This window comes from Roseivirga sp. AWQ4_251, from assembly GCF_056158225.1.
Map to the genome: position 1 here is coordinate 694,237 of NZ_JBSWSW010000002.1, position 57,671 is coordinate 751,907.

The window sequence follows — 57,671 nt, forward strand, 5'->3', positions numbered from 1 at the left end:
AGGAATCACCTGGTTGTAAGGCAGATTTTCCGCATGTTTTTCGAAGCAACGATGTAAATAACCTAAGTGCGGAACAACTTCAATAATTTCTTCGCCCTTAGCCAACACCTCCAACCTTAGCACTCCGTGTGTTGAAGGGTGCTGCGGACCAATGTTAATGATCATTTCCTCTCGCCTGAGGTCTTGCTCCTTAAACTTCTGAGGTTCTGATTTTCTAAGGTTTTCCTTATCAAATATGTATTGAACTTGGTTGGCCACTAGTATTTTACTTTTATGCCTCTGTAATATTCTTGTTGCTCATAATCCTTTCTAAGAGGAAAGCCTTGCCAATCGGCTGGCATTAAAATCCTTCTTAAATCAGGATGATTTTTGATATGAATACCATACATATCGAACACTTCGCGCTCTTGCCAATCAGCCGTTTTCCATAGTGAGGAAAGGGATTCGACTTCGGGTTTTTCTCTATTCAACTCAATTTTCACCATTAAATGATGACCGAAAGGGATGGAATAAAGATTATAAATCATCTCCATAGTGTTTGCTTCAGGCCCATTATCGAGGCCCGTAACACAAGAAAGAGAATCGAAGTACAACTGAGGGTCTGCCTGAAGAAAAGCCATCAGTTCTAGCAGATTTTCATCGGCCACCATAATGGCTTTAGGCGAAGCTTTTTCATCCGTTTTCAGAATGATTTCTTCTCCCAAATTTTCGTTTATAAGGGAAATTATTTCTTCAAAAGTCATACTTCTTGCCCTTTCTGCTCCAAGAGCTTTTCAATTGCAGTTGGCGCCACAATGGTTTCCTGCCTTATTTTTTCGCGAAGCTTTAGCAAACCACCAATAAGCGCTTCGGGACGAGGAGGACAACCCGGAACGTAAACGTCTACAGGCACAATCCTATCTACGCCTTTTACCACATGGTAACCATGTTCCCAATAAGGGCCTCCACAATTTGAGCATGACCCCATTGAAACCACATAACGAGGCTCGGCCATTTGCTCGTAAAGCCTTCTCACGCGGTCGGCCATTTTAAAGGTGACCGTTCCCGCCACGATCATCACATCCGTTTGGCGCGGACTGGCAAAAGGCACGATCCCAAAACGATCCAAATCATAGGGATTAGATTGCGCGCCCATAAATTCAATGGCACAACAGGCCGTTCCAAAGGCTAAAGGCCACATGGACGAAAGCCTAGCCCAATTGATAAGGTCTTCCAATTTGGCGACAATGATGCCACCTTTTCCCAATTGTTGATCTAATAAGCCCACTACTTGAATTGTTTATATGCGTCTTCAGGAATTGGTGATTTAAACGCTGAAGTTTTATTGATGGGTTTTACCCAATCCAAATACCCCTTTCTCCATGCGTAGGCCAAACCAAGGGCCAGCACAAAAATGAAAACGAACATTTCTGATATGGCAAACCATGCCCAAGCGGAATCTGTTCCTTCAATCAATTCCTTATCGCCAAAAATAACAGCCCAGGGAAATAGATAAATGATTTCTACTTCGAAAAGAAGAAAGATAAGCGCGACAATATAGAATTTGATATTGAATTGCCCCCAAGCCGAACCAATGGTTTCTTCACCCGATTCGTAAGTTGTCAATTTCTCGTAATTGGGCCTGTTTGGCCGAATCAATTTAGCAGCTGTCAACCCGATGGTAACGAAAATGCCAGCCCCTAAAAGGAAAATCAAAATTGTAGCAAATTCACTAAGATTTGGCTCTATCATAAGCATTTAAAACTTCAGCGGATCGATATGCTGAAAGTGGCCATTCATCTGGATGCGTTCTTTGGCCTTTTCCATTTCGCGAACAATCGGAATCGCTCTTTCCATATGATTGATCATATATTCGAACCTTTCCGATTGCTTCACCATTTGAAGCATATCGTATTCCTGCTCCAAAGATAGTCCCAATTTATGAGCCAACTCAAATTCTTGTGTTAATTGAGCGACATGAAGTTTATCTTCCATTTTAAGAATTTCAACCAACAGAGTGGCCAGTTGCTTAAGGTACATCCAACGAACAGGATCGCCATCTTCAACATTTTCGATAAAGCTTACTTTTCCACCTGAATATAGCTTGCCTTCAACCTTCTCTTGAAAAGTGATCAGCTCAAAAACTCTTTGGCACCTTACGCTGATGTCCATCTCCCCGTTCTCGTAAGTCTTCACCAGTTTTTCAACTTTTACTTCAGAGCCAAACTCCATTATTCCATCATTGAAAACAGGAATTCCAAAACTTGCTCCACTCGCTAGGCATTCATTGATAAGTTGCTTATAACGGGGTTCGAAAATATGAAGATTGAGTTTTTCGTTTGGGAAAACGACAAGTTTGAGCGGAAAAAAAGGAAGAAATTCCTCCATAGGCATTCTGAATGGTTCTAAAAAAGAAAAGCCCCTTTCGGGGCTTTTTGTTTACATGTTTTTCACAATCTCTTCTCCGAATTCAGAGCATTTGAGGAGCGTTGCTCCATCCATTAAACGTTCGAAATCGTAGGTTACTCTTTTAGAAGCAATTGACGCCTCAAGTCCTTTGTAAATCAAATCGGCAGCTTCTTGCCAGCCCATGTATTCTAACATCATGGCACCAGAAAGAATCACTGAACCTGGATTCACTTTATCTTGACCCGCGTATTTTGGAGCCGTTCCATGAGTAGCTTCAAAAATAGCGTTTCCACTTATGTAGTTGATGTTTGCACCTGGCGCAATTCCGATACCACCAACAATGGCAGCCAATGCATCAGAAACATAATCGCCATTCAAGTTCAAAGTAGCAATTACTGAATACTCAGCTGGTCTCAACAAAATCTGCTGCAAGAAAGCGTCTGCAATCACATCTTTGATAATTACTTTATGACCGTCTTTCTCGATGATTTGCCATGGGCCACCTTCGTAATCTTGAGCGCCATATTCGTTTTTCGCCAACTCATATCCCCAAGACTTGAATGCACCTTCGGTGAATTTCATGATGTTACCTTTGTGAACCAAAGTAACTGAATCTCTTTTCTGAGCAAAAGCGTAGTCAATCGCGCTCTTCACTAATCTATGGGTTCCTTCTTCAGAAACCGGCTTAATACCGTAACCTGCAGTGTCAGGGAATCTTACTTTTTTGAATAACGCTGGGAAGTTTTCCTTCAACAGGGAAGCAAACTTATTTGCATCTTCAGTACCTTGTTGGAACTCGATACCCGCATAAATATCTTCAGTGTTTTCTCTGAAAATCACCATGTCGCACAAACCTGGTTCTTTTACCGGAGAAGGAGTTCCGTCAAACCATCTTACTGGTCGCACGCAAGCGTAAAGATCTAATTCTTGACGCAAAGCCACATTTAACGAACGAATTCCACCACCCACTGGCGTGGTTAATGGCCCTTTAATACCCACCAAGTATTCTCTAAAAGCATCAAGAGTTGCGGCTGGCATCCATTCACCGGTTTCGTTGAATGCTTTTTCTCCAGCTAAAACTTCTTTCCAAACTATATTTTTTGAGCCATTGTAAGCTTTTGCTACGGCACTATCTAATACATTTTTTGCAGCTGGCCAGATGTCAACACCCGTTCCATCACCCTCGATAAAAGGAATGGTTGGGTTATCAGGCACGTTTAAAACTCCGTTGCTAATGGTTATTTTTTGTTCGCTCATTTCAGTTAACGGTTATTTATGAGTGTATAAAATTTTATGCCCTAAGGTAAGGATTTTATCCCGCCCAAAAGTTCCTTTACGGCCTAGGAGAAGACCACAAAAGCGGGGCAATTATAAAAAAAATAGGTCAATCTGCTAGTAACTTTCCTTTTCGTTAGGGAAATCTTTATCCTTCACATCCTTCACATAGTTGCTAACAGCCTCTTTTATAGTCGTTCCGACATCGGCATATTGCCTTAGAAAACGAGGTTTAAATTCTGTAGTGAGGCCCAACATATCGTGAATTACCAGCACTTGCCCATCTACATATGGGCCAGCTCCGATACCTATGATAGGAATGTTCACTTCTTCAGAAACTCTTTTGGCCAATTGCGCAGGTATTTTCTCCAAAACAATGGCGAAACATCCGCATTCTTCCAAAAGCTTGGCATCGCTAATCAACTTTTCAGCTTCTTCTTCTTCCTTAGCCCGAACAGCGTAAGTTCCAAATTTGTAAATGGATTGAGGCGTAAGCCCCAAATGCCCCATTACTGGAACACCCGCACTCAAAACGCGTGTAATGGATTCTTTGATTTCAGCACCACCTTCCATTTTCACGCTGTGTGCACCCGATTCCTTCATAATTCGAATGGCTGAACGAAGCGCTTCGGAACTGTTGCCCTGGTAAGAACCAAAAGGAATATCTACCACCACAAAGGCTCTTTTCACCGCTCTGATGACTGAACTCGCATGATAAATCATTTGATCCAGCGTAATAGGCAAAGTGGTTTCGTGGCCAGCCATTACATTAGAAGCAGAGTCGCCTACAAGAATAATGTCGACACCCGCCTCATCTACCAAAGATGCCATGGAATAATCGTAAGAGGTAAGCATGGAAATCTTCTCCCCTCTATCCTTCATGGCTTGAATTTGATGCGTGGTAACCTTTTTTATTTCAGATTTATGAATAGACATATCTATAAAATTAAAGGGGTAAATATAGCTATTTACCCCTTCTTGTTATCGTAAAGTCTTATTGACAGTTATTTTTGGTTGTACAAATGTACATCAGTTTGAGGATAAGGAATAGAAATTCCTTGGTTATCGAACTCTTTCTTCACCCTTTCTATCATATCCCAGTTTACAGGCCAGTAATCCGAAGAATTCACCCAAGCCCTAACGGTGATGTCTACACTGCTATCGCCCAAATTACCTACTCTTACAAAAGGCGCTGGATCTTTCAAAAAACGCTCGTCCTCTTCTATTATTTTCAGAATAATGCTTTTCGCCTTTTCAAAATCGTCATCATAACCAATTCCGAAAACCTTATCCCATCTTCGGGTAGATTCCATGGAATAGTTTTTAATGACAGCGCTCGCCACTTTTCCATTAGGCAGAAAAATGGTAATGTGGTCTGGGGTTTTCAACATGGTATTGATAATGGAAACACCCGTTACAGTACCGCCAGTACCGTCAATATCTACATAATCACCGGCTTTAAACGGCTTTAAAGTGAGAATTAAAATACCACCTGCAAAGTTACTTAAACTGCCCTGAAGCGCTAAACCTATGGCTAAACCTGCAGCACCCAAAACAGCTACTAAACCGGTTGGCTGAATACCCACAATGCCCGCACAGGCTACTATTAATATGGCAACTAATACAAATTTTGTGACGCCTCTTAGGGTAGGAATAATGGTAGGATCGACTCCTCTTTTCGATAAAGTTTTAGTTATGGTTTTAACTAAAAACTTGATTACCCACATTCCCACTATGAGAACTAAAACGGCTCCAATCACTTTTAAGCCATAGTCCACCAGTAAACGCCACAATTGTTCTTTAAGACCCTCTAAGGTTTCTTCGTTCATTTTTTAAGGTTCTGTTTGATTAAAATTTCGTCAATATAAGTAAGCCGCGTAGTCTTCTTCAGACAAGTTAACCTCTATATGTTCCTGAATGGTTGTTGCTAATTCTAGCCCTTTGTAATCTACTGAAATAGGAAAACGCTTATGACTTCGGTTTACCAATACGGCAGTTTGAATTTTCTGAACTCCTTTTTTAAGAAAAGGGTAAAGGGTATATATCATAGTGCGGCCAGAATTTAGAACATCATCGACAAGAATAAGGGTAACTTGGTCGGATGCCTGAGGGAAGTCCGTGAACTCCACTTGAGGCTGAACGGGAGAATCCTTTTCCACATTCAGCTTAACCACATGAACTCGAATACCCGAGATTTGTTCGAGTTCTGTTTTTAGTTTTTCAGAAATTTTAAGCCCGTTAGCAGCCACTCCCGCTAGGATAATTTCTTCGCGGTCGTGGTTTTGCTCATAAATTTCGTAGGCCATTCTACGGATTTTTTGATCGATTTGGGCGCGATCGAGAATCCTCTTTTTTTCTTTTGGCATATATGATATTAGGCGTTAGCCTTTGGAATTGGCATTACTTTACTATCCTTAAAAGTAGAAAGTATCACCATGGACTGCAAGTTGTCCACCACAGATATATCACTTACACGCTCCAACATTAGTTTTTGGTAAGAGGCGATATCGGCCGCAATAATTTTAAGAATGAAATCACCAGAACCTGTAATGTGGTGGCACTCAATTACTTCATCAATTTTTTCAATTTCCGCTAAGAAAATATCGATGTTGCCTCTGTTATGACCCTTAAGGGTTACATACACAAAAGTACTTACGCCTAAACCAATTTTATCATTGTCGAGCTTTGCATGGTAGCTCTTGATAATGCCTGATGTTTCAAGCTTTTTCACTCTTTCTAAGGTTGGTGCTGGCGACAGACCAATTTCCTTAGACAATTGCGCATTAGTGATTTTCGCATTCGATTGCAAAATTTCTAAAATCTTGCGATCTATCTTGTCCAACTTAATACTTAAACTCATTTTTCCACTCTTTGCAAAATAATATTTTGTTAAAATAGTCAATTAAAGAATAACTATAATGTTACTCTCAGAATACCTTTATGATTAGGTCTTCTTGCGTATCTCCCTTTGTAACTCTCTTGCTTGCTTGTTTGCATCGTCCTTTCTGCGAGTTTCATCTCTGATCTTATCCAGCATAGGAGATGCTTCCTCGTATCGGCCAACATCTACATAGTGTTGCGCCAGCGAAAGCAAGGAATAGATGTAGTAACCCGATTCCTTCATATCCAAAGCATTAGAATAGGCGATGGTTTTCAGATAATAAGGCTCTGCAGCATTCCAGTCGTTTCTACTTTTATTGATAGACGCCAAAAAGAAATTGGCATATCTTCCACTCATTTCTTCATAGCCCGCTCTTCCCGATTCTATTCTTGAGATAATTTCTAAAGAAACCTTTTCAGCTTTTGAAAACTGGCCAGCTGTATACAACATTCTGGCATAAAACCGATGAAAATAGGGGTTGTTTGGGTACTTCTCATAAATGAATTCAGCCCATCGTAAAGCCTCAAAAGTTTGATTGAGCTCAAAAGCCTTTATTCTCATCAAGAAATAAATGGCCTCCATACGGGTATAGAATGCATTCGATGCGACTTCTTCCATTTGTTTTACGCCAAGCTCTTTATCTCCTTTTTGAAAGAACATAAGCACAGGCCTAAGCAGTGGATATTCTTCCCTAATCCATACAGAATAGTAGTTGAATAGCGCGTCTCCAAACAGTATTTCAGGGCTAAAACTTTCGTTACCCTGCGTTTTTTCTAAATATTTTAAAGCAAGTCGCCCTGCGTTGGTTGCTCTTCCCCAGTTGTGTTTTTCGGAATGGTAACGGCCTTGAAAACCATATGAACCTGCCAAAAAGAAATTAGCCTCTATATTGTCTTCATCTTCTTTTACCATCGCTTCTGCTTTTACAATGGCGGTGTCCATATAAGCCAGAAACTCCTCTCCCAAAGGGCCTTCCTTTTCTAGGTTTGGCATCATTTGCCACCAAGTGCTGATACCATAAAGAAAATAGCCAAGGGGATGTTCGGGATAGTTGTACTTAATCCAATCAAAGGCTACTTCGGCCTGATGGAAATTGAAGTTGTACATGGAATCAATCGCTTGAGTAATTTCAAGCTGTAAATTCATGTTGAGCAATAAATACTTAGCCGTATCATTCTCCACCTTCCTCTTATCCACCTGCGCCTGAGCTCCGAAACAAGAAAGCACCAAGCTTGCCACAATTATGCCTTTAAGTATTCTTTTCACACCCATTTAACTTCTATGGTACGCAACGGCCGTGCAAAAGTACTGCCACACAGCTGATTCCCAATACGCTTATCTATTTTTATTATTGCATAAACACATTAATCGTAGTTTTGCTTAAAATGATTGAGAATGCCTAGAGAACTTAGCCCTTTAGAAATCAGAGTAAGAGAGTATGCCTCTATTAATAAAACTGCTCTTTTTCTGCTCATCTGCATTGTCGCGCTATTGCTACAGTTCATCAGCCAAACCTTTATTATTAATGAAATCCCCGCTTTCCAGTTTATGGAAGGCTCTCAATTGCTGATTTTCAAGATTATATCCAACCTAAGCTACCTTGGCATTCCGCTTTACTACGGCTTTAAAATCACTTTAGTTGGCTTTATTTTGTGGACGGGCTGCTTTTTATGGGGCTACAAAGTTACCTTCAAGCAATGTTGGCATGTCGCCTTATTTGCCGAACTAATTTTCTTTATCCCGACCGTTATAAAACTGCTTTGGTTTCTTTTTGTTGACACCAATCCAACCTACTGGGATGTAAAAGCATTTTACCCGCTTTCCTACATGAACCTTTTTAACCACCAAAATGTGGCCGAAAAATACTGGTATGTAAACACGCAGCTGAATCTTTTTGAAGTAGGCTATTGGATTTTACTCTGCTTTGGAATCGACTTTGCCGCTCGCAAAAAGAAGTCAGTAGCCAATGCAATTGTGTTTACCACATACGTTCCGCTGTTCTTCTTTTGGCTTTGGTTCTATTTAGGAGTTTCAGACTGATAGAGAGAAGTTTCGGGCAAAGCCCAATTCTAAAAATCCGCATTTCGGCAGGGGTAAAACGATTAATAAAAATTAACCCTTCTTGAATCGAAAATTTACTAATTTCACGCCCTGCGAATAAGTTTTTAATTGCTTTAGTGTGTCATTACGCGCCCTTGTAACCTCAAGTAGAGCCCTATTTCACGCTTCATAAAAATGTTGAAATGACAGATTTTAAGAAAATCAACAATCTCACCGGATGGATAATTTTTTTCGTTTCGCTGATTGTCTATGTACTCACAGTAGAACGAACCGCCAGTTTCTGGGATTCAGGTGAATTTATTGCCATTGCCTACAAACTTGAGGTATCTCACCCTCCGGGGGCTCCGCTTTACATGCTCATAGGCCGCCTTTTCTCCTTTTTTGCTTTTGGCGATGTAACCAAAGTGGCTTACTGGATTAACATGGTGAGTGTATTTTCCAGTGCTTTTGCGATCCTTTTCTTATTCTGGACCATCGTAATGTTGGGCAGAAAACTTATTGATGCTGAATTAGGCAAAGAAACTGATATTCAAAAATGGCTTCTTTTAGGAGCAGGAGCCGTTGGAGCCTTAAGTTTTGCTTTTACCGATTCCTTCTGGTTTTCTGCGGAAGAAGGCGAAGTTTACGGTATGTCATCCTTCTTTACTGCATTCGTGTTTTGGGCCATGCTCAAATGGGAATTAGTAAAAGATGAAAGCACAGCTAATAAATGGATTGTATTGATTTTCTATATGTTAGGTCTTTCTATTGGTGCCCACCTTTTGGGACTTGTAGCTTTGCCAGCATTAGGCTTAATCTATTATTTCAAAAAATACCCTAACCCAACCTGGAAAGGCGGTTTTGGCGCTATGGGCGTTTCCCTTTTCTTGATTTGGGTAATTAACTCATTCATCATTCCTGGTTTACCAAGTATTGCAGGCGCCTTCGAAATCACATTTGTGAACACCCTTGGCTTACCGTTTGGTTCAGGAGCGTTATTCTTAGTTGCCATCATTATTACGGCTATTGTTTTTGGCCTAAAATGGACTCGCAAGAAAGAATGGGTTACGGTGAACACCATTATGTTGGGACTCACTTTTGTTTTGATTGGCTACTCTTGTTATGCTGTAATTTTGATCAGATCGAAGGAAAACCCGCCTATCGACCAAAACAACCCTGAAAACGTGATGACCTTTATCTCTTATCTAAAAAGAGAGCAATATGGTAGCCGTCCGTTGTTGTATGGTCAATATTTTAACGCACCGCAGCCAGAAACTAAACAAGGAGCTCCTGTTTACTATAAAGCTGACGATGAATACAGAATTTCTGACTATAAAATAGAGACTGAATACGACCCTGCTTGGAAAACTTTCTTGCCTAGGATGTACAGTTCTCAGCCAGCACACAAGCAAAAATACATGGCTATTACAGGATTAAGAGAAGGTGAAAAACCAACCTTCTTAGACAATATGGCCTTTATGTTCTCTCATCAAATTGGGCATATGTACATGCGTTATTTCATGTTCAATTTTGCAGGTAGGGAAAGTGATATTCAGGATGCCGATTGGTTAAGGCCTTGGGAAGGCAATAAGGATGTTCCTGACTTCATCAAAAACAACAAGTCAAGAAACCAGTATTTTGCCATTCCGCTAATTCTAGGAATAATCGGTTTCTTCTTCCAATTCAACCGAGACCCTAAGCGATTTTTGGCCACGTTGATGTTCTTTATTTTGACAGGTTTGGCCTTGGTGATTTACCTTAACTCGCCTCCGGTAGAACCAAGGGAAAGAGATTACATTTATGCCGGTTCTTACTATGTGTTTGCCATTTGGATTGGTTTTGCTGTGCTCGCCATAGGCCGTGCGCTTATCAATAGAGGAAAAGCCTTAGTTGCCGCAGCCATTGCCGTTTGCATGATTTCACCTGTAATTCTTATTGCCGAAAACTGGGACGATCACGATAGAAAGAACAGATATTTCTCTGTTGATTCTGCAAGAAATTTCTTGGCTTCATGTGCGCCAAACGCCATTCTGTTTACGGGAGGTGACAACGATACTTTTCCTCTTTGGTATGTACAAGAAGTTGAAGGCTTTAGAACTGATGTAAGAGTAATCGTACTCAGTTATTACAATACGGACTGGTATGTAGATCAAACCAAAATGAAAATGAACAACTCTGAGCCGTTCCCTTATACTTTGGACATTGAAAACTACCGCCAAGGCACAAACGACTATTTGTATGTTCAAGAAAGGCCTCAGTTCAAAAACAGAGCCATTGGGCTGAAAGATTTCATCAACTTGATTGATAAAAACTACGAAGGCTTAAAAATGACTTTGGGAAGCGGAAGCACTATTAATACCGTGCCTGCCAGATCGTTGATGCTAAAAGTAGATACTGCCAAAGTAAATCAAATGGGCATTGTTCCGGCTGAACTTAAAAAGTTCGAAACTGACGAAATGTACTTTACATTCAATCAGGGCGAAAACTTCTTGGAGAAAGGCCATTTGATGATGCTCGACCTTATTGCGACAAACAATTGGGAGCGTCCAATCTACTTCAATTACACTTCTGTGAATTCTGTACCATTTAATGTTGATCCTTATTTGGTTCAAGAAGGAATGGCTTACAGACTTCTTCCTGTAAGAAAACCATCGGACAGAAGAGAATTGGTGAACACCGATTTGATGTATGACAACGTGATGAACAAATTCCAGTTCAGAGGCTTAGACGATCCTAAAGCCAACTTGAACGCTGATTACAGAGGCTTTGTTCAGAACACAAGATCAATGTTCACAACCTTATCTGAAGGCTTAATGGTGGAAGGCGACTCTACTAAAGCTGTTGAGGTTTTGGATTATGCTGAAAAAGTAATGCCTAAAGAATCTTTGCCATACGACATTGCCTCAGTAAGTTTTGTTCAGGCGTATATGGAGCTGGGCAAAGAAGAAAAAGCCATCGAAATGGGAATGGAAATAGCCAAAATGTTTGACGAAATGGCTACTTACCAGCAGAAGAAAGGTCGTTACGATTATGAATTCAGAAAATACTTGAACGGGCTTCAGTATTTACAATCCATCTTCCAACAGTCTGGACACGCAGAACAAGCCAATGCCGTTAGGGAAATGCTTAATGGCCAAAGCATTCTGCTTGAAATGGACAGAAGTAATTTCTAAGAAAATAAAATAGAAGGCTTATTTCTCGACCACGAGAAATAAGTCTAAAGCAGAATCTGCAGCATCAGTCAGGAGGTAATCTTCCTGACTGATTTCGTTTACAAGCCCTTCATTTGATTGATTCAGTTTATTCCGATTCACTCTATTAAGAATGTCGTAAGGGATTCTAAGCAATGGAGCAGGCAATCTGTACTGAAGATTGAAGATGTCGAAACGCGTGATGCGCTCTACCGACTTTTTGTTCTCCTCATAATAAGCCATTACTTTTTCGTTTCCTGAAACACCCTTCATTTCTACTTTCGGAAAAATTGAAGAAGCCAAATCCGTAAGTTCTTGTGCAGTATATTCTCGCACATGCCAAGGATTCCGGGTAAGCGTCTTTTTAATATTCGGAGTGGTAAGAATCGCCTTTCCTCCAGGCTTCAAAACCCTGTGGATTTCTTCCAGAAAAGCCTTGTCCTTTTTCACGTGTTCAATAACCTGAAAAGAAACTATGGTATCGAAACTGTTATCGGCTAAACCAGAAAAAGGAGGAAAAACAGCTTGTCGGAAGTCCACATTCGGATATTTCCCCTTCAGTTCATCAATTACTGACTGAATTTTATCGAGCGCAACATAGCTACTGGCTAGCGGTGAAAGCAGCTCTACTCCTCGGCCTTCGCCACAGCCCAATTCTAACAATTCGCCCTTTATGTAAGGAATTGCCAAATAATAGGCCCTCAGCAAACGCTGGTGAATTGGATTGTCAGATGCTAGTTTATCCGAAGCTATTTCAGTAGTATAGGTAGCCATGCTCAAATTTTGGTCAAAAATAAACCATTTCATTTAGAATGAACCCAAAAGCGAAGCATTCAAATACAATTTGATTACATTTGAACACGTGTATTACGGTATGAAAAGGCTCTTCATCATTTCCATTCTTGTACTCAGCGCTCATTGGCTGAACGGGCAAAGCAGAATGAGCTCTGCCGACATTAGTTTTTTATACAATCAGAACAACGAATTCCTTATTGATTGGCGTGTTGCCCAACAAGAAAATGAGGTAATGGTTTTTGTAAGATTTTTGCTGAATAGCGGAAACGTAAAAATCGGTGATTATGATATTCGCTACGATTTGCGCAGCAGCTACATTGACGAAAAACACCTTGACGCGAGCGGACGATTAGATTCTGCTCACCTGATTGGCTCGGGTTTTAGAGAGTTCATCTATGCTTTCAAGTTCAACAAAGAGCCCGACCAAAATTTGGTGGTTCTGGATATTACGAATGTAACCCGCGACAAAAAATTCATGGTCGACATTCCTATCACGGTAAAGGAAGGAATGCAAAATCAGCCATTTCTACTTTTTGAAGAAAAGAGAAACATCCCCTTCTTCTCTCACTTTGTAAGCATCGATCAATCGGTGCGCATTGTAAATGTTTTCGGTCAAGAAGGAAAATATGAGATTCAAGGAGTTCAAAATAACAAAGCTGTAGCGCCTCCTCCATACTATGAGGGCGAATTGCCAACTCCTACCCAAATTCCAATTGACACCTTATATGGTGCCACTGAAAATCAATTGTTCCATTTTTCCACTCCCGGCTTCTACATGATTAACGAAGCATCGGCTCCTGAGAACCAAATGGGAATACTTGTTACGGATCAGTTTTACCCTTTCTTTGGCCAATATCAGGAATTAATTCAGCCATTGATTTTTGTAAGCACCACCAGTGAGTTCGACATGCTTCGAGAAGCCACCGACATTCGCGATGCTTTCGAAGGTTTTGTGCTGAATAAAGTTTCTACAGGAGGAAAATCGGCAGAAGATTTTGTCAAATATTATTTCCGAAGGGTAAGAAAAGCAGCTCATTTCTTTACTTCTGACAAAGAAGGATGGAAAACCGACCGCGGAATGGTTTACATGATTTATGGAGATCCGCTTCAGGTTTTCAGAAATGAAAATACGGAACTTTGGGTGTACCCTTCGCCAAACGGAGGCCGAACTCGATTCATTTTCGACTTAGCACCTTCGAAAGGAAACCTGCTGGAATTTAAATTGATTAGAGGAAGCCGCTACCGAGATGCATGGATGGAAGCTGTATCGGATTGGCGCAGTGGAAAGATTATTGAAGAATGAAAACTCAGTTTAAAGAAGATTTTATTTATGGCAGTAGAGCCATAATTGAAGCCATTAACGCGGGCAAAGAAATTGACAAGCTTCTATTGCAAAAGGACGTCCGAAACGACCTTTCTGCCGAACTTGTAGCTGCTGCCAGAGACTTTAAAATCCCGATTCAGAAGGTTCCTGTCGAAAAACTAAATAGACTTACCAGAAAAAATCACCAAGGCGCGATTGCTTTTATTTCTTCTGTAGTTTACGCTTCATTAGATAATATCATTTCCGAAGCTTATCAAAAAGGAGAAACTCCACTCTTGATCGTTCTGGATAGAATTACTGACGTAAGAAATTTCGGAGCCATTGCCAGAACCGCTGAATGCGTAGGTGCTCATGGCATAGTTATCCCTTCTCGCGGAAGTGCTCAAATTGGCAGTGATGCCATGAAAACTTCTGCTGGCGCATTGAACTACATTCCGGTTTGCCGAGCTGAAAACCTAAAAATCACGTTGAAGGAAATTCGCGACAATGGCATTACAGTTATCGCCTGTACAGAAAAAGCAGATGATTTGATTTTCGATAAAGATCTTACGGCTCCTGTAGCTTTACTAATGGGTTCTGAAGAAGATGGTATTTCACCTGAATACCTAAAACTCTCTGATCAAACCTGCAAACTACCTATCAAAGGAAATATTAAGTCGCTAAATGTTTCTGTAGCAACCTCGGTTATTCTTTATGAAGTGGTAAGACAAAGAGGCTAAATTACATCCGAACTGAGGCTTCAGCTCGGATGTAGCTTTCATTTCCTAAGAGAAGTGCTCCCCCTTAGATTTTGCATCACTTAAAAACTCGCGGAATTTCTTTTCAGCGTCTTTTTTACAAATCAGCACCACATTGTCCGATTTAGTAATTAAGTAGCCATCTAAATCTTGAGCGACAATCAGAGTATCGGCTGGTCCTTTTACGTAGCAATCTTTGGAATTGTAAAGCAACGCATTTCCATCTACCACATTATTATTGGCATCTTTCTCCTGAATTTCATGAAGCGAGTCCCAGCTTCCTAAATCTGACCAATCGAATTTGCCTTTCACCATATAAACATTGTCGGCCTTTTCCATAATGCCGTAGTCGATGGATATATTTTTACACTGCGTGTAGGCTTCATCAATAAAGTCCTGCTCTTTTTCCGTGTAGTAACTCTCACTGCCTTCATCAAAAATAACGGCCATATCCATTAAGTGCGTTTTGAAAGCTTCTGTAATGGCTTCTATCGACCAGACAAAAATCCCCGCATTCCAAACGAAGTCACCACTTTCCACAAATTTCTGAGCGAGCTCGAGCTCTGGTTTTTCAGTGAAAGTTTTCACCTTCTTTACCTTCTTTAAAGGGCTAGAATGGTATTGGATATAACCATAACCAGTTTCTGGTCGGGTAGGCACAATTCCGATCGTGATTAGCTTATCGGAACCTTTAGCGGCTTTTAAAGCCGTAGTAATATTTTCAACAAAAACGTTCTCTTTAAAAACCACATGATCAGAAGGTGCAACAATCATTAAGCCTTTTGGGTCCTTCTGCTTTATTTTAAAAGCCGGATAAGCCACCGCAGCAGCCGTATTTCTACCAACAGGTTCTAAAAGAATTTGATCATCACTCAATTCTGGAAGCTGGTGCTTCACTAAATCATTATATCGAGCATTGGTAACTATGTAGAAATTTTCCTTGGGGCAAACCGCTAAAAAGCGATCATATGTCATTTGGAGTAGAGAACGGCCAGTGCCAAGCACGTCTAAAAATTGTTTGGGTTTGGAGGCTCTGCTATAAGGCCAGAAGCGGCTTCCAATCCCACCAGCCATAATTACTACATAGTTATGTTCCATAGTTACACTATTCCTTCATTGATAAGATCTTGAATATGAATAAAGCCTACGATTTCTTCTCCATCCAAAACAACCAAATGGTTGATCGAAAATTTCCTCATTTGGTTCATTGCCCTTAACGCAAACTCTCCTTTTTTGATCGTCTTTGGATTTTTAGTCATCACCTCTCCTACTAACCTACCTTCAAAAGTCATGTCTTTTTCCAACATTCTACGAATGTCTCCATCAGTAAAAATACCGGTTAGCTTTCCTTGGTCGTTGACAACTGCCGTAGCACCTAATCGCTTCTTTGAAATTACGAGCAAACTCTCTTTCACCAAATCATTTTCTTTAACAACGGGCAATTCGTTCTTTGGATAAATATCATCCACCTTCAAATAAAGCTGTTTACCTAAAGAACCTCCCGGATGATATTTTGCAAAATCATCGCTGGTGAAGCCTCTCGCCTCCAAAAGGCTTACTGCGAGTGCATCGCCAAGCGCCATATGGGCAGTGGTGCTAGTTGTTGGAGCTAAATTATTAGGGTCTGCCTCCTCATCAATAGTGGCGTTCAGTATAAAATCCGATTGCTTTGCTAAAAAAGAATCCACATTGCTTACCAAGGCAATCAGTTTGGCACCGGTTCTTTTTATCAATGGAACCAGCACTTTAATTTCGGGTGTATTACCACTTTTGGAAATGCAGATTACCGCATCATCTGGCTGAATCATGCCTAAATCGCCATGAATTGCATCGGCAGCATGCATAAAAAGGGCTGGTGTTCCTGTAGAATTCAGCGTAGCCACAATCTTATTGGCCACAATACCGCTTTTTCCTACACCCGTAATTACCACTCGTCCCTTCAGGTTAAGAATATGCAGAGCAACCTCCTCAAAACCTTGGTCGATTAAATCCGAAATTTGCCTTATAGCCTCCGCTTCTTTCAGCAGTGTATTTTTGGCTGTGATTTGAATATTTTTTGCTAATTTCAACTTAATAGCGCTTGAAATTTTACAACTCAAAGATAACGATTCGTAGAGACGTTTTTTAAAACCCATTAGATTTATAGGTAGTGTGCAGGAATTAAGGAAAAAATTAAAAGAGGTTTTTGGTTACGATGCGTTCAGGGGCAACCAAGAGCTCATCATTAAAAACATTTTGGCAGGGCGAAATACGTTCGTGATCATGCCAACAGGAGCGGGAAAATCAATGTGTTACCAATTACCGGCCATCGTAAGGCCCGGTACTGCGATAGTTATTTCACCTCTGATTGCCTTGATGAAAAATCAGGTAGACCAGATGAATGCCGTTGGCATCAATGCCCGGTTCTTGAATTCAACGCTTTCGAGAACCGAAGTGAACAAACTGAAAAAGGCCACTTTGGAAGGTGAAGTCAAACTTCTCTACGTAGCGCCAGAATCGCTTACCAAAGAAGAAAACGTAGAATTTCTGAAGCAGGCCAACATTTCATTTGCGGCTATTGACGAAGCTCACTGTATTTCCGAGTGGGGTCACGATTTTAGGCCAGAATATAGGCGGATCAAAAATATTATCGATCAGCTGGGCGATCTGCCCATTATCGCGCTAACCGCTACCGCCACACCAAAAGTGCAATTGGATATTCAGCGTAACCTCCAAATGGAAAGCGCTGATGTTTTCAAGTCTTCCTTCAATCGTGAAAATTTATATTACGAAGTAAGACCTAAAAAGTCCATCAAAAAGCAGTTGATCAAATTTCTGAGAGAGAACAAAGGAAAATCAGGCATTATCTACTGCTTAAGTCGTAAGAAGGTAGAAGAAATTGCCAACTTCCTTCAAGTAAACGGCATTAAGGCTCGCCCTTATCACGCTGGTTTCGACCCTGATATTCGCATGAAAAATCAGGATGACTTTTTGAATGAAGAAGTAGACGTAATCGTGGCCACAATTGCCTTCGGAATGGGAATTGACAAGCCCGATGTTCGTTTCGTGATTCACTACGATGTGCCTAAATCTTTGGAGGGCTATTATCAAGAAACCGGAAGAGCTGGCCGTGATGGCTTAGAAGGGCAATGCATCATGTTCTACAGCTACTCGGATATTCTGAAGCTCGAAAAATTCAACAAAGACAAACCCGTTACCGAAAAAGAAAACGCAAAAATCCTTTTGGATGAAATGAGTTTTTATGCTGAATCTGCTGTTTGTAGACGCAAGCAACTCTTACACTATTTCGGGGAAGAATACACCGCAACGGAATGCCGTGAAAATGGCATGTGCGATAACTGTCGCTACGAAAGAGAAGAATATGAAGGGCAAGATTTAGTAAAAATAGCCATTCAAGCAGTAAAGGAAACTGAAGAAAGATTCGGTTTAAATCACTTGGTAAATGTGATTCGCGGTAGCCAAAATCAATACGTTAAAAGCTACAAACACGATGAACTTAGCGTATTTGGAATTGGTAAAGATGATGATGAACACTTCTGGAAGTCTATCATCCGTCAAACCCTGCTAAACGAATTCATTGCCAAAGACATTGAGAACATTGGGCTTCTCAAATTAACAGACAAGGGAAGACTTTTCTTAGAAAATCCTTACTCTGTTAAACTCACCAAGGATCACGATTTTAGCGATGTAGACGAAGATGATGACGCAAGCAATGAGCCATCACCAGCGCAAGCCGCAGGTCAATCTTTCGATGCCGTATTGTTCGATCTTCTAAAAGCTGAACAAAGAAAAGTCGCCAAACAACATAATTTACCACCATACGCCATTGTTCAAGAGCCTTCTTTACAAGAAATGGCCACCACTTACCCTACCACAAAAGAGGCTTTGGCCAACGTAAATGGCATTGGAATGGGCAAGGTGAACAAATTCGGAGCTCCATTTCTAAAAATCATCAATAAGTATGTTGAAGACAACGATATCGACATTGAAGATGTGGTGGTAATCAAATCTGCAGGGTCAAAATCCAAGAACAAGATTTACATCATTCAGCAAATCGATAGAAAAATTGATTTAGAAGAAGTAGCCGAAGTGAAAGGATGGAGTATGGAAGAACTGATTGACGAAATGGAAATCATCTGTTTTTCAGGCACCAAGCTAAACCTCGATTACTACCTAGAGCAAATCATGGACGAAGATCGTGAGGATGAGCTGATGGATTACTTCATGAATGCCGATACGGACAATATTGAAGTGGCTTTAGATGAATTTGAAGATGAAGATGTAACGGAAGAAGACTTGCGACTGATTAGAATAAAATTCCATTCGGAACACGCAAATTAACTACCTTTACCGCTTTACAAAATTCTAGCTTCATGAACATTCTTGTGTTGGGCAGTGGAGGAAGAGAACATGCTTTCGCCTGGAAAATTGCTCAAAGTCAACAGTGCAAAAAATTATTTATTGGCCCTGGAAATGCCGGAACATCAACTTTAGGTGAAAACGTGAACCTAAACGTAACGGACTTCCCTTCTATCGGTCAATTTGTGATAGATAATCAAATCGATTTGGTGGTAGTTGGGCCTGAAGATCCTTTGGTAAAAGGCATTCGCGACTACTTTGCTAAAGACGATAAGCTGAAGCACATTTTAATGGTTGGCCCATCCGCTGACGGTGCTCAGCTAGAGGGCAGCAAGGATTTCTCCAAGCAATTTATGGCTAAGTATGGCGTGCCTACCGCAAAGTCTAAAACCTTTACGATGGACACCCTGGAAGAAGGTTTGAATTATGTTTCGAGCCATCCAAACCCAGTTGTGCTAAAAGCCGATGGCCTTGCCGCTGGAAAAGGGGTTATTATTGCTGAAACCAATGAACACGCCAGAGAAACTTTAAAAGAAATGTTGGTTGATGCTAAATTTGGTGAAGCATCGAGCCGCGTTGTCGTTGAGCAGTTTCTAACTGGAATAGAATTGTCAGTGTTTGTTTTGACCGATGGCACCAACTATAAAGTTCTACCCGAAGCAAAAGATTATAAGCGTATTGGCGAGCAAGACAGCGGCCTGAATACTGGCGGTATGGGAGCAGTTTCTCCAGTTCCATTTGCCACGCCTGAGTTTCTTTCAAAAGTTGATGAGCGCGTAATCAAACCTACAATTGAAGGTTTGAAGCAAGAAGGTATCGATTACAAAGGCTTTATTTTCATTGGCTTGATGAATATGGATGGCGAGCCTTATGTTATTGAATATAACGTTAGAATGGGCGACCCTGAAACTCAATCTGTGCTTGCACGTATTGATTCAGATTTGATAGATCTTTTAGCAGGTTGCGCCAATGGAACACTTGGCGAAAAAGACTTTAAGGTAAGCGATCAAGCAGCCACTACCGTAGTAATGGTTTCAGGCGGATACCCTGGCAGCTATGCCAAAGGAAATCTAATTTCTGGCATTGAAAACGTTAACGAAGCAGTGGTTTTCCACGCAGGAACTAAGCCAGGCTCCAATGGAGAAGTTCTTTCCAACGGAGGTAGAGTACTGGGAATCACCGGATTAGGCGATTCAGTGGAAAAAGCGCTTGAAAATGCTTATAATGGAGTGAACAAAATTGAATGGCAAGATGAATATCACAGAAAAGATATAGGCCAGGATATTTTGCGATTAATTAATCAATAGACAAAACGGCCGAAAGGCCATATTTATATGAGCTGTAGTTGTGGCGTAAGTGTCGATGGGGCAGTCTCGGGCTGTAATAATAACGGAGGCTGTGCAACAGGCGGTTGCAACAAAATGAATGTTTTCGATTGGCTTTCCAACATGGATATTCCAGTGGTTGACACTTTCGATATTTTAGAAGTACGTTTCAAAAACGGAAGAAAAGAATTCTTCAGAAATTCTGAAAAGCTTGATCTCGTTACTGGAGAAGCTGTGATTGTGGATGTACCAAGTGGGCATCACTTAGGTTACGTTTCCATGCAAGGAGAGTTGGTGCGTCTTCAAATGCAAAAGAAGAAAATCGCCAACAACGAAGAGATACGTCAAGTTTATAGAAAAGCTACACTCAAAGATTTAGAAAAATACGATAGCGTTCGCAAACGCGAAATGCCTACCTTATTCCGTACACGCCAGATTATTCAAGATCAAAAGCTGAACATGAAGCTTACGGATGTTGAATATCAAGCGGACAATACCAAAGCCACCTTCTACTATTCTGCCGATGATCGAGTGGATTTTCGTGAACTGATCAAAGTATTAGCAAGCGAGTTCAAAATCAGGGTAGAAATGAGGCAAATCAGCCTTAGACAGGAAGCTGGCAGATTGGGCGGAATCGGTTCTTGTGGACGCGAACTTTGCTGTTCTACCTGGCTTAGCGACTTCAAAAGCGTTAGTACATCCGCAGCCCGCTATCAAAATCTGAGTTTGAACCCTAGCAAGCTTTCAGGCCAATGTGGCCGTTTGAAATGTTGCTTAAACTACGAACTCGAAACCTACATGGAAGCTCTGGAGGATATTCCAGAAGTAACCAAACTGAAAACTAAGGCCGGAGAAGCAAGACTTCAAAAAACCGATATTTTCAGAAAAATAATGTGGTTTGGGTTCGATAGTGAAAATACTTGGCACCCCGTTACTACGGAAAGAGCTGCTGAAATTAAAGCCATGAACGACCGTGGCGAAATTCCTGATTCCTTCACCACAGACACCGTTGAACTGCCTGACCTTAAAGATGGCGGCATCAACAGAGACTTGGAGAAAATGGACGAGAAGTTCAAGAAGAAGTCGCAAAAACAAGCTCAGAACAAAAAGAGAAGAAAGCCAAAACCGAAAGGAAAACCAGGCCAACAACCTCAGGCAAATACTCAAAAGGCACCCCCTAACCAAGAACCAGGTAAAGGGTCAAATCCAAACAGAGGGCAAAAGAGCCGCGGCAGAAGGAATAATAATAGAAGGAACAACGACAATCCAAACCGCAATCCAAAACCATGAAACTAAAATATAGTGCATGTGCTTTGTTGGGTTTAATGTTACTTTTCAATGCTTGTGATCGAAACAAAGTCTATGAAGATTTTCATGACTTTGACGAAGGCGTTTGGAACATGGACAGCATTCCGAGTTTTGAATTCGAAGTAAAGGAAACTACTCCTAAAAAGGTTTTGATCAATGTGCGGAACACCATCGAGTTCCGCTACAGAAATCTTTATCTGACCTATTATTTAACCGATAGTCTGGATAATGAACTGAAATCAGAACTGGTAAACGTCCAACTTTTCGATGCCATTACTGGCAAACCTCTGGGCGAAGGTAACAGCGTTTTTCAGCATGAAGTACAAATCCTACCCAAGTATAGTTTTCCATATACAGGCAAATTCAAATTGAAAATTGCTCAGTATATGCGAGAAGCAGACCTGAAAGATGTTCCTTCGGTAGGACTTAGAATTGAGCAACTAGATAAGTAATCCACGACTAATTATCTTGAGTTGATTCGACTAAACGACCAATGCGCTCTTTTATTTGGTGAATATTTTGCCAATAAGTTCTGCTGTGTACAAATCGATATTTCCATTCTTTCGAATCTAAAAGAAATGGTTTGTACACATAACTATCTTTAATTGTGGAGCTTTCATAAAACCGATTATCATCGGTAAGCAGCAAGGCTTTATACTTTCCACGATATTTTAAAGCTAAGTCTGCAAAAGGCAACTCCTCGGAAAACTTAATGCTGAATTCCTTTTCCATGGCCAAAAGCTTATTCTTCAAATACCAATCTTGGCTAAATTGCTGAGTAACTGAAATTGAAGGTGAATACGATCCTTCCGAAACTTCTTGAGCATATTTCAAATAGGCTTTCAACAACTTCGGCCCTTCGTTTTTCACGTTGGTTACGTTCAATTCTTCAGGCATTAATGAAGTCACCACAATCACCTTCTCTCTTGATCGGGTAATGGCCACGTTGAGTTTATTTTCTCCGCCTGCTGCATTTAAACTTCCGAATTGAAGATTCAATTTGCCTTTTTGATCGCGACCATAAGCGGTTGAAAAGATGACAATATCACGCTCATCGCCCTGAACGTTTTCAATATTCTTAACAAACAACCCATTAATTTCAAGCCCTTGCTCTTCTAATTTATCTTGGATTAAAGCTTGTTGAGAAGCGTTGAAGGTGACGATGCCCAAAGATTTTGAATCATCTTTTTTCTGAAGATTTTTCACCACTTCAATTACTTTTTCAGCCTCAACTTCATTCGACTGTTGATGCCAGACCCCTTCCGTTTTAATAAATTCTATGGCAGGTATTGAGTCATTGATATGATTGAAATGGGGAAGCATCTGAAGCTTTCCTTTATAGAAATACTGATTCGAAAAATCAATTAACGAAAGCGACTGGCTTCTATAATGCCCTTGAAGTTGTACTTTCATTAAATAATTATCGGCCAACTCTAAAAGAGATTCCACTTCAAGTGCGACATCTTCTTCCTCTTCTTCCCACTTGACACGATACAAATCATTTGGTTTCAGCTGTTGGCTATCGCCTGTAATTACCAACTGCTTTCCGCGATAAATGGCTGGCAAACCCTTCTCTGCAAAACACTGACTTGCTTCATCAAAAATCACCAAATCAAAAAGGCTTTCCATAGGGAAAATTGCCGAAACAGATTCTGGTGAAGCCATCCAACAAGGCACCAGATTGAAGAGTTCGTCATAAAACTGAGCTACGAGCTTTCTGAGTGGCCAAATTCTGCGTTTTTTATTCACCTGATGTTGCAAGTCACGGTAAGTCACCATATTATTCAGGCGATTATATTCAGCAGGTTCGTAAGTTTTCTCTCTGGCTTTTTGCAGCAAAATTTGAGCGCTAGAATCCAATTTATCCTGTTCTGCCTGTTGCAAGTCATCTATCATTTGCTCAAACTTGAGCGTAGAAACCGTTCGCAAAATCGGATACTTGCTTTCAATATGATCTATCCAGGCCAAACGAAGGCTATTGTCAAAAACCTCGATAAACTGCTCTGGGGTTTTCGTACCATTTTCCTCAAGCTTTTCTACCACAGAAAGCTGAGCTTTGGTGAATGAACTTTTGATTTGATCTAGTTCGCAAATCGAATCGAAATCACGTTTCAATGCGCGTTTCATTTGAGCTAATTCATCAGGAGAAAGAAGAAGCGCATCGATTTGCCTTGGCAAAATATATTCGTTCCACTGCAATCTCTTCTTCGGCAGTTCCTTGAGCGTGGCGATGATATCTTTTATGCGTGTTCGGAGCTCCTTTGCTGAAAGCTTCTTTACAGGAAAATACTCTTTGAAGTTTGCGAACGAAGCAAAAATGAGCTTTGCCCTAAGAGCGGTTTCCATTTTCTCGAACCACAAATTAATTTCTTGCTTGTTTAAAGAATCAGGAACGCTTTCAATCCAATTAGCTTCCTCCGTTTTGCTTAACTGATGCTGTAAATTCAAGCGATTATCGATTCTCTGATCCAAAATCTCGAAATCAGCCTTATTATCTTCTAAATTATTAGCCACTAGAATACGGGCCAAACGCAGTTTTTCCTTAGAGAATTTCCACTTTAATGATTCAATAAAAGACTTACGAGCACTTGATCTGGCTTTGAGCAAACGCTGAACTTCTGGTATTTCTTGAATGGTCAGGGTCTTTTCAATTCCGGGGCCTTCAAAACATTTATTAATAAGGCTTTTATTGTTTTGAAGCCATAGCACATCGCCATCTTTATTCTGAAGACCGATCATCGGTTTTAGCAAACCATAAATTTCTTCGTTTTTCAGTAGGCCATTGAAATCACGAAGCTTATCCAAATTTTCAGCAATGGTGCGGCAAGTGTCATAGTCTACGTCCTCTTCAATAATTTCACAAACTGCCTTTTCTAAACGTTTGGCTTCTTTCGGAATTTCTTCCAGAAAATCGAGCATTTTCTTCAAGTCTTGGATCTTAAAGCCAGAAAAACTTACTCTTTCGGCCCAAGGATAGCCTTCAGCATTAAATTTTAAAGCATACTGAAAATAGCGGTTCATTCCCTTCTGAAAATTTCCGCTCCTAAAATCGAGTTCTGTATACTCCTGAACTAATGTGATGGCTTCAGCTTCAGGGTCGGAAGTGAGATAAAGTTCCTTCACCGACAAGCCACATTCCTGATCATCAAAGAGCGCAGTTTTATATTCTTCCAGTTCATCGGTAAGATCATCGATGGTACGACTGGCTTGCTTAAAGGCTCTGTCTAATTGAATAGCATCAAGGTTCGTGTTGTTTCTTTTATACTCCGAAAGTCGTTCAATCTGATTGGCAATTTTCTCGTAAATCGCCTTTCTATCATTCTTGAAATCATGCACCAAGGCCACAAAATCCGTGAAGTCCTTATCTTCCAATCGCTGATATACAACATCCAAAGCGGCCCGTTTCTGACTTACCAAAAGAACCTTTTTGCCGCGCGCCATATAGTCGGCAATCAGATTACAAATAAGCTGGGATTTGCCAGTGCCTGGAGGGCCTTGAACCACCAAAGAATTTCCCTTTTTGACGGCTTTGATAGCATTTTCTTGAAAAACATCTTTGCGATAGGGGGTAAAAGTCTCTTCTTCTTTCACCTTATCGAGAAAATATCGGTAAGCATCGAAGTCGGCACCAAAACTGTGCTGATCCGATAGGTTTTTCTGGGCAAAAAAGGCTTCGAGATTATCAACTTTTAAATGCTCCATCATGAAGTCATAATCGGGCATTAAATAGGAATCGGCCTGAGGGAAAATCCCTAAAACTGCTTCAGAAACAAGTTGGAGTTTTCCTGCTTCATATTCCTTTTCAAAACCTGGTTTCGCCCATTCCGAAAAACGATTTAGCTTATCGGCATATATTTCGCTCCCAAAACGAATACTTAAATTGCTATCGTTAAGCAATTCATAAAGACCCGTTCTAAAAGCGGTGCTGTCTTTGGTTAGATCATCAAAAGCCTGATCGAACAATTCTTCATCAAGCTTAATTTGATTATAGTGCGCATAGGCCAGCAAAAAACTCTTATTAAAACTGATGTTGACATCGGTTCTCGGCTTTAGAAGCCACTGATTATCCTCCATTTCCAGCTGAACTGGAAAAAAAACTAGCGGAGCCCTAACAATTGAGCCATCGTTAAATTGACCATGTACAAAAGGCCAACCCACATATAAATCTTTACCCCCACTTTCTTCGAAAAGGAATTGCTCCCTTCTTTTGATTTTCCTCAATCGATTGGCCAACTGATTGGAGCGAGCATCGCGGCTGTCAGAATTCGGGATCAGTTTAATTTTCGATTTCTGAACAATCACATCTTCCATAATTCTGAAAGAAGGATTCAGATCCATATAATCGAAATCGTTAAGGTCGATAAACTGATCTGTCAGCAAACGGAGCAAAACCAAAGAGCGATTATTTGCCGAAAGATTAGTTAACCGCCTAAGGTAGCTCTGAAGAATGTGTTGCATGACTGAATTTAAACATTATCGAGTTTTAGCAATAACAACTGATAAATAATTGACTTATTTATCACCCACTTTGTAGAAGAGAAAAATTATTGAAATGTTCGAAATTATTGTGGGGCTATAAAAAAGATGCCGAAATAAATTCGGCACTATTAATCTTTAAGAAGGGGAATTTTTAAAACTCAGAAAATTACTGCTTATAAACTTTGCCGTCCTTCATTACAAATTTAACGTCTGTCATGGTATTGATATCTTTGGTAGGGTCGCCATCTACGGCAACCAAATCAGCCATTTTACCTGGCTCTACTGAACCATACAAATCGTCTATTCTAAGAAGTTGAGCAGCAACCATGGTGGCTGCTTTTATAGTTTCCATGGCGGGCATTCCAGCTTCCACCATATATACAAACTCTTTTCCGTTTTCACCGTGAGGGAAAACTCCGGCATCGGTACCGAATGCAATTTTAACGCCCTTTTTATAAGCCTTACTAAAAGTTTCGCTCAGTTTTGGGCCTACTTCCAAAGCCTTTGGAACGACAACAGGAGGAAAGAATCCTGGTATTTTTGCTTTATCTACTACAAACTTTCCTGCTGAAATTGTAGGCACATAATAAGTGCCCTTTTTTATCATCAAGTTCATGGTTTCTTCACTCATAAAAGTACCATGCTCAATAGAGGTAATACCTGCTTCAACTGCTCTTCTCATTCCCTCATCACCGTGCGCATGAGCTGCGGAAACCATTCCGTATTCATTGGCCGTTTCGATAACACCTTTCAATTCATCCATTTTGAATTGTGGCCCTTGACCATCTTTAGCTACTGAAAGCACTCCACCCGTAGCCGTAATTTTAATTACATCTGCTCCATTTTTATAGCGCTGGCGAACAGCTTTTCTCGCATCTTCCTCACTATTGATTACCCCATCTTTTGGCCCTGGATCGCCCATTAGATCGTAACGAGCTCCATTGGTTGGGTCGCCATGACCGCCAGTAGTTGAAATGATTTTTTCGGCAGTATAAATTCTTGGCCCTACTACTTTTCCTGCATTAATCGCCTTCTTTAAAGCCACGTTCACTCCGCTTCCTCCTAAATCACGAACGGTTGTGAACCCTGCCATTAAAGTTCTTTCCGCATACATTTGGGCGTTGTATGCAATATCAGCTTCGTTTAATATATATTCTTCTAATTGGGAAGAAGGACTACTTTGCGATTCAATATGAACATGCATGTCCATAAAGCCCGGCATAAGCGTTTTATTTTTTAAATCGATGACCTTATCGTCTTTGCTTGCCTTGGTAAAACCATTTTCAACTGCTGTAATTTTATTTCCTTCAATAATAACAGACACATTGCTTTTCACTTGATCGGATTTCCCATCAATGAGTTTTCCAGCATGAATAATAGTTTTTTGGCTATATGCCGAAACTGCTACAACCAAAAGAGCAGCCATTGAAAGTAGTTTTCTCATGATTTGAATAAGGTTTGGAAGGTAATATAAGCAATATATTTCCGGCCGCTCAAGCTTATTTGTTCAAACACTACTTAGGAATAAGCCGAACCAAATATTGGTCGTTTTCATCTCTTTCTAAAAAATAAACGAACCAGCCAGCCTCATCGGCAATATCATCTAAACTCTTTTCATCCAGATATACCCAATTGAACCAATCTCCCTTTTTGCCCTCATATTCATACTGATAGCTCACCTCTCCATAGTATTTATCTTGAGGCAAAGCTTCGCCTTCATATAAATACCGAATGTCTGAAGTATCAAAAATCAATTGACCTTCAGGCTTCAATAAAGTTTTGGCGTGATCGAGAAAAAGTTTGAAACGGTCCAGCGTACCAATCATACCAATGCCATTCATCAGCAATAAAATGGTATCGAACTTACCTTTATTGAACTGGAAATAATCGGCACAAATGGCGTTCTCAATGCCGTCTTTCTTCATTAAGTCAACTGCCAGTTGAGAGGTATCGATGGCGGTAACGTTCTTATGCATTTGCTGAAGAACCAAGGCATGGCAACCAGTTCCTGCTCCAACGTCTAAAATATCACCATCGGCAATTGAAAGCGCCATTTGCTCCATTTTGGGCATTTCATCATAGCTTCTGAAAAAATACCATACGGGCATTTCTTCAGGTTCGCCATAAGAATTATGAAGCAATAAAGATTGGCCTTCATTTCCATTGTGAAAATCCAGCAAAGCCTGACCGTATACGTCCATTTCACAAAATTACATGATAATCTCAAATAAGGGCATCGTGGATTTTAGCAAATCATATTTCAAAAACAGAACTTTAAAGAACTGAAGAAAGAATAACAGCCTTCAATCAAAACAATATTCTTCACAATTGAGATACAACAAAACAAACCAAGAAAGTGGAGCATGAAAAATGGCGGATTGCGCAACCGTTTACACGAAATATAGGCAGTGTAAATAATAAAAATACGTAAGTAGTTTAACAATCCACACTTTTGTATGTTCAAACAAGGGGAAACAGAAGAGAGTTGAAGTTCAGTAAGTTAGCAATTACAGGCGTACTTGCATTGGGTATGTTGAAAGCAAATGCCCAGCAAGAAAGAAAATCATTCGAGGCGGTTAGGTCGACAGAAAAAATCGCAGTTGATGGTGTAATGGATGAAGATATTTGGTGTCAAACTCCCGTTTTAACCGACTTCGTTCAAAATAATCCCGATCCAGGAGAGCCTGCAAGCCACAAAACAGAAGTGCGAATGCTGTATGATGATGACGCCATCTACATTTACGTACAACTTTACGACAAACAAGAAAATATTTTCAACCTGCTTACCAACCGAGACAACATCGGAAATTCTGATTATTTCGGGGTGAGTTTCGATCCATATAATGCCGGACTTAATGGAGTTGGGCTATTTGTTACCGTGGCTGGCGTTCAATACGATACGCGCTATTCTAACGGAGGTAATGAGGAAGTTTACAGAAACGATGAGTTATGGAATGCCGTGTGGCTTTCGGCCACGGAAGTAACTGAAGAATACTGGGCGGTTGAAATGAAGATTCCATATGCCGTTTTGCGTTTCAATTCGAAAGAAGTTCAGAACTGGGGAATCAACTTTACGCGCCAAAACAGTGGTTTGAATGAAACTTCTTACTGGAATGCCATTGATCCTCAAATCAGTGGATTCTTGAATCAGGCAGGAGAAGTAACGAATATCAAGAATATTGAGGCGCCAATGCGCTTGTTCTTCTACCCTTATGTTTCTACCGTAATGAATCGTTCTACCGAAACAGGTTTTACCGAACCCCAGTTGAATGGTGGAATGGACATCAAATACGGAATCAATGATGCTTTTACGCTCGACATGACATTGATTCCAGATTTTAGCGGTGTTCGCTCCGATAATCAAGTGCTCAACTTGAGCCCTTTTGAAGTTCGATTTGATGAAAACAGACAGTTTTTCACCGAGGGCGTTGAGCTTTTTAATAAAGCTGGGCTTTTCTATTCACGAAGAATCGGATCGACCTTCGGACATAAAAGCAGAAGCTTGACGGAAGAAGAGGAAGTGGTGAGTTCGCCAGTAGCCGCACAATTGTTAAACGCGACTAAAGTTACAGGCAGAACGAATTCAGGTTTGGGCATCGGTATTTTCAATGCTGTAACGGATAAGAACTATATCAAAATAAGAAATATTGAAAGTGGTGAAGAATCGGAGATCGAAGGTGATCCATTAACCAATTTCAACGTATTGGTGCTTGACCAAAATTTGAAAAACAATTCCAGCGTAACACTAACCAATTCAAATGTTACACGAGGAGGAGAAGCCGATGACGCCAACGTAACTGGTTTAAACTTCACCTTTTTTGACAGCAACAGGAACTGGAGAGTTCGTGGTTTCGGAGGTTATAGCAGAATTGCTTCCTTTTCTGAAGGTGCCAAATCCGTAAAAAATGGATATAAATACAGCATAGGCGTTCGGAAAAACAGAGGTCAAGTTCAATATGGAATTGACAGAAATGTGGAAGCCGACACCTGGGATATTAACGATTTGGGCTATTTGAGGCAGTCGAACCAGATAGAACATAGTGCGGATATTTCTTACAATCAATTTAACCCAATTGGAATCTTCAACAATTACCGTTTCAGACTTCGACTTGGTCATGAGCAACTCTACGAACCCAAATCTTTTTCAAGCTGGGATTATAATGTGAATTTCAATGCTCAATTGAAAAGCTTCTGGTGGTTTAGTACGGATTATAGCAGCACGCCAGACTATTCTAATGACTTTTTTGAGTCGCGCGTTTCTGGCTACGTTTTCGAAAGACCATGGAGCCACTCCATACGCTTTACCTTGGATACTGATAGCAGAAAACAATTGAAGTTTGGAGCAAGCGCTAGGTTTTGGAACCGACCAGATTGGGATCAAACAGACAAATTCTTCAACTTTTCTACCCGTTTAAGATTGGGAGATCGTGCGGAAATCAGCCACAGATTAGAAGCAAGCTTAAGAGAAAATGAAAGAGGCTATGCTAGAAGGCTTTATGATGAAAATGACGAATTAGATGCTGTTATTTTTGGAGAAAGGGCTGTTAACAACATTACCAACACCTTCAATTCGCGTTATATTTTCACAAACAGAATGGGAATAACGCTCAGGGTAAGACATTACTGGAGCCGTGTAGACTACCACAAATTCTACGAACTTACGGAAGAAGATCAATTGGTAGATACTGAATACGATGGTGTTAACCCTGATTCAGGCGAGTTGCAGGACAATAAAAACTTCAACACTTTCAATGTAGACATGGAATATAACTGGCAGTTTGCGCCAGGTTCTGAAGTTCGAGCCATTTGGAAAAGAAGCATTGGCACCAGCGATAGCGTTACCGATCTACGCTTTTTAGATAATTTCAATAATACTTGGAATGCCCCAAATGTGGATTCAATCACCATTAGGCTGGTTTATTTCATCGATTATCTGAACATTAAAAATCTGTTTACAAAAGGCTAATTGAAATTTTGGGCTTGAGTAGTTACCTTTCTTGCTAAAGCAGAAAAACCATTAACTACCTCGCCCATTTATACCTTTCAGGCCCTAACACCAAAATTGCCATTGGCAACTTCTTAGGCGATTTCATTAAAGGAAATCAATACGAATTGTATGAAACAGAAATTGGCAAAGGCGTAATTCTGCATCGGGAAATCGATCGGTTTACGGATAGTCACGAGATTGTTCTTCAAAGCAAAAAACGCCTTTCTGAAAAATACCGACATTATTCAGGTGTAATTGTCGATATGTTTTACGACCACTTTCTGGCTCATAATTTTCAAGAATTTCATCAAGAAGATTTAAAAGCATTTTCTGAAAGGCATTTTGAAGAATTATTGAAATTTCAACCTCAAATGCCGCCAAAAGCCCAACATATGTTGCCTTATATGGTTGAAAATAATTGGCTGATGGGTTATGCTCAACTAAAAGGAATTCACAGAGCGTTAACCGGCATGTCGAGGCGAACTAAATTTGATTCGAAAATGGATGAAGCGGTTCAGGATTTAACTAGGCACTACGAAGAATTTGAGCAGGAATTCCGAGCCTTTTTCCCCGACATTGTAAACCATATTAGTGAATTCAGAGAAGATTTGATTAATTCGTAGCCCCATGATAATTTCAAGGCCTAAGCGTCAAACCATCTTTTCCCTTACAGTTTTTACAGTAATTTCTGTGCTGGGAGCTCTCTATTTTATGCGCCAAGTATTGGCCGATCCAAACGGATTTTGGCGAATTGTAGCACTGGTTTTTCTAGCCATTATTAGTTCTGTTTTGCTTTATAAACTGATTTTCAATTATAAAGTGATCAAAATCAGTCACGACAAAATTCATGTGTATTACCCTTTTCGATTTTTCAAATCGGTTCAAGATGTTTCTGAATTGGGCGCATGGCAACAAACTGTGATCAAAACCAATAAAACTGAATACAAGGAGTTGAAGCTGGTTTTTAACAACAAAGGCTATGTTAAAATCGCTAATCAAGAAAACAGCGATTACGACAAAGTTTATAAATACGTTAAGCGAAAAGCTGCTAAAAAAGAAGTGAAAGAATAATGTTGAAAAACGCCCTTTATGTAGCCATAGGCGGAGCTTTGGGTAGCGCACTGCGCTACTTAATTCAGGCATCGCTTCATACAAAGTACCCGGCAATGTTTCCTTATGGAACCTTTGTGGTGAACGTTTTGGGCTGTTTCATCATCGGGATTTTAATGGGGCTTCTAGGACAAAATAAACTGGTTCCTCCCCAACTGGCTATGATGTTAATTGGTGGTTTTTGCGGTGGCTTTACTACTTTTTCGACCTTTGCTTACGAAAGCAATACACTTCTTCTGGAAGACAAGCCCTTTCAAGCTATTCTCTATATTGGTTTGAGCGTAGTTGCAGGCATGACAGTAGCCTATTTGGGTTTCAAATTAGGAAGAGGGTAAGCCCAAAGCCTACCCTCAGATATTTTTAATGACTCCAATCGTAAGTATCAAGCTTTTCTAAACAAGCAATCAGCAAATCAATAGAGGCTTGGATATCATTTTTGTTAGCCATTTCTATTACCTGGTGCAAGTGGCGAGTAGGAATTGAAACGGCTCCTGAAATCGCTCCGTTTTTACCCATACGCTGAACACCTGCCGTATCAGTACCGCCCGCAGTTAGAATTTCAGGTTGCCACATAATGCTTTCTTCAGTTGCCGTTTTCTTCATAAAACTCACCATTCTATAATCACAAATGGTAGAAGCATCCATGATCTTAATCGCGGTTCCTTTGCCCAATTCGGTAACTCTTTCGTGAGGCTGAGCACCGGGCAAATCAAACGCAATGGTTGTATCCAAGCCAAAACCGAAATCAGGATTGATGGTGTGAGCTGAAACATTGGCACCTCTTAATCCCACTTCTTCTTGCACAGTAAACACACCATAAACGTCATATGGATTGTTTTTCAGGTTTCTCAAAGCTTCTATTAAAATGAAAACCGAAACTCTATTGTCTATGGATTTACAGTTTACGCATTCGCCCATTTCAATTAATTCGCGTTCTCTGGTAATTGGGTCTCCTATAGAAACCACCTTTTCAACTTCATCCTTCGACATACCCAAATCGATGAAATAATCTGAAGTTTTGGCTACTTTCTGGCGCTCTTCGGCCGACATAACATGGATTGGCTTACTGCCCATTACACCAATTACATCTTCTTTACCATGAATAATTACACGCTGTGCCGTGAGTGTTTTTGGGTCAAAACCGCCTAAAGTATGGAAGCGAACAAAGCCACCTTCATCAATGTGAGTTACAATGAAACCAATTTCGTCCATATGAGCGGCCACCATGGCCTTTTTCCCCTCAGGGTTGTTCACGCCTTTTTTAACAGCGATCACGTTGCCCATATTATCTACCGAAATTTCGTCTACCAAAGGAGTAACTTCTTCAATCACCATGTCACGAACTCTCTTTTCGAAACCTGGAGCTCCAGCAACTTCACAAATACGTTTTAATAGGGATACATTGATGCTCATATGATTAGTTTTTAAATGAAAATGAATTTACCCATTGAGGTAAGGAAATGCTAAAATAAGCCGATTCTAGGACAAGAAAATACAGAAGTAGATTTAAAGATCTTCGGCAATGGTAAAAACCACGGTTAGCGAATAAGCAGCTGGGGTGTAAGCAATGGTGGGTGTAAGTTTGTAATCGATGCGAAAGCGATGGGTAAAGGCATTATTACGAGAATCTCCAGGAGCGTTTGTTCCCATTCCGCTGTTGGTTAAAGGATCGTCCGCGCCACTTCCTATGATATAAACTGGGTTAGAATGATCTTGTAAAGGAAAAAATGAGGTTTGTTGAGAAGTTCCTCCAGGGCTTGTTGCCCGAAGTTCAAGGATAGAAATAGGCACAACATTAGTGCCTCCGCTGGAATATGCATTTAGCAAATCCCACTGGCCAGGGGTTGTAGTTTGAGCCCCAACGTATAAATCCCATTCTACAGAAGATTCAACCGTAAATTCAGTGGCTCCGGCCAATACTACACCATTATTATACTGCTTTATGGTGTTAAACGTAAAATTGAGGTTGGTCCCACGCGTGATAGTAATATCAAGGGTTTGAGACCACAAAGAGGTGCTAAGGGTGACCAGAAGTATAAAGCAAAAGCCTCTTAACATACAATTTTTCGCTAGATATATCAAAAGAGGTAGCAATATGCTACCTCTTTTACCAATCAACATAAATCGAACTAACTTATTTACTACGTCTTAGTAAATAATGATTTTTCTTATAAATCTTCTGCTAATGTGTAAATAACATTCAAGCCATAGTAACCAGCTTGGTACTCAGCAGTAAGAGTTGGAATAATTCTGTAGTCTACTCTGAAGAAGTGAGAATCAGGAGTAGTCAAGTAGCTACCTGCAGCAATACCATCACCAGCAGCAACAGTACCAACGATATCCAAACGAGTATCAGTTAAAGCAGTGAAGTTAGTAAGTGCAGAAGAACCAGCACCATCGATAACTCTAAGCTCTAACAAAGTAGAAGGAACAGTTGAAGTACCAGCGCTAGAGAAAGCTTGAAGCTGAGCCCAGTTAGAAGTTTCAGCTTGAACATAAAGATCCCAAGGCACAGTAGACTCAACTCTCAATTCAGTTACGTTAGGCTTAATAATACCATTTACGTAGTTAGGAATGGTGTTGAAAGTGAATTCTACGTTAGAATCAGTAGCTAAAGTAAGGTCAAGCACACCTTGAAGATCCATAGCTACATAAACGAATTCATTGTCGTCCGGAAGGACTTGAGCATTGGCTTGTGAAGCGAATGCAAAAGAAAGAACTGCCATTACAGCAAGCGCTCTCAGTTGGAACACTTTTCTCATTTGTCTTAAAATGTTTAGGTTAAAAGTTTGTCACGTGAATATATATATTTATAATCATATATAAAATCATTCACATGAAATTAATACTGGTTTTTCTAAAATTTTATGGGATTAGAATCCATTAAATCGATTTCGTGGCGAATGTTCTACAGTGATATAAATCATTTTCCTTTTTCTGGTATTGTAATTTCGATTTCGGCTGCAGCCATTTCATCCCTACTGCCATAATCCATCACACCAAGCACTGAATATCGGCCTGGCGCCAAATTATTTGGAAGTGTAAACCGAACATCTCGGTTACTGGCAGGAAGAACTGTGAAATTCTGAGCTTCTAATCGTAAAGTCTCTCCATTGGAAAGATTGGTAAGTTCAACATAAGAGTTACACCTCAGAAAGGTTTCGCCTACATTACGAAGCTCCAGATTGAGTTCGTTGTTTTCAAAAGAAAAATCAACCACTTCACCTCTGGAAACACTTGCATTTGGAGGCGTTTGAAATACATAAACTCCAAAACGGTATGCCTGATTTAGGTTTACCACAAGTCCATCATTCCCCTTTTGTTGGGCCTTTTTCTCCTCAGCAATTCTAATATATGCCACCGACCAGCGGGCCATAAATGCCGAAGAGTCTTGAGGAACATCCATCACCAGAATTACTTCTTGCTGTTCGCCCGGAGCTAATTCAAAGTAAGCAGGGTCGGCACTGAGCCACGAAGCACAAGATCTTTCCATTTCTCCTTGTTGAAGAAATTTACTTTTTCCGGCCCTGGTGGCATCAAAATCTCCAAAGTCTACCTGAAAAGCGTGGGTTTCGTTTGAATTGTTGGCTACAGTCACCTTTCCCCTTTGGCTTCCCCCTGGCGCAACCTTAAAGTTTAACCGGGTTGGCGAAGTAGAAATTTTTTGAGCATAGCCATCCAAAGCGGATAACAGCAGCAAGCCTATGCATGCTCCTCTCATTATTGCTTTGACGTAGTCAAGTCTAAGTTCAACTTTCATTTTAGTATATTGATTGGTTTTATTCTTTATTATCGAATTTCTTAATATTCAGTGATCTGGACTTTTCAATCAAATAGAAAGTCACCTGATAATTCACTTTAGAATTATTGATATTTATGGTATAGCTGTTTTGAGCAAACTGAAACTGCTTGTCGACAGCCTGTTCGTTTACCCGAACCGTGTACAATCCATAAGGCACATACAAATAGAATTTTCCGTTCTGATCTGTTAGGCTAGAAAATGTACCTCCACGCCCATCATTCATTGTAACTCTGATTCCGCTCAAGTCCATTCCTTCTTCAGAAAGGGCAGAATATTGCGCCTGCTGCAACAGAATATTTCCGCTTACTTGCACACCCTTTTTCAGAGGCACAAATACAGTTTTATCACTATCGAGCAACGCAGATTGGGCATCTCCTTTGAACCAGCCTTCTTCATTTGTAATCAAGTTCGACTGAATTTTGTATTCGCCCTGAGCCAAATTTTTGAAGATTACGCTTCCATCTTCATTCGTCATTAAGGTCGCATCTTGAACCGTAATGAGTGCATTAGGCACAAAATCTTCACCTTCATCCCTCACATTGTTTCCGTTCAAATCCTTAAAAACCACCACTTCTAACTCGTGCACCTTGCTACCAGGCCGCTTAATATTGAAGGTCTTTTTTATGCTAAAGCGAAGCATAAACTTGGTTTGGGAATACGTGTTGTACACTCCATTTTCAGTCGGGTTGGCCGTTACCAAAGGACTTTCGCCCTGATTTATGCTGAACATTTCTGTGGTAATGGCATACTGAAATCCACTCTTTGAAAAATAAGTTAAAACGGGACTGAAGTTGGTTCTCACCCTCGCCAAAACCGATTCATAATTGAGGTTAATCATAGGGCGAACGGTCATATTCAACTTACTGAAGTTGAGCGTAGCGTAAGCAGAAAAAAACAAGCTCTGGGGAGTAATGCCGTCTTCCACAACCCTTAAATTATCGAGCACATTATATGGGCCATAATAATAGCGAGCCGTGGCATTTAGGTTTTTGTAGCGCAGCGTGTTTTCCCATCGCGCCACCAAATATGGATCAATATTATAGTCCAGCGCTTTGGTAAAACCTGCATAAAAACGGCTGAAAATCTTTACATCGGTACTCTGGTTCGAACTGAAAAGCAGCCCGCCTCCCGCAGTAAAAGCTCTCAATCCGAGTACTTCATCATCGTGAATTCTTGGATAGAACACATAATTACCCGATTCAGTATTCAAACCATATTGAAGTTCGTAGTAATTACGCTTGTACTTCCTCACAGTGAAAAGTTGCCCTTTGCTGTAAATTTCAGGGCTTCTCTCGTTCACATTTACCCGAACGCCCAAATATTGCCCATCCTTATGCGGGTATCGAGCATTCAAAGTTAAAGAAGAGGTTCCTCTGTATTGCGACAAGTAATTAGGGCTATTCATCCGAACTTGAGAAGCAATATTTACCCCTAGAATTTTTGCGCTATACTTAGCACCAACACCAAAACCAGTGGTAGAAAACGGATTTGTACTTTGCGTGTGTCGCTCAATGCTATAGCCCGCATTCACCCTTAGTAGCTGGTTACCGGGAAGCTTAAGGTTGGCATCTGAAGTCACCAGATTTCCATGAATATCATTGAATTCATCATGCCTATCAACCGCTTCCAGCTCCAATTGAAGAGCCTTCTTATTGGTATAGCTCACGCGAGCCCCCAAATTGGTGAGCTGCATGTTGAGGTTGGCATTTTGCTGTCTGGTAACATAAATTCCGCCTACTTTTATTTTACCAAAACTGTAACTTCCCTTTACTCCTGTTCCATTTAGTAGAAGCTCCATGTTGTCTCCAATATTTCCGATCGAAGCCTGGTATTTAGGCGTATTGTACTGCAAAAAGCGATAAGAGCTGAGAAACTGAGTTCCTACCAAAGGGCTACTCGAAATGATAGTTTGGTAGTAATAGCGGAGGTTTCGAGCTTCTGAAAATTCCACATCTCCCGAAAGGTCTAAACTGAAATTGGTAAACTGAGACAATAAATTATACGAATTGAACTGCAAATTTATCGGGATTGAGGCCGTACCCTCCTTGTTCTCTATGTCCTTTACACTTCCAATTCGGAGCAAATTGACCGTCCCTCCAGAGACGTTGGATTTAGGTGAATTATCACGAACCTGAACTTGGACTTTATAATTTGCCTCGGCAATCTCACGATCAACCATAGGCTTGCTGTTAAAGAAGTTGTTCTCCTTCTCATCTTCCCCATATCGAGCAAAAATGCGGATTGTAGTATCGGCCCCAACAGGCATATGCAATGAAAAGGCATTTTCGGCAAAAGCATTTCCTTGCCTATCTATCACCTTAATCTTTGGACTAGGCAAAAACACCACGTAAAGATCTTCGGCAGAATTACCTTGATTCGTGAAGTTCACCCTAAAACTTGTGGTATCACCTTCAGCGGGGAAATACACTGAATTCTCTAAAACCGTAGCCCTCCATCGTGAAACTCTTGAGACTTCAAGCCCCCAAGGAGTACTAGCCAGCGGAATGTTTTGAGTAGATACAGCAGAAGCATTGACAAAATAAGAAACATTGCCTTCGGCATTCTTATCAGGTAAAATTCTAACTGGAATGAAAGATGAATCGCCCGCGGCAACTTCAAAAACAGTCTCCCTGTCCAAAAGGCTTGTCCAGCCAGCAGGAGAAGAAATATCTAAGGTATAAGAAATTTTGCGTCTGGTGTTGTTATTAACCTTGAGCACATTGGACGCAACTTGACTAACCGATCCGGAGGTGGTCGGTTTAACAAAGGAAATGGTAAAACCATTTTCCGGTTGATTGCTTTGCCCCATGGTTGGTGAGCCATAGGAAAACAACAACAAACAAATCACAGCAATAGGGAGAAAACTCCCAAATCTGAGATAGCAGTTGGCCACGGTGTTTCTTAGGTGTTAGGTAACGCCCAAAGATAGAAAACTTAACCTTATATACTATAGCTTAAGGACTTACCTTTTTTAAAAAGAAATTTGAATACCGTGCAAAATTGAAATAATCGTATTTGAAACGCTTTTTTATATATTTCAATCAATAAAATTTATTTTATAATGAATAATGATATTTCAACATGCTATATAACAACATCTATTTAACCTGCTGAAGGATTGCTTTTATCACCACTAATTCTCTGGAAAAACAAAAAGCCTAAGCATTGCTGCTCAGGCTTTTTAATCGATGTGCGCACGAGAAGAGTTGAACTTCCACGCAAATTAATGCACCACCCCCTCAAGATGGCGTGTCTACCAATTCCACCACGTGCGCATGGTTTTTTCTTGGGTTGGCAAAAGTAGACAAGTTTTAAATGATTTCAAACAGACTATACACCATTTGAACCTCGCCTTTTTGTAAATCGGAAGGTTCTTTTCTACTTTTAAATTCATTAAAACGAATTCATGAATCAGGTTAATCGTAATGCGCTTGTCGGCTTTATTTTCATTGCCTTAGGTACCCTTTTCTTATTGGACAACCTCGATATCATTTCGTGGCATGTACGACACTACCTTTTCCAATGGGAAAACATACTGATACTCATTGGGGCGGTTTTAGTTATAAAGAAGGAAAATGTAAAAGCTGGCGGCATACTTATGGGTATCGGTATTTTGCTGAGCCTCGATGACTGGTTCCGACTAGATATTAATATTTTTGACCTCTGGCCTATAGCGCTCGTTTTAATCGGGTTTGCAATCATTTCGCGCAGCAAGGGTGATCAAAACACAGAATACAGCGAAAGAAGTTCTGGCTATTTTGATGCGGACAAGGTAGATGACACCGCAATTTTCGGAGGCGGAGATAAGGTTATCAACAGCATGGCCTTTAAAGGCGGTATGTTGACGGCCATTTTTGGAGGATCCAATATAGACTTAACACAATCGAAACTGGCCGAAGGTCGCCATGTGATTGAAGTACTCTATATTTTTGGAGGCTCTAAAATTCGCGTTCCTCAAGACTGGAAAGTTCATGTTCACGTGACAGGGATTTTTGGTGGAATGGCCGATAAACGAACCATGATAGACACGAATCCAGATAGCTCTAGAGAACTCTATGTGAAAGGAACAGCTATTTTTGGCGGAGCCGAAATCACCAACTAAAGCCCGATCGATATGAAAAAGATTCTAGCTCTGATTCTCTTTATTTCCGTACATTTTGTTTCTGCCCAAGATAGAATTACCGGAAAACCGTTTGCCACGCGTTCGGAAGTAATTGCTCAGCACGGTATGGCTGCCACAAGCCAGCCTTTGGCTACTCAAGTGGCCTTGGACATTCTGAAAGACGGAGGCAATGCTATTGATGCGGCCATTGCGGCAAATGCGACATTAGGCCTCGTAGAGCCAACTGGAAATGGAGTTGGAGGCGATTTGTTTGCTATTATTTGGGATGCCAAAACCCAGAAATTGTATGGCCTTAATGCCAGTGGCCGCTCGCCATACAACCTTTCTTTAGAGTATTTCAAAAAGAACGGATATGAAAGCATTCCTGCTTATGGCCCATTACCAGTTTCTGTGCCAGGAGCAGTTGATGGTTGGTTTCAAATGCATGAACGATTCGGTTCAAAACCGATGAAAGAAATTCTTCAACCCGCCATTGATTATGCTCGAAACGGATTTCCGGTTAGCGAATTGATTGCTTGGTATATGGAACAAGGTGCTAAAAACCTTGATAAATTCCCGGGCTTTAAAGAAACGTACATGCCCAACGGGCATACGCCAAGAAAGGGAGAAGTTTTTAAAAATCCAGGCCTGGCCAATACGCTTGAAAAAATTGCCAAAGGTGGCCGCGATGCATTTTACAAAGGCCCTGTGGCCAAAACCATTGCCGATTATATTCAGCAGTTGGGAGGCTTTCTTTCCGAAAGAGATTTAGCCGAACATACTTCTGAATGGGTAGAACCTGTTTCGGTAAACTACAGAGGTTATGATGTTTGGGAGCTTCCTCCAAATGGGCAAGGTATTGCGGCTTTGCAAATGCTGAATATTTTGGAAGGTTACGACATTCAATCTATGGGTTTCGGCAGCAAAGAATACATTCACACTTTTACGGAAGCAAAAAAACTGGCCTTTGAGGATCGTTCGAAATTCTATGCCGACCAAGATTTTTACAAAACCCCGATCGATTGGCTTATTTCTGATGAATATGCAGAAGAAAGAAGAGCGCTCATCAATCCTGAAAAAGCAGCCAATTCTTTCCCGGCAGGAAAACTGAAAGATGGCGACACCATCTACATGACCGTTGCAGACAATCAAGGCAATATGGTTTCTTTGATTCAAAGCAATTACAGAGGAATGGGCTCAGGAATGACTCCTCCCGGCTTAGGTTTCATTCTTCAAGATAGAGGCGAACTCTTTTCACTTACCGAAGGCCATGCCAATGTTTATGCTCCTCACAAACGGCCATTTCACACCATTATCCCAGCTTTTATTACAAAAGATGGCAAACCATGGGTAAGTTTTGGATTGATGGGCGGAGCTACCCAACCACAAGGCCACGTTCAAATTGTGGTAAACCTTATTGATTTTGGAATGAACCTACAAGAAGCTGGTGATGCACCAAGAATTCTTCATACAGGTTCTTCACAGCCTACAGATGAACAAATGAAAGATGGAGGAACACTTCAATTGGAAAGCGGAATCGATTATGAAGTGATTCGCGAACTGATTAAAATGGGCCACAAAATCTCATGGAATGTAGGCAGCTATGGAGGTTATCAAGCTATTATGTGGGATGCTATTAATAAAGTTTATTTGGGTGCTTCGGAATCCAGAAAAGATGGCCAAGCCGCTGGGTATTAATCATTCCACCCTTGATTATTGAATCACAATACTCTATTTCTTGATAGAGAACTGTCCAGATAAGTCATTCTGAACTTATTTCAGAATGCTTTTCTCTAGAATTAAAACCATTCCTATGAGGGTTCGCAGAAATAATAAATAACCCTCCAAAAATGGATTCAATCTTTGGAGGGTTAATTTTAAGATCAATCTTCTTTGGCTAAAACTTCATCTAGATGATCTAAAGCCATAGTGAAGCCCTCTTTAAAGCCCATTTCTATAATCATTTCAAGGTCAGATAGCTTTTCATGCTTGATTTTTACCAAAACAGTAGTCACTCCGTCAGTTTCGTTGAAATCCACATTCCATTTTGAGCGCGGAAAATCTGCATTGATGTTCCCGTTCTGATCGCAAAAGGCATCGTAATGCTTAAAGTTTGATTTCGCAGAAATAGAGGTGTAATCAGCAATAGCCCAGTGCTCTTCTCCTGCTGGCCCTTGCATTGCGTACAATCTTCTGCCTCCTTCTTTAAAATCCATATTCTTGGTTTTCGACTTCCATGGTCTTGGAGCCCACCATAAATCCAATATTTCAGGTTGAGTCCAAGCGGCCCAAACCTTATCCTTATCGGCAGCGAATTCGCGCTTTACTATGACCGTACTGTTTTCTTTGTCGACAGAAAAATCCATCAATAGACTAGTTTTCATTTTCATTTCTTTTTAGCGTTGACAATACTTGATCGAGCTGATCAAATCGGTCTTCCCATTGACGCCTGAACTGGGCCAACCACTGATCTATCTCTTTCATTTTCTCCATTTTTAACTGGTAAAAAATCTCTCTCCCCACCTTCTGCTGTTCAATCACATCGCATTCCCTTAAAATTTTAATGTGTTTGGAAACAGCCTGTCTTGTGGTGTCGAATTGTTCAGCCAATGCATTAGGTGTCATAGCATGAGCAGCAATGAGTACCAAAATTGCCCTACGCGTTGGGTCTGCAATAGCTTGAAAAATATCTCTTTTCATATGAAGTTTAGATTTTAAGCAACCAATCAGTTGCAAATATATGCAACCATTCCGTTTCTCAAAAGGAATAGGCGAATAGTTTGAAAGAATTTCAGCTTCACCATTATATATTACCATGAAACCTTTGTAATTTATTGACTTTTAAAACATGTAGGTCATTTTTATGGAGGCCATAATTTACATGCCCGGTTTGGGCTCAAGTTTCACAGATCAATCCATTAATGCGTTTGCTCATCGATATGTTAAGGCAATCGACATTAACGACCCGAATGAAAAAAAGCGCTTCAGCATCAAGATTCGGGAAGAACCATTTGGTATTGATGGCTCTTTAAAAACACAAGTAGCTGCCGTTTACGAGGAACTAAATCAAGAAAGTCGACATATCATCGACATCTACGAGTTCAGCTATGTGGAACAACTCACCGAAAATTTTCGGAAGAAGAATCTCATTTACAAAAGCTTTCTGCTCTTTCTAATTCTTATGCTCAACGGGCCAAAAGTAGCCTACCATACCATAAGAAGGCTATTCAATAAAAGAGGAGGAATTTCGGAGGGAAGTTCAGGCCAGTTTATGTATGCTGCCTTTATCCTCTTTCTATTGGCATTATTCGGAGTTTTTTTGGTGGCTTCCTTCCCCGTTGCCATTGGCGACATGGTTGATCTTAAACAGCTTCCCGATTTCAACCATTTCCTTGAAAATTATTGGCTGGGCGAAAAAATAGAAGCGGCTTATGCTTTTATGAAAGGCAAGGCAGAATACCTCATCGGCTTCTTTGCCTTGTTCTATTTGGTGATGCCAGACTTTAAGCTTTTCGTTACTGAAATGGCCACTGAATTCGTCTGTATGATCTTATACTTCAGCGTAGCTAAAAACAGGCTGAACCTAACAGGGAAATTCGAAGAGCTTTTAGAAAAGGTGGCCGAAGACGACAACAACTACGAGCAAGTGACTGTGACGGCTTACAGTTTTGGAACCATGATAGCACTAGACACCATATTTCCTATGACGGGCGCTACCAGCTTTCGCGTTGCCGATAAATTGACCACGCTGGTGACCATTGGCTGCCCATTTGACTTTGTGAGACTTTATTGGAAAAGCTACTTTGCAGACAGAGAGTACAAGTCATCCACCATAAAACAGTGGTATAATGTGTATTCCACCACTGATATTCTTTCCTCCAATTTCAGAAAAGACAACAAAGAGGGAAGTGCAGAAAGATCGGTTACCGACAACGCCATTATTCCAATAAATCTTCCTTTTAATGTGCTTCCCAAAAAGCGATTTAACCCTATTGGTTTTATCATGCTTTCCGGCATAAAGGCACACAGCATGTATTGGGAAGATCAATTAAACAGTTCCAGTTGCCTTACCACATTGGTGGCAAAACGCATGGAAAACGAAATACCAAAACCATAATTTCTTTATCAAAACATAAGAACCATGTCTCTCAACAACACCATTATTCTTTCGGAAGACAATGCTGATGAAGCCAAATCGGCTTTCGATGCAGCTCTACAAAATGACAAGATTACCATATTGATTTATGGTAACTCAGAAAAAGCTCAGCAAGCTGCCGCTATTGCCGATCAATTGGCGGCAATACCTACAGCTGGCTTTAACCGACAAGTAATTTGGATTAAGAACAATACGCAATGGGCTAATCTGAAGAGCTCTGTTGGTAACGGAACCATTCAGGTGAGCTCCATTATTCCTGATCAATTGATTTGCACCAGTCTAACCCTTTCGAATAAAGCTGAATTCTGTGTAGAGATTTCTAAAGTACCGGACAACTTCGTACTTACACTCGCCTTTACTCAAGCCAGCAAAGCCTAAAACCATGAAAAAGTTAATATTCTCAATAGCATTTGGCCTTTTGCTTACTATTGGTTTGAAGGCTCAAGTTATCAAAGTCAAGGAGCTTAATACCAAAAACGACCTGATCGAAATTACGAAGCCTTACATTGTCGACATCAATTCTATGCTAAACATTAGCATTAACAAGTCTGCTCTGCTCGATTCCATGGCTACAAGTTTAGGAGACCATGAATATCCAAGCGAAATGCTAAAAGCCATAAACTATGCTCTTCGCCTACAGCAGAAAACCTTAAATAGCGTTATTGCAACGGGAACAAGGAATGAAAGGCTAAAGGCCCTAGACAATTTCCGAGAGGGAATGTCAGGAATACTCATGTACTTTTACGAACATCAAGAAGAACTTTCTGGCACTCCACTGTATGAAGACTTAAATGCCAAATTAGCAGCTAATGTTGTGGCCTCAGAAGGCTACAAGCCCTTTTTCGAAACTCTGAATAGTTACTATAAACAGATCACTCAACAATACAGCGATATTGTCAGCAGCAGTTCAGCCCGTTTCAAACTTGGCGGTTGGTTAAACACATCTAAGGGGCCAAAACAATTCCACATAGACGGTTTCGACAGCATTACCAGCACTGGTATTGTTCAAGTGCCAAGGTTCATTACTTCCATTCCAGCCAGCGAAGCCGCGGCATTTAACGAAGCCAGACAATTGGCAGATTCACTGAGAAATAATGCTGATGCTCTTTTAACTCAAATGAAAAGCCGAGCGGAATCTTCCTTGGATCAATTGGAAGAAAAAATTGACGACATCCTAAAATCCGGCATTACGAGTTTTGAATCCAGAGTGGATAGCTTATCTGCTTCTTTAAAACAGCCGTTTGCTCAGCCTGTAAGCGCTTTCAAACAATCTCTCAATGATTTTAAGGCAGATTTAATCAGGCTGTCAGCCAACGTTAAAACCTTGTCTTTCAAAAATGCATTGATCACAGCCCAAGAAACACAATCGTTAATAACCCAGGCTGAAAGCTTGAAAACTCAAGCTGAAAATCTATACCAGCTACTCAATTCACAAATAGCCCGAGTCCCTTCTATTGCTCAAAATTTAAAAACTGGCTTAACAGCCGACATTACAAATGTAATTACCGAATTGAAAGACGTGGGAGAAGGCTATTTAACAGAACTTCAAACCACTTTGAAAACCTTTGATGAGGGCTCAATAGCTGATCTGAAAGAAACCGCGACCAACTTTACTTCGAACACTTATTCCCTTTCTTTCAAAAGCATTCCATCTGAAGTGGATTTGGACCTAAGAACCATTGGAGAAAGAGAACCTGGAGATCAAATTTACTTTAAAGCGGTTATCCTAAACGATAGCACGGGCGAAGCTTTCAACAAAACTCTATTTTGGAAAAAATACACCATGTTTCATGTGGGCATTTATAATTCCATTCGAGCTTCCGTAATTTTTGCGAATAAAGTCAATGGAGATTTTGCCAATACCTCCAATGACTTTCAGTTGGCTCCATCTTACAGCGTTCTTTTCAAAGTGGGAACAAGAAAAGGAATGTTCTATAACAAATACTTGACTCCCGCCCTTGGTGTAAATGTTTCGACCTTGGATTTCAACAATGATAATACGCCTGAAATAGGCATAGGACTTACAGCAGCCTTCTTTAAGGATTATGTACAAATTGGATATGGAAGAAATATGGCCAGCGATGACAATTTTTGGATGTTCGGCTTAAGGCTTCCTCTATTTGGCTGGGCAACAGGCGTAGAAACCTCCACAGCTTCATCTTCCACCGCCATTACAAATTAACAAATTGGCCTCTGCTCAATTTGATCTGTAATTGAGTAGAGGCCATTCCATTTACTTCTTCAGCTCACCGTAATCCACAACCATACGGCTCATCAGCTTAATACCTGTTAGCATTCCGGTATCATCCACATAAAAATCTGGGGTATGGTGAGGCGCCTGTGTCAATACGTCTTTCCCCTTGGGAGAACCCCCAATAAAGAAGTACAAGCCGGGAATTTCTTCTTGAAAGAAAGAAAAATCCTCAGCTCCGGTTATGGCATCCATATTCGGATTAACATTTTCAGCTCCTGCCACATCCACAAAGGTTTTACCCATCAAAGCCGTCAATTCAGGGTCGTTATAAGTGATAGGGTACCCCTTATCAATAGTTAGTTTGGCGTAAGCTTCATTCGCTTCAGCAGTATTTTTTACTATTGTATGGAAACGCTCAAAAAGTCGGGTTCTCATATCGGCATCCAATGTGCGAATGGTGCCCACCAAGTTTACCTCTTCAGGAATGATATTGCTGCGAACTCCACCTTCAATTTTACCGAACGAAAGAACTGCTGCTTGAGTGGTTAACGGCATACTTCTGCTAACAATAGTCTGCGCATTATTAATAATTTGAGCCGCAGTTACAATCGGATCGATGCCCGTCCACGGAGTGGAACCGTGCGTTTGCTTGCCCTTAATATTGATTTCGAAACTATTTACGGCAGCCATAATGCCTTGCGGACGGTAAAGCACTTTACCCACTTCGGTTTGTGCATTGATATGAAGGCCAAAAATTACATCAACACCTTCAAGTACACCTTCTTTCACCATAAGTTCAGCACCTCCTTCTTCTCCAGCCGGAGCGCCTTCTTCCGCTGGCTGAAAAATGAATTTTACTGTTCCTTTTAGATCATCTTTCACTTGAGAGAGCACTTCGGCTACTCCCATAAGAATTGCAATGTGCGTATCGTGACCGCAAGCGTGCATTACAGAAACTTCTTCACCATTATATTCACCTTTAGCTTTCGAAGCCCACGGCAGGTCTACCCTTTCTTGAACAGGAAGGCCATCAATATCTGCTCTTAAACCAATCACAGGCCCCGGTTTTCCTCCTTTTAACGTACCCACCACACCAGTTTTGGCAACTCCTTCTTCCACTTCCATACCTAAGCTCTTAAGGTGTTCGGCTATGTAAGCAGCTGTTTTATATTCTCTGTTGGAAAGTTCTGGATTTTGGTGAATGTGATGTCTCCACTCAATCACTTTATCCTCCACTTTTACCGAAAGCTCCAATACCTTTTCTTTCAAGGATGGCTTAGGGTCGGTTTTAAAAGTAAAGGAAGATAGGGACGCAAAGGCTGTGACCAATGCAAATGATAGTAAGATTCTCTTCATTTTCTGGTTAGTTAAGCCATCTAATTAACGGAATGCTGAGCAAAATTGAAAGCCGAAAAAACGCAGATTGAATCAGCAGTTAACTCTCTCTTTTTCATTAAGTTCTGAAATCGATAATCAGTATTGACAATTTCATTTTCCCATCTATATTCGCGCAAATTTTTAAAATGAAAACATTCATCATTCTTATTTTATTGATTGGTTCTTTTCAGCTTATACAAGCACAAGACAAGCCCAATCTGGTTTTTCACAATGGCAAACTAAAGGATGCCCAAAACCCAATTTCGATGAAAGAAGCCATGAAATTGATGGAAAACTATCCTGAAGCATATGCGCATATGAAAAAGGCACGCACCAACTCTACTTTTGCCGGAATTTTCGCGGGTGTTGGAGGGTACTTTATTGGATATCCGCTTGGCCAATCCATTGCGGGCGGAGACGCCAATTGGGGAATGGCAGGTATTGGCGCAGGCTTTATACTTGTTGCCTTGCCCTTTAATTCGGCCATGAAAAAGAATATCAACATGGCGATTGACCTTTACAACAAAGATGATTACAAAGCACTTAACAGTAATGTGCAATTAAACATTGGCTTGCTTGAAAATGGTATCGGTTTGAGGGTTAGCTTCTAGGCTCTCGAAAACATAAGAAACAAAAAAATCGCTCGGCAAAACCGAGCGATTTCTATTTACACTTAAATCTCTTAAACCTTATTCTGCAGCTCGTAATTTAGCGCTGTATTCCTTCACCGTTTTGATAAATACTTTCACCTTTTCAGGGTCTATATCTGGGTAAACACCGTGGCCAAGATTGGCGATATGACGCGTATTGCCAAATTCATCCAGCATCTTTTTGGTGGCTCTTTCAACTTCAGCATCAGGAGCATAAAGTGCGCAAGGATCTAGATTTCCTTGAAGCGTTTTGTTTTCGCCAATTAATCTGCGCGAATTCTGAATATCCATACTCCAATCCAAACCGATTGTTTCGCAATTCAAATGCCTCATTTCTGAGCGAGCAAAGAAAGCGCCTTTGCTGAAGACCGTTACCGGAACTTCGGTAATGGCATCACAGATTTGAGCAATGTATTTCATTGAAAATCTGTTGTATTGCTCAGGCCCGAGAATACCGGCCCATGAATCGAAAACCTGTACCAAATCGGCACCGGCTTCAATCTGAGCTTTCAAATATTCAATGGTTGAATCGGTAATCAACTGCAATAATTGATCGGCCATAAGCGGATCGTTATACAGCATTCTACGCGCTTTCGAGAAGGTTTTACTTCCGTGACCTTCAATCATATAACAGAAAATGGTCCAAGGAGCGCCCGCAAAACCAATGAGCGGAACCCTACCATTCAGTTCTTTCTTCGTGATTTTAATGGCTTCCAAAACATAGCCCAAATCACTTTTGGCATCGGCCTTTTTAAGTGACTTTAAATCTTCATGAGAAGCAATGGTTTTAGGGAACCAAGGCCCTTTTTTCTCAACCATTTCATAAGGCAAGCCCATAGCTTCTGGAATTACCAGAATGTCGGAAAAGATAATGGCCGCATCCACGCCCAAAATATCTACAGGTTGAATGGTTACTTCAGCAGCCAATTCAGGGGTTTGAGCCAATTCAATAAATCCGCTCAACTTATTTCTTACCGCTCTGTATTCAGGAAGAATTCTTCCGGCCTGACGCATCAGCCAAACTGGAGTTCTTTCAACTTTCTCTCCCTTGGCCGCTCGGATCAATAGATCGTTCTGTAATTCCATGCGGCAAAGATAGGAATTGTTTCTACTCGTATAACCGTACTTTGCGAATCTTAATCTGCTGGTATTGCCCTTCCATTTTCACGAAGTTCTGATGCTTTTTAGTGTACCAAAATCTGGTAGGTTGTGTTCCGCCATAATCTGTAAAAACAATCCAACATTCCATTTCTTCACCGTTGGCCAGCTTTAGTTTTTCGCTGCCAATCACCTCCAAAGTATAAAATGCTGGCGGAGCTTGTCCTCCAGGATGATAAAAATTCATCACAACTTTTCTTCCCAAACCCATTGGTATCAGAGAATAAGTTTCCAAATCAATCTCCCAATTGTAGGTTGGCTCTGAAAGCGAAAGCTCAAAATCCTTTTGCTTGTTTTCTGAAACGGAGTCCAAACCAACAATTCGGGTTTCCGAAAAAAGAAAAGCTTCTTTTCCTTGAGCCTTTGTTTCACGAATATGCTGAACCGGCTTCATGGTGTAAGGCTCACAGTAATATTCAAACCTACCCGACCATTGCTCATTGGGCGAATTCCACTCGTGAGTTATCTTCACCAATTCTTTCCCTTCCACCTCAACCAGTTCTGTGGTTTTCTTCTTAATGGAAGCATTCAACTTTCCATTTGCGGTATTGTAAACCAAATCGGTAACGGTTCCTAGCTCCAAATTCTTGAAGTTTTTAAACCGATGTCCCACCCTAATTGTATCGACTTTTTGGGCTCTTGCCACCATGGTTAGCACCATGATTAAAATTATAATTGCTGACCTTTTCATGATTCGAATGAAGCATGAAGAATTATTCTCCGAAGAAAAATTAGACGAGATTCAGTACTTAATCGTCAAGTTCAGACAGTCACCAGAAGCATAAGAGATGTCGATTAAAAGTGGCCAAACGTAGAAGTTTGAATCTCATTAATCTGAGATTGCGTTAATTGCAAGCAATGAAATGGGCCGATAAGCGAAATACTATCCTTCTGCATTCCTCTTTTTGGGTACTTTTCCTGCTTTTTAAAATCTTCGATTACGCCAACGACATCCCAACCGAGCAAGCCATTAAACTAGTGGTTTGTCAACATGTATTCAGCATAATTGGCGCCTATGCCCATTATTTCCTGTTGTTGCCTCTTCTTTTAGAAAGAAAAAAACTGGCGGTTTACATTATTGGTCTCATCGCAGTTTTTGCGATTTGTATCATCGGCAGAGGTTGGTTAGAATCTCAATTTATCAGCGGCATTTTTCAAACCAATTATTACAATCAATGGACTTTCGCACGAGTTGCCAGCATGATTTGGGGTTTGGCTTCATTTATTGTATTCATATCGCTTATCAAGTTCACTCTTGATCGGTTTGTGCTAGAAAGCCAGAAAAAAGAACTGGAAAACGAAAAGTTAACCGCTGAACTCAACTATTTAAAAGCGCAAATCAATCCGCATTTCTTGTTTAATACGCTGCATAACCTCAATTATTTGAGTCAAATCAAGAGCGATCAAGCCACAGAAGTAATCGTGAAGCTATCGAACATTATGCGTTATATGATTTACGACTTGAACAAACCAACCGTTCCGCTCGCCAAGGAAATCAGCTACATTCAAGATTATCTGGATTTGGAGGGCATCAGACTCAACAACGGTTTCGACCTCGATTTCAACATCACTGAAGTAAATCTACAAACCGAAATCGCTCCCCTGATTCTCATTCCGTTTGTCGAAAATGCATTTAAACACGGCATCAGCGATCATCAAACGGTAAATTGGATTCGTATTTCACTCAAATCCCTTAATGAATCCCTCGAATTGAACGTTGAGAATTCTTTGAAAAAGAAACATCTTTCAAATGAAGAGGCTTCGGGGTTTGGGCTCGAAAACCTGAAAAAGCGTTTGGCTCTTAGTTATCCCAAAAAGTACAAGCTCAGTGTATCGCAATCGCCTGAAAAATTTTCTGTTCATTTAATTTTAGAACTCAAATGAACCTCACTTGCCTGATTATAGATGACGAACCCTTTGCCAGAAAACTACTTCTAGAATATTGTAGCCGAATATCGAACCTGAAGGTTTTAGGCGATTTTGCAAGCGGCATCGATGCTCTTCCTTTTTTGAATGTTCAACAGGTAGATTTCATTTTTTTGGACATTAAAATGCCCGGCATCAGTGGCATTGACATGCTGAATAGCCTGAGAAATCCGCCCAAAGTTATTTTCACCACAGCTTTTGCCGAATATGCGATTGACGGTTTTGAACTCGATGCGATAGATTATCTCTTAAAGCCCTTTGACTTCCCAAGGTTTTTAAAAGCCGTGAATAAAGTTCAAAACACTATTCAACCTCAAACAAGCCAAACAACGCAAGAAGAATCCAAAGCCTTCATTTTTGTGAAAGATGGCCGAGAATTGGTGAAACTTCAACTCAATGAAATTCTATACATTAAAGGCCAAAAGGATTACGTCATGTTTATGATGAAGGATAGGAAAGTGATGAGCTTAATGAACCTTCGCGATCTTGAAGCCCAACTGAGCAAAGAGGAGTTTGTCAGAATTCATCAATCGTTTATTATCAATACGGCCTTTATTTCGTCCGTTTCCAACGACAAAGTGAAACTAGGAAACGAATACCTTCCCATTAGCCAAAGCTATAGGCTCGCTTTCCGAAGCTTTCTCGAAAGATTTTAGTAAGTTCCCACCGTTAGAATTGAATATAAATTCAGGAGATTGCTCAAGCATTTCAAACGTTTGCGCAAAATCCTTTAGCTTTGCAAAAAACTAGTGAAATGAGCTTTCTTTTCGAGGATTTTAAGGGTTGGAAGGCCTATTGTGAGCAGCGTGAAATACCGCTCTTTCAGGCTGTGGTTGAATATGAAGTTCAACAAAAACAAAGAAGCGAAGATTTGATTTGGTCGGGGTTGGAAAACGCCTACCAAGTAATGAAAGAAGCCGTGCAAACGGGACTTTCGGAAGACATGACTTCACGTTCAGGAATGATTAATAATGGAGCCAAAAAAGTTTTTAATCATCCTGTAACCGTTCTTTCCAAAGAATTTCAAACCCTCATTTCAAGGGCTCTTGCGGCCAAAGAAGTAAATTCTTGCATGGGCCGTGTTGTCGCTGCCCCAACAGCAGGTGCATCGGGCATTATTCCTGGTGTATTGGTTACTTTTCAGGAATTGCACGATGTGCCCGACAGAAAAATTCATGAGGCGCTGCTAGTAAGTGCCGGCATTGCATTGATTATGGAAAAGCGAGCTTCTATTGCAGGAGCCGTTGGAGGCTGCCAAGCCGAAACTGGAAGTGCTGCGGCCATGGCCAGCGGAGCCATTGTATATTGTTTAGGAGGTTCAATCGATCAGGTTTTTAATGCGGTTGCCATTACCATTCAGTGCATGCTAGGTTTGATTTGTGACCCCGTTGCTGGATTGGTAGAAGTGCCTTGTGTAGTAAGAAACGCGAGTGCTGCGGCCATTGCCAATAGCTCGGCACAAATCGCTTTAGCGAACGTAAACGCTGTAATTCCTGTGGATGAATGCGTAGAAGCTATGGGCGAAGTAGGCCAAAGTATGGAAACCCGCTATAAAGAAACTGCATTGGGCGGATTGGCAGCAACTGCCACTGGCCAAGCCATTTCTAAAAGAGTACTTATTCAGGATATCGAGATGCTTCCCGATGAGGAATAGGATAGCCTTAAATTTCTAGTTGATCAGACCCAAATCGATAAGCCAGTCTACGGAATAAGTCCAGATTGTAGCCCAAAAAAGCCCGAAAAGAAACATATACAGAAAAACCTGTTTCCGCGGTGCTCCAACTGTAGAAACCAGCAAAGAACCTCCAATTGGAGACAGAATTAAAGGCGTTAAAAAACAAGTGCCTAAAATTCCGTATTTGGTCCAAACGCGCACCATTCGCCTGCTTTGAGGGCTGAATTTTTTCTGCTTTTTGATGAAAAGAGGAATGACGTTCTTTTTAATTTTCTCTCCAAGAAAAGTAAAAAGCGTAACGCTTGTCATCAAACCTGCTACGGTTATGGCGATAATTTCCCAAGGCTGCATGCCTGCTGCTGGCCCCATTAATGGCGGAAAAATGGATTTTACACAAGCCAACAAGTAGATACCTAAATAGGTAAGAATCTTCTCCAACATCACTTCAACAAGAAATAGATATATGCAACGTAAACCACCAACAGAATGATACCTGAAGGCGTTCCCAATCTTTTACGGAAAATCATAAGAGGAAGGATGAGTAACGTGATGCCAATCATCCAAGGGAAGTCAGTATGCAAAATATCTCCATTTACCTGAAGCGGTTTTATAATAGAGGTGATTCCTATGATAGAAAAAATATTGAAAATGTTAGAGCCCAAAAGATTCCCCAAAGCCAAATCAGTTTCGCCTTTTCTAGCGGCAATCACAGAAGTGAATAATTCAGGAAGGCTTGTGCCTAATGCCAAAACTGTCAATCCAATAATGCGCTGAGAAACGCCCAGTTCTTCGGCTATAGAACCCGCTCCACCAATAAACCAATCGGCTCCAAAATAGAGACAAAGAATACCTAAAAACACCTGAAGACCATCTTTAGTCATATTCCAGCGTGAATTTTTGTCATCAGGTTCGTCTACATCGAATTTGCCTTTTTCCTTCCGCGTAGCGTAAATCAGCACTCCCAAATACAAGAGTAACATCACCACTAGAATGACACCTTCCAACTGAGTGATGATGCTATCCCAAGCGAAGAAATAAAGTAAAGCAGAAGCGAATAATGTGACAGGCCAATCGCGCCTAGCGCTATCTTTTTTAATAGGAATAAAGCCCATCAAAGCGGCCGCACCCAAAACCAAAGTAAGGTTCGAAATATTGGAGCCTACAACATTGCCCAAAGCAAAATCAGGAGCGTTTTTTAAAGCTGCGTTTAAACTCACCAATAATTCTGGAGCGGAAGTTCCGAAAGCCACCACAGTTAAACCCACCACCAAAGAACTCACATTGAAACGTAAAGCCAGTTTCGAAGCCCCTTTAACGAGCACCTCTCCTCCCAAAATCAACGTCACAAGACCAACAACAAGAATAAGGATATCCAGAAGCATGTATTAAAGTTTTGACCCAAAAGAAAGGTCTCCCGCATCGCCCAAACCAGGAACGATATACGCTTTATCGTTTAATTTTTCATCGATTGCCCAAGTCCATAGCTGACAGTTGGGCGAAGTGTTTTGTTGCACGTATTCAACGCCTTCAGGAGCAGCAATTACACTGGCCAAATGAATAGATGAAGGTTTTCCCTTCTTCAAAATTTCATTTAAAGCCATTACTAACGACTGACCGGTAGCCAACATCGGATCTGCCATAATCAACACCTTTCCGTCTAACTCCGGACCGGCCGCATAGTTTAACTCCACTTCAATATTTTCACCTTCTTCTTTTCGCCAAGCCCCAATAAAACCAACTTCAGCCTTATCGAAAACCTCTAAAAAACCATTGGTAAAAGGAAGAGAGGCCCGAAGCACAGAAACAATAACAATATCCTTGGCGGGTACTTTTTCAACGGTTTTAGCCAAAGGTGTTTGAACTTCTTTAGCAGAAAACTGAAGCGTTTTGCTAAGCTCATACGCCATTAGGCAGCCCAAACGTTTAAGGTTTGTTCTAAACCGCAATCTATCCGACTGAATGGCCACATCGCGCAATTCAGCCAAATATTGATTCCCGATACTGTTTGTTTGATTAAGTACAATCATTCTCCCAAGCAATTGTCGGCAAAGTTAATGGAAACATTCTCTCCTTATTTGTTTAATGGGTAAAAGGTGAAATAGCCTGACAATCTTAGGCAAAGCAAAAAGACAAGCGTATTTTTGGCCAAATTCAATCAGAAAATGGATTTCGAACTACTGAAAAAACTCTGTCAAATTCATGCGCCATCGGGTAACGAAGTGGCCATGAAGGACTTTCTTCTCTCATATATCAAAAAACATTCGGCAAACTGGAGTGCAAAACCTGAAATTATCGAAGGCGATCAATTTCAAGATTCATTTATGCTCAAGTTTGGAGAACCCAAAACTGCCATTTTCGCTCATATGGACAGCATTGGTTTTACGGTTCGGTACCAAAACCAACTTGTTCCTATTGGTGGGCCAAAAGCCGAAGATGGTTATAGATTAGTTGGAGAAGATAGTCTCGGCCTTATTGAATGTGAATTGCAAGAAGACGATGGCAATCTATATTACAAGTTTCCTCGAGGTATCGATAGAGGCACAGAACTGGTTTTTAAATGTGATTTTAGAGAAGACGAAGAGTATGTTCAATCGTGTTATTTAGATAACCGACTTGGGGTTTTCAATGCGCTGAAAGTGGCCGAAACGCTCGAAAATGGAGTAATCGCATTTTCTTGTTGGGAAGAACATGGTGGTGGAGCCGTCCCTTATTTAGCAAAATTTATGTTCGAAGAATGGGGCGTTAAACAAGCACTTATTAGCGATATAACTTGGGTAACTGAAGGTGTAAGCCATGGACAAGGTGTAGCCATTTCCATGCGCGATAGAAATATTCCGCGCAGAAGTTTCGTTCAAAAAATCATTGGTATTGCTGAAGAATCTGGCATCGACTATCAACTGGAGGTAGAAGGCGCAGGCTCTAGTGATGGCCGTGAACTTCAGGTTTCACCCTACCCTTTTGATTGGTGTTTTGTTGGCGCGCCTGAAGATAACGTGCATAGCCCCGATGAAATCGTACATAAACACGACATCGATTCCATGATTGCTTTGTACAAAGTGCTCATGAAAAAGCTTTGAATTAAAAAATCTCAATCCCATTAATCTTATTTTGGCTACCATACAATATCTTATAATTACCTTTTATTGTATTAGTTATATAATGCAATTCTCCTATAATATTATAATCTATTGGCGTAATTTGATCGGCTGAAAAAAAACCATATAGCTGTGAGTTTTCATAATTATATCGTTCTTTCTGTCTTGTAGCATATAGTATAAGATATTTTCTGGCCTCATCTTCTGCTGAAAGGATAAGATTATCAAAGCATACTCCACATGAATTTTCATCAAAAACGAACACTACAGAAGGCTCCATATCCTTTAATAATTGTTCGTCAATAAAAGAGTCAAGCTTTGAATACTTGCCCCTACCACAAGAACATATTAGGGATGTAATAAAAACAATAATAATAACACGACTGAACATCACCATATTATGTTGTATTTTAATAAATATTTTTCTTCAAAATCTTGATTTACAAACTCTACCCAAATGGAATTTGCATCATATATTGTCGCATCAAAATGACCCTGGCTAAAGGTCAAAAATTTCTCCTCCTTAGTTCTTAGGTTTTTTAAGATGATATTTTGAACGTATCCATAATCTAGAGAACTGCGTATTCCAATATTTTTCCTTTGAGGTAGTGGATAGCCTCCTTCAGGAAAAACCTCAGGAAACTGAACCATTAAAATACTATCCTTAAAGTCAATATTTTTAAGATTTATATTTTCTCTAAGCAGCCTCGTGTTTATCAATGTTCTTTCAAAGAAATCCCCAGGATTTCTATCTATATCAGTCGTAAAGTATGGCTTTTGTAAATCTTCCAGCATTTTAATTGGAATTCTGCCTACCTCTTTGAATACCCGATCATAAACAATAATTTCATTAGAGAAGGAATAGCAGACAAAAAATAAACCTTCATGATATGAAAAAAATGGCATCGAAAATTCAGAGAAAAACAAGCCTGACTCAAGCGATTTCTTTATTTGGCTCTGTTCTTTATAAGGCAAGTGCCTCTGTGTTTTCAACACTTTCATGCTTTCAGTATCAATCTCAAATTGAATTATTCCATACTCATTTTCTAATAGTCGTCTAGTCTTTGAGGCATACAAGCTACTCCAATAGACCATCGTTAGAAGAATTTTATTCGATGAAACTTCCTCAATGTAAACGGAAGAATAAGGAGACAATGAAATATCCGTCTCAATTCGTGAAAGGTCCAGCCTATTTTTAAAGTCTCCTTCTGAAGAGAATATCAGTAGATTATAGGCCGGCCCAGTCCCCATTATGTAAATCTTACCTGATTCTCCAATTTGAGCCTTTGCGAATTTAGAACTCCCCAACAGTTCTAACCCATCTCCCTTTTGAGTAA

At 40.5% G+C, this 57,671-nt stretch carries 54 protein-coding genes and 1 tRNA gene (2 of these 55 only partly in view); 22 read left to right on the forward strand and 33 right to left on the reverse strand.

Annotated features, from left to right (window positions below; genetic code table 11):
• The 11 genes from ACXACJ_RS17230 to ACXACJ_RS17280 all read right to left on the reverse strand — a co-directional run.
• On the reverse strand, nucleotides 1–258 hold the start of the coding sequence (locus ACXACJ_RS17230; protein ID WP_475135653.1) for an NADH-quinone oxidoreductase subunit D. It extends 960 nt beyond the left edge of the window; 258 of the gene's 1,218 nt are visible here — the first part of the coding sequence; its start codon is at nucleotides 256–258; its stop codon lies beyond the left edge, outside the window.
• Nucleotides 258–743 (reverse strand): NADH-quinone oxidoreductase subunit C, encoded by a 486-nt coding sequence (locus ACXACJ_RS17235; RefSeq protein WP_475135654.1) that lies wholly within the window; start codon nucleotides 741–743, stop codon nucleotides 258–260. The genes ACXACJ_RS17230 and ACXACJ_RS17235 overlap by 1 nt, the downstream gene beginning before the upstream one ends.
• Nucleotides 740–1,267: an NADH-quinone oxidoreductase subunit B gene (locus ACXACJ_RS17240; RefSeq protein ID WP_475135655.1), complete on the reverse strand. Its 528-nt coding sequence runs from the start codon at nucleotides 1,265–1,267 to the stop codon at nucleotides 740–742. Before ACXACJ_RS17240 ends, ACXACJ_RS17235 begins: the two co-directional genes overlap by 4 nt.
• Nucleotides 1,267–1,731 carry an NADH-quinone oxidoreductase subunit A gene (locus ACXACJ_RS17245; protein WP_475135656.1) on the reverse strand — a complete coding sequence of 155 codons (465 nt, stop codon included), beginning with the start codon at nucleotides 1,729–1,731 and terminating at the stop codon, nucleotides 1,267–1,269. The genes ACXACJ_RS17240 and ACXACJ_RS17245 overlap by 1 nt, the downstream gene beginning before the upstream one ends.
• Nucleotides 1,732–1,737: 6 nt before the next feature.
• Entirely contained in the window at nucleotides 1,738–2,367 is a 630-nt protein-coding gene (locus ACXACJ_RS17250) for an LON peptidase substrate-binding domain-containing protein (RefSeq protein ID WP_475135657.1), read from the reverse strand.
• 51 nt (nucleotides 2,368–2,418) lie between these two features.
• Nucleotides 2,419–3,645, reverse strand: coding sequence for an NADP-dependent isocitrate dehydrogenase (gene icd / locus ACXACJ_RS17255; RefSeq protein ID WP_475135658.1), 1,227 nt, complete (start codon nucleotides 3,643–3,645; stop codon nucleotides 2,419–2,421).
• Between the two features lie 135 nt (nucleotides 3,646–3,780).
• The gene (gene panB / locus ACXACJ_RS17260) at nucleotides 3,781–4,599 is read right to left on the reverse strand and encodes a 3-methyl-2-oxobutanoate hydroxymethyltransferase (protein ID WP_475135659.1); all 819 of its coding nucleotides are present in this window, start codon (nucleotides 4,597–4,599) and stop codon (nucleotides 3,781–3,783) included.
• A 68-nt stretch (nucleotides 4,600–4,667) separates the two neighbouring features.
• Entirely contained in the window at nucleotides 4,668–5,492 is an 825-nt protein-coding gene (locus tag ACXACJ_RS17265; RefSeq protein WP_475135660.1) for a mechanosensitive ion channel family protein, read from the reverse strand.
• Nucleotides 5,493–5,522: 30 nt separating this feature from the next.
• On the reverse strand, nucleotides 5,523–6,029 hold the full coding sequence (locus tag ACXACJ_RS17270; RefSeq protein WP_475135661.1) for a phosphoribosyltransferase family protein: 507 nt from the start codon (nucleotides 6,027–6,029) through the stop codon (nucleotides 5,523–5,525).
• An 8-nt stretch (nucleotides 6,030–6,037) separates the two neighbouring features.
• Nucleotides 6,038–6,523, reverse strand: coding sequence for an Lrp/AsnC family transcriptional regulator (locus tag ACXACJ_RS17275; RefSeq protein ID WP_475135662.1), 486 nt, complete (start codon nucleotides 6,521–6,523; stop codon nucleotides 6,038–6,040).
• 84 nt (nucleotides 6,524–6,607) lie between these two features.
• Nucleotides 6,608–7,810 carry a tetratricopeptide repeat protein gene (locus ACXACJ_RS17280; RefSeq protein WP_475135663.1) on the reverse strand — a complete coding sequence of 401 codons (1,203 nt, stop codon included), beginning with the start codon at nucleotides 7,808–7,810 and terminating at the stop codon, nucleotides 6,608–6,610.
• Nucleotides 7,811–7,939: 129 nt separating this feature from the next.
• Here ACXACJ_RS17280 and ACXACJ_RS17285 point away from each other — a divergent pair, with 129 nt between their 5' ends.
• Nucleotides 7,940–8,584 carry a hypothetical protein gene (locus tag ACXACJ_RS17285; protein ID WP_475135664.1) on the forward strand — a complete coding sequence of 215 codons (645 nt, stop codon included), beginning with the start codon at nucleotides 7,940–7,942 and terminating at the stop codon, nucleotides 8,582–8,584.
• 203 nt (nucleotides 8,585–8,787) lie between these two features.
• The gene (locus ACXACJ_RS17290; protein ID WP_475135665.1) at nucleotides 8,788–11,757 is read left to right on the forward strand and encodes a glycosyltransferase family 117 protein; all 2,970 of its coding nucleotides are present in this window, start codon (nucleotides 8,788–8,790) and stop codon (nucleotides 11,755–11,757) included.
• An 18-nt stretch (nucleotides 11,758–11,775) separates the two neighbouring features.
• Here the strand turns inward: ACXACJ_RS17290 and ACXACJ_RS17295 are convergent, their stop codons facing one another.
• Nucleotides 11,776–12,549 (reverse strand): class I SAM-dependent methyltransferase, encoded by a 774-nt coding sequence (locus tag ACXACJ_RS17295; RefSeq protein WP_475135666.1) that lies wholly within the window; start codon nucleotides 12,547–12,549, stop codon nucleotides 11,776–11,778.
• A gap of 100 nt (nucleotides 12,550–12,649) precedes the next feature.
• Here ACXACJ_RS17295 and ACXACJ_RS17300 point away from each other — a divergent pair, with 100 nt between their 5' ends.
• The gene (locus tag ACXACJ_RS17300; RefSeq protein WP_475135667.1) at nucleotides 12,650–13,873 is read left to right on the forward strand and encodes a GWxTD domain-containing protein; all 1,224 of its coding nucleotides are present in this window, start codon (nucleotides 12,650–12,652) and stop codon (nucleotides 13,871–13,873) included.
• Entirely contained in the window at nucleotides 13,870–14,613 is a 744-nt protein-coding gene (rlmB, locus tag ACXACJ_RS17305) for a 23S rRNA (guanosine(2251)-2'-O)-methyltransferase RlmB (protein WP_475135668.1), read from the forward strand. Before ACXACJ_RS17300 ends, rlmB begins: the two co-directional genes overlap by 4 nt.
• Before the next feature lie 45 nt (nucleotides 14,614–14,658).
• Here the strand turns inward: rlmB and ACXACJ_RS17310 are convergent, their stop codons facing one another.
• Both ACXACJ_RS17310 and ACXACJ_RS17315 read right to left on the reverse strand, forming a co-directional pair.
• Nucleotides 14,659–15,729, reverse strand: coding sequence for a mannose-1-phosphate guanylyltransferase (locus tag ACXACJ_RS17310; RefSeq protein WP_475135669.1), 1,071 nt, complete (start codon nucleotides 15,727–15,729; stop codon nucleotides 14,659–14,661).
• A 2-nt stretch (nucleotides 15,730–15,731) separates the two neighbouring features.
• A complete protein-coding gene (locus ACXACJ_RS17315; RefSeq protein ID WP_475135670.1) occupies nucleotides 15,732–16,700 on the reverse strand; it encodes a KpsF/GutQ family sugar-phosphate isomerase in 969 nt (322 codons plus the stop codon).
• Between the two features lie 82 nt (nucleotides 16,701–16,782).
• On the opposite strand from ACXACJ_RS17315, the gene recQ reads away from it, so the two are divergent.
• Genes recQ through ACXACJ_RS17335 form a run of 4 tightly spaced genes read left to right on the forward strand, consistent with a single transcriptional unit; the run spans nucleotide 16,783 to nucleotide 22,075 of the window.
• The gene (recQ, locus tag ACXACJ_RS17320; protein ID WP_475135671.1) at nucleotides 16,783–18,972 is read left to right on the forward strand and encodes a DNA helicase RecQ; all 2,190 of its coding nucleotides are present in this window, start codon (nucleotides 16,783–16,785) and stop codon (nucleotides 18,970–18,972) included.
• 32 nt (nucleotides 18,973–19,004) lie between these two features.
• The gene (gene purD / locus ACXACJ_RS17325) at nucleotides 19,005–20,297 is read left to right on the forward strand and encodes a phosphoribosylamine--glycine ligase (RefSeq protein ID WP_475135672.1); all 1,293 of its coding nucleotides are present in this window, start codon (nucleotides 19,005–19,007) and stop codon (nucleotides 20,295–20,297) included.
• Nucleotides 20,298–20,324: 27 nt separating this feature from the next.
• Entirely contained in the window at nucleotides 20,325–21,605 is a 1,281-nt protein-coding gene (locus ACXACJ_RS17330) for a PSP1 domain-containing protein (protein ID WP_475135673.1), read from the forward strand.
• Nucleotides 21,602–22,075 (forward strand): gliding motility lipoprotein GldH, encoded by a 474-nt coding sequence (locus tag ACXACJ_RS17335; protein ID WP_475135674.1) that lies wholly within the window; start codon nucleotides 21,602–21,604, stop codon nucleotides 22,073–22,075. The genes ACXACJ_RS17330 and ACXACJ_RS17335 overlap by 4 nt, the downstream gene beginning before the upstream one ends.
• Nucleotides 22,076–22,082: 7 nt before the next feature.
• On the opposite strand, the gene ACXACJ_RS17340 is transcribed toward ACXACJ_RS17335, so the two are convergent.
• From ACXACJ_RS17340 to ACXACJ_RS17350, 3 genes are all read right to left on the reverse strand, one after another.
• Nucleotides 22,083–26,081 carry an AAA domain-containing protein gene (locus ACXACJ_RS17340; RefSeq protein ID WP_475135675.1) on the reverse strand — a complete coding sequence of 1,333 codons (3,999 nt, stop codon included), beginning with the start codon at nucleotides 26,079–26,081 and terminating at the stop codon, nucleotides 22,083–22,085.
• A 187-nt stretch (nucleotides 26,082–26,268) separates the two neighbouring features.
• A complete protein-coding gene (locus tag ACXACJ_RS17345; RefSeq protein ID WP_475135676.1) occupies nucleotides 26,269–27,546 on the reverse strand; it encodes an amidohydrolase family protein in 1,278 nt (425 codons plus the stop codon).
• A gap of 70 nt (nucleotides 27,547–27,616) precedes the next feature.
• The gene (locus tag ACXACJ_RS17350) at nucleotides 27,617–28,303 is read right to left on the reverse strand and encodes a class I SAM-dependent methyltransferase (protein WP_475135677.1); all 687 of its coding nucleotides are present in this window, start codon (nucleotides 28,301–28,303) and stop codon (nucleotides 27,617–27,619) included.
• A 284-nt stretch (nucleotides 28,304–28,587) separates the two neighbouring features.
• Between ACXACJ_RS17350 and ACXACJ_RS17355 the strand changes: the two genes are divergently transcribed.
• The 4 genes from ACXACJ_RS17355 to crcB are packed head-to-tail and all read left to right on the forward strand — an operon-like array spanning nucleotide 28,588 to nucleotide 32,534.
• Nucleotides 28,588–31,068: a DUF5916 domain-containing protein gene (locus tag ACXACJ_RS17355; protein ID WP_475135678.1), complete on the forward strand. Its 2,481-nt coding sequence runs from the start codon at nucleotides 28,588–28,590 to the stop codon at nucleotides 31,066–31,068.
• A gap of 50 nt (nucleotides 31,069–31,118) precedes the next feature.
• Nucleotides 31,119–31,712, forward strand: coding sequence for an acyl carrier protein phosphodiesterase (locus ACXACJ_RS17360; RefSeq protein WP_475136794.1), 594 nt, complete (start codon nucleotides 31,119–31,121; stop codon nucleotides 31,710–31,712).
• A 4-nt stretch (nucleotides 31,713–31,716) separates the two neighbouring features.
• Nucleotides 31,717–32,160, forward strand: a complete 444-nt coding sequence (locus tag ACXACJ_RS17365; RefSeq protein WP_475135679.1) for a hypothetical protein — start codon at nucleotides 31,717–31,719, stop codon at nucleotides 32,158–32,160.
• Nucleotides 32,160–32,534: a fluoride efflux transporter CrcB gene (gene crcB / locus ACXACJ_RS17370; protein WP_475135680.1), complete on the forward strand. Its 375-nt coding sequence runs from the start codon at nucleotides 32,160–32,162 to the stop codon at nucleotides 32,532–32,534. Before ACXACJ_RS17365 ends, crcB begins: the two co-directional genes overlap by 1 nt.
• Nucleotides 32,535–32,559: 25 nt before the next feature.
• Here the strand turns inward: crcB and ACXACJ_RS17375 are convergent, their stop codons facing one another.
• The 6 genes from ACXACJ_RS17375 to ACXACJ_RS17400 all read right to left on the reverse strand — a co-directional run bounded on the left by ACXACJ_RS17375 (nucleotide 32,560) and on the right by ACXACJ_RS17400 (nucleotide 39,276).
• Nucleotides 32,560–33,612, reverse strand: coding sequence for a M42 family metallopeptidase (locus tag ACXACJ_RS17375; protein WP_475135681.1), 1,053 nt, complete (start codon nucleotides 33,610–33,612; stop codon nucleotides 32,560–32,562).
• 93 nt (nucleotides 33,613–33,705) lie between these two features.
• Nucleotides 33,706–34,257, reverse strand: coding sequence for a hypothetical protein (locus ACXACJ_RS17380; protein ID WP_475135682.1), 552 nt, complete (start codon nucleotides 34,255–34,257; stop codon nucleotides 33,706–33,708).
• A gap of 110 nt (nucleotides 34,258–34,367) precedes the next feature.
• Nucleotides 34,368–34,961: a hypothetical protein gene (locus ACXACJ_RS17385; protein WP_475135683.1), complete on the reverse strand. Its 594-nt coding sequence runs from the start codon at nucleotides 34,959–34,961 to the stop codon at nucleotides 34,368–34,370.
• Between the two features lie 161 nt (nucleotides 34,962–35,122).
• Entirely contained in the window at nucleotides 35,123–35,959 is an 837-nt protein-coding gene (locus ACXACJ_RS17390; protein ID WP_475135684.1) for a fimbrial biogenesis chaperone, read from the reverse strand.
• A gap of 19 nt (nucleotides 35,960–35,978) precedes the next feature.
• The gene (locus ACXACJ_RS17395) at nucleotides 35,979–38,810 is read right to left on the reverse strand and encodes a hypothetical protein (RefSeq protein ID WP_475135685.1); all 2,832 of its coding nucleotides are present in this window, start codon (nucleotides 38,808–38,810) and stop codon (nucleotides 35,979–35,981) included.
• A gap of 382 nt (nucleotides 38,811–39,192) precedes the next feature.
• A tRNA-Leu gene (locus tag ACXACJ_RS17400) sits at nucleotides 39,193–39,276 on the reverse strand.
• A 131-nt stretch (nucleotides 39,277–39,407) separates the two neighbouring features.
• On the opposite strand from ACXACJ_RS17400, the gene ACXACJ_RS17405 reads away from it, so the two are divergent.
• Both ACXACJ_RS17405 and ggt read left to right on the forward strand, forming a co-directional pair.
• The gene (locus ACXACJ_RS17405) at nucleotides 39,408–40,103 is read left to right on the forward strand and encodes a LiaI-LiaF-like domain-containing protein (RefSeq protein ID WP_475135686.1); all 696 of its coding nucleotides are present in this window, start codon (nucleotides 39,408–39,410) and stop codon (nucleotides 40,101–40,103) included.
• 12 nt (nucleotides 40,104–40,115) lie between these two features.
• A complete protein-coding gene (gene ggt, locus ACXACJ_RS17410) occupies nucleotides 40,116–41,801 on the forward strand; it encodes a gamma-glutamyltransferase (RefSeq protein ID WP_475135687.1) in 1,686 nt (561 codons plus the stop codon).
• Nucleotides 41,802–41,986: 185 nt separating this feature from the next.
• On the opposite strand, the gene ACXACJ_RS17415 is transcribed toward ggt, so the two are convergent.
• Nucleotides 41,987–42,487 (reverse strand): SRPBCC family protein, encoded by a 501-nt coding sequence (locus tag ACXACJ_RS17415; protein ID WP_475135688.1) that lies wholly within the window; start codon nucleotides 42,485–42,487, stop codon nucleotides 41,987–41,989.
• Complete coding sequence (locus ACXACJ_RS17420; RefSeq protein WP_475135689.1) at nucleotides 42,477–42,803, reverse strand: ArsR/SmtB family transcription factor; 327 nt, start codon at nucleotides 42,801–42,803, stop codon at nucleotides 42,477–42,479. The genes ACXACJ_RS17415 and ACXACJ_RS17420 overlap by 11 nt, the downstream gene beginning before the upstream one ends.
• A 163-nt stretch (nucleotides 42,804–42,966) precedes the next feature.
• Between ACXACJ_RS17420 and ACXACJ_RS17425 the strand changes: the two genes are divergently transcribed.
• Genes ACXACJ_RS17425 through ACXACJ_RS17435 form a run of 3 tightly spaced genes read left to right on the forward strand, consistent with a single transcriptional unit; the run spans nucleotide 42,967 to nucleotide 46,441 of the window.
• Complete coding sequence (locus tag ACXACJ_RS17425) at nucleotides 42,967–44,220, forward strand: hypothetical protein (RefSeq protein ID WP_475135690.1); 1,254 nt, start codon at nucleotides 42,967–42,969, stop codon at nucleotides 44,218–44,220.
• Nucleotides 44,221–44,244: 24 nt separating this feature from the next.
• Complete coding sequence (locus tag ACXACJ_RS17430) at nucleotides 44,245–44,637, forward strand: hypothetical protein (protein WP_475135691.1); 393 nt, start codon at nucleotides 44,245–44,247, stop codon at nucleotides 44,635–44,637.
• A gap of 4 nt (nucleotides 44,638–44,641) precedes the next feature.
• Nucleotides 44,642–46,441 carry a hypothetical protein gene (locus tag ACXACJ_RS17435; RefSeq protein ID WP_475135692.1) on the forward strand — a complete coding sequence of 600 codons (1,800 nt, stop codon included), beginning with the start codon at nucleotides 44,642–44,644 and terminating at the stop codon, nucleotides 46,439–46,441.
• Between the two features lie 51 nt (nucleotides 46,442–46,492).
• Here the strand turns inward: ACXACJ_RS17435 and ACXACJ_RS17440 are convergent, their stop codons facing one another.
• Nucleotides 46,493–47,809 carry an amidohydrolase gene (locus ACXACJ_RS17440; RefSeq protein ID WP_475135693.1) on the reverse strand — a complete coding sequence of 439 codons (1,317 nt, stop codon included), beginning with the start codon at nucleotides 47,807–47,809 and terminating at the stop codon, nucleotides 46,493–46,495.
• Nucleotides 47,810–47,976: 167 nt separating this feature from the next.
• On the opposite strand from ACXACJ_RS17440, the gene ACXACJ_RS17445 reads away from it, so the two are divergent.
• The gene (locus ACXACJ_RS17445) at nucleotides 47,977–48,441 is read left to right on the forward strand and encodes a hypothetical protein (protein ID WP_475135694.1); all 465 of its coding nucleotides are present in this window, start codon (nucleotides 47,977–47,979) and stop codon (nucleotides 48,439–48,441) included.
• 78 nt (nucleotides 48,442–48,519) lie between these two features.
• On the opposite strand, the gene hemE is transcribed toward ACXACJ_RS17445, so the two are convergent.
• Nucleotides 48,520–49,566, reverse strand: coding sequence for a uroporphyrinogen decarboxylase (gene hemE / locus ACXACJ_RS17450; protein ID WP_475135695.1), 1,047 nt, complete (start codon nucleotides 49,564–49,566; stop codon nucleotides 48,520–48,522).
• 22 nt (nucleotides 49,567–49,588) lie between these two features.
• Nucleotides 49,589–50,329, reverse strand: a complete 741-nt coding sequence (locus ACXACJ_RS17455; RefSeq protein ID WP_475135696.1) for a DUF3108 domain-containing protein — start codon at nucleotides 50,327–50,329, stop codon at nucleotides 49,589–49,591.
• A 167-nt stretch (nucleotides 50,330–50,496) separates the two neighbouring features.
• Between ACXACJ_RS17455 and ACXACJ_RS17460 the strand changes: the two genes are divergently transcribed.
• From ACXACJ_RS17460 to sdaAA, 3 genes are all read left to right on the forward strand, one after another.
• Nucleotides 50,497–51,522, forward strand: a complete 1,026-nt coding sequence (locus ACXACJ_RS17460; protein ID WP_475135697.1) for a sensor histidine kinase — start codon at nucleotides 50,497–50,499, stop codon at nucleotides 51,520–51,522.
• Nucleotides 51,519–52,220, forward strand: coding sequence for a LytR/AlgR family response regulator transcription factor (locus ACXACJ_RS17465; protein ID WP_475135698.1), 702 nt, complete (start codon nucleotides 51,519–51,521; stop codon nucleotides 52,218–52,220). The genes ACXACJ_RS17460 and ACXACJ_RS17465 overlap by 4 nt, the downstream gene beginning before the upstream one ends.
• 98 nt (nucleotides 52,221–52,318) lie before the next feature.
• Nucleotides 52,319–53,218: an L-serine ammonia-lyase, iron-sulfur-dependent, subunit alpha gene (gene sdaAA, locus ACXACJ_RS17470; protein ID WP_475135699.1), complete on the forward strand. Its 900-nt coding sequence runs from the start codon at nucleotides 52,319–52,321 to the stop codon at nucleotides 53,216–53,218.
• 15 nt (nucleotides 53,219–53,233) lie between these two features.
• Here sdaAA and ACXACJ_RS17475 read toward each other — a convergent pair whose 3' ends face one another.
• The 3 genes from ACXACJ_RS17475 to upp are packed head-to-tail and all read right to left on the reverse strand — an operon-like array spanning nucleotide 53,234 to nucleotide 55,266.
• Nucleotides 53,234–53,680 (reverse strand): hypothetical protein, encoded by a 447-nt coding sequence (locus ACXACJ_RS17475; protein ID WP_475135700.1) that lies wholly within the window; start codon nucleotides 53,678–53,680, stop codon nucleotides 53,234–53,236.
• A complete protein-coding gene (locus ACXACJ_RS17480; RefSeq protein ID WP_475135701.1) occupies nucleotides 53,680–54,621 on the reverse strand; it encodes a calcium/sodium antiporter in 942 nt (313 codons plus the stop codon). Before ACXACJ_RS17480 ends, ACXACJ_RS17475 begins: the two co-directional genes overlap by 1 nt.
• A 3-nt stretch (nucleotides 54,622–54,624) precedes the next feature.
• Complete coding sequence (gene upp / locus ACXACJ_RS17485; RefSeq protein ID WP_475135702.1) at nucleotides 54,625–55,266, reverse strand: uracil phosphoribosyltransferase; 642 nt, start codon at nucleotides 55,264–55,266, stop codon at nucleotides 54,625–54,627.
• A gap of 135 nt (nucleotides 55,267–55,401) precedes the next feature.
• On the opposite strand from upp, the gene ACXACJ_RS17490 reads away from it, so the two are divergent.
• Entirely contained in the window at nucleotides 55,402–56,316 is a 915-nt protein-coding gene (locus ACXACJ_RS17490) for a M20/M25/M40 family metallo-hydrolase (protein WP_475135703.1), read from the forward strand.
• Between the two features lies 1 nt (nucleotide 56,317).
• Here the strand turns inward: ACXACJ_RS17490 and ACXACJ_RS17495 are convergent, their stop codons facing one another.
• Both ACXACJ_RS17495 and ACXACJ_RS17500 read right to left on the reverse strand, forming a co-directional pair.
• On the reverse strand, nucleotides 56,318–56,731 hold the full coding sequence (locus ACXACJ_RS17495; RefSeq protein WP_475135704.1) for a hypothetical protein: 414 nt from the start codon (nucleotides 56,729–56,731) through the stop codon (nucleotides 56,318–56,320).
• Nucleotides 56,725–57,671 carry the 3' portion of a hypothetical protein gene (locus tag ACXACJ_RS17500; RefSeq protein WP_475135705.1) on the reverse strand. Its footprint extends 289 nt past the window's final position, so the window shows 947 of its 1,236 coding nt (coding positions 290–1,236); the start codon falls outside the window, past its right edge; its stop codon occupies nucleotides 56,725–56,727. The genes ACXACJ_RS17495 and ACXACJ_RS17500 overlap by 7 nt, the downstream gene beginning before the upstream one ends.

Coding starts and splice junctions, on each gene's coding strand:
- ACXACJ_RS17235 (WP_475135654.1), bottom strand. CDS start 743: ATGACTTTTGAAGAAATAATTTCCCTTATAAACGAAAATTTGGGAGAA.
- ACXACJ_RS17245 (WP_475135656.1), bottom strand. CDS start 1,731: ATGATAGAGCCAAATCTTAGTGAATTTGCTACAATTTTGATTTTCCTT.
- ACXACJ_RS17250 (WP_475135657.1), bottom strand. CDS start 2,367: ATGGAGGAATTTCTTCCTTTTTTTCCGCTCAAACTTGTCGTTTTCCCA.
- icd (WP_475135658.1), bottom strand. CDS start 3,645: ATGAGCGAACAAAAAATAACCATTAGCAACGGAGTTTTAAACGTGCCT.
- panB (WP_475135659.1), bottom strand. CDS start 4,599: ATGTCTATTCATAAATCTGAAATAAAAAAGGTTACCACGCATCAAATT.
- ACXACJ_RS17265 (WP_475135660.1), bottom strand. CDS start 5,492: ATGAACGAAGAAACCTTAGAGGGTCTTAAAGAACAATTGTGGCGTTTA.
- ACXACJ_RS17270 (WP_475135661.1), bottom strand. CDS start 6,029: ATGCCAAAAGAAAAAAAGAGGATTCTCGATCGCGCCCAAATCGATCAA.
- ACXACJ_RS17275 (WP_475135662.1), bottom strand. CDS start 6,523: ATGAGTTTAAGTATTAAGTTGGACAAGATAGATCGCAAGATTTTAGAA.
- ACXACJ_RS17285 (WP_475135664.1), top strand. CDS start 7,940: ATGCCTAGAGAACTTAGCCCTTTAGAAATCAGAGTAAGAGAGTATGCC.
- ACXACJ_RS17290 (WP_475135665.1), top strand. CDS start 8,788: ATGACAGATTTTAAGAAAATCAACAATCTCACCGGATGGATAATTTTT.
- ACXACJ_RS17295 (WP_475135666.1), bottom strand. CDS start 12,549: ATGGCTACCTATACTACTGAAATAGCTTCGGATAAACTAGCATCTGAC.
- ACXACJ_RS17300 (WP_475135667.1), top strand. CDS start 12,650: ATGAAAAGGCTCTTCATCATTTCCATTCTTGTACTCAGCGCTCATTGG.
- rlmB (WP_475135668.1), top strand. CDS start 13,870: ATGAAAACTCAGTTTAAAGAAGATTTTATTTATGGCAGTAGAGCCATA.
- ACXACJ_RS17310 (WP_475135669.1), bottom strand. CDS start 15,729: ATGGAACATAACTATGTAGTAATTATGGCTGGTGGGATTGGAAGCCGC.
- purD (WP_475135672.1), top strand. CDS start 19,005: ATGAACATTCTTGTGTTGGGCAGTGGAGGAAGAGAACATGCTTTCGCC.
- ACXACJ_RS17330 (WP_475135673.1), top strand. CDS start 20,325: ATGAGCTGTAGTTGTGGCGTAAGTGTCGATGGGGCAGTCTCGGGCTGT.
- ACXACJ_RS17335 (WP_475135674.1), top strand. CDS start 21,602: ATGAAACTAAAATATAGTGCATGTGCTTTGTTGGGTTTAATGTTACTT.
- ACXACJ_RS17340 (WP_475135675.1), bottom strand. CDS start 26,081: ATGCAACACATTCTTCAGAGCTACCTTAGGCGGTTAACTAATCTTTCG.
- ACXACJ_RS17345 (WP_475135676.1), bottom strand. CDS start 27,546: ATGAGAAAACTACTTTCAATGGCTGCTCTTTTGGTTGTAGCAGTTTCG.
- ACXACJ_RS17350 (WP_475135677.1), bottom strand. CDS start 28,303: ATGGACGTATACGGTCAGGCTTTGCTGGATTTTCACAATGGAAATGAA.
- ACXACJ_RS17365 (WP_475135679.1), top strand. CDS start 31,717: ATGATAATTTCAAGGCCTAAGCGTCAAACCATCTTTTCCCTTACAGTT.
- crcB (WP_475135680.1), top strand. CDS start 32,160: ATGTTGAAAAACGCCCTTTATGTAGCCATAGGCGGAGCTTTGGGTAGC.
- ACXACJ_RS17375 (WP_475135681.1), bottom strand. CDS start 33,612: ATGAGCATCAATGTATCCCTATTAAAACGTATTTGTGAAGTTGCTGGA.
- ACXACJ_RS17380 (WP_475135682.1), bottom strand. CDS start 34,257: ATGTTAAGAGGCTTTTGCTTTATACTTCTGGTCACCCTTAGCACCTCT.
- ACXACJ_RS17385 (WP_475135683.1), bottom strand. CDS start 34,961: ATGAGAAAAGTGTTCCAACTGAGAGCGCTTGCTGTAATGGCAGTTCTT.
- ACXACJ_RS17390 (WP_475135684.1), bottom strand. CDS start 35,959: ATGAAAGTTGAACTTAGACTTGACTACGTCAAAGCAATAATGAGAGGA.
- ACXACJ_RS17395 (WP_475135685.1), bottom strand. CDS start 38,810: ATGGGGCAAAGCAATCAACCGGAAAATGGTTTTACCATTTCCTTTGTT.
- ACXACJ_RS17405 (WP_475135686.1), top strand. CDS start 39,408: ATGAATCAGGTTAATCGTAATGCGCTTGTCGGCTTTATTTTCATTGCC.
- ggt (WP_475135687.1), top strand. CDS start 40,116: ATGAAAAAGATTCTAGCTCTGATTCTCTTTATTTCCGTACATTTTGTT.
- ACXACJ_RS17415 (WP_475135688.1), bottom strand. CDS start 42,487: ATGAAAACTAGTCTATTGATGGATTTTTCTGTCGACAAAGAAAACAGT.
- ACXACJ_RS17420 (WP_475135689.1), bottom strand. CDS start 42,803: ATGAAAAGAGATATTTTTCAAGCTATTGCAGACCCAACGCGTAGGGCA.
- ACXACJ_RS17425 (WP_475135690.1), top strand. CDS start 42,967: ATGGAGGCCATAATTTACATGCCCGGTTTGGGCTCAAGTTTCACAGAT.
- ACXACJ_RS17430 (WP_475135691.1), top strand. CDS start 44,245: ATGTCTCTCAACAACACCATTATTCTTTCGGAAGACAATGCTGATGAA.
- ACXACJ_RS17435 (WP_475135692.1), top strand. CDS start 44,642: ATGAAAAAGTTAATATTCTCAATAGCATTTGGCCTTTTGCTTACTATT.
- ACXACJ_RS17440 (WP_475135693.1), bottom strand. CDS start 47,809: ATGAAGAGAATCTTACTATCATTTGCATTGGTCACAGCCTTTGCGTCC.
- ACXACJ_RS17445 (WP_475135694.1), top strand. CDS start 47,977: ATGAAAACATTCATCATTCTTATTTTATTGATTGGTTCTTTTCAGCTT.
- hemE (WP_475135695.1), bottom strand. CDS start 49,566: ATGGAATTACAGAACGATCTATTGATCCGAGCGGCCAAGGGAGAGAAA.
- ACXACJ_RS17455 (WP_475135696.1), bottom strand. CDS start 50,329: ATGAAAAGGTCAGCAATTATAATTTTAATCATGGTGCTAACCATGGTG.
- ACXACJ_RS17460 (WP_475135697.1), top strand. CDS start 50,497: ATGAAATGGGCCGATAAGCGAAATACTATCCTTCTGCATTCCTCTTTT.
- ACXACJ_RS17465 (WP_475135698.1), top strand. CDS start 51,519: ATGAACCTCACTTGCCTGATTATAGATGACGAACCCTTTGCCAGAAAA.
- sdaAA (WP_475135699.1), top strand. CDS start 52,319: ATGAGCTTTCTTTTCGAGGATTTTAAGGGTTGGAAGGCCTATTGTGAG.
- ACXACJ_RS17475 (WP_475135700.1), bottom strand. CDS start 53,680: ATGTTGGAGAAGATTCTTACCTATTTAGGTATCTACTTGTTGGCTTGT.
- ACXACJ_RS17480 (WP_475135701.1), bottom strand. CDS start 54,621: ATGCTTCTGGATATCCTTATTCTTGTTGTTGGTCTTGTGACGTTGATT.
- upp (WP_475135702.1), bottom strand. CDS start 55,266: ATGATTGTACTTAATCAAACAAACAGTATCGGGAATCAATATTTGGCT.
- ACXACJ_RS17490 (WP_475135703.1), top strand. CDS start 55,402: ATGGATTTCGAACTACTGAAAAAACTCTGTCAAATTCATGCGCCATCG.
- ACXACJ_RS17495 (WP_475135704.1), bottom strand. CDS start 56,731: ATGGTGATGTTCAGTCGTGTTATTATTATTGTTTTTATTACATCCCTA.